Below are 54,596 nucleotides of genomic sequence, written 5' to 3'. Positions count from 1 at the left end.
ACCGCCGCCCTCGCGGACGCCCTCGCCAACGACCTCCAGCCCGCCGCGCTGTCCCTGCGCCCCTCGCTCGCGGACACCCTGGCGGCGGGCACGGCGGCGGGCGCGCTGGCCGCGCTCGTCTCGGGCTCCGGCCCGACGACGGCATTCCTGGTGAAGGACGCGGAGTCGGCCCGTTCGGTCGCCGCCGCCCTCGACGCCTCGGGCACCTGCCGGTCCGCGCGGCCGGCCGTCGCGCCGGCACCGGGCGCCACGGTGGTCACGGGCTGACCCGCCCCGGGCCGGACCGGGTCCGGCCAGAGGGGCCGGAGGGCCCAACCCGCCCCGCCCGGTGGGTACTCACCGCGATCTGAGTATCCGCGCGCTGCCGCGCCCCGCCGCGGCCCGGCAGCGTGGGGCGCATGACGACGACCACCTCCGTGCGCGCCCTCGCCGAGAGCACGCCCGACACCCGCGACCGCTACGTCGACCTGCTGCGCGTCGCCTCCCTCGCGACCGTCGTCGGCGGGCACTGGCTGATGGCCGCCGTCACCACCGGCGACGGCGGGGGCGCGTCGGTGGGCAACCTCCTCGCCGTGGTACCGGAGCTCCAGGTCCTGACCTGGCTCCTCCAGGTGATGCCGGTCTTCTTCTTCGTCGGCGGCTTCTCGCACGCCCTCTCCTACCGCTCCCTGAGCCGCCGCCACCCCGAGCGCTCCGTGTACGCCGCCTTCCTGCGCGGCCGGCTCCAGCGGCTGCTGGGGCCCACCACGGTCTTCGTCCTGGTCTGGGGCGCCCTGGCGCTGGCCGTGCAACTGCTGGGCGGCGGAGGCGGGTTGACCGGGGTCGCGCTGCGGCTGGTGACCCAGCCGCTGTGGTTCATCGGGATCTACCTGGTCATGGTCGCGTTCACCCCGCCGCTGCTGCGGCTGCACGAGCGGTGGGGCTGGGGCGCGTTCGGCGCGCTCGCCGGGGCGGCGGCCCTGGTGGACCTGCTGCGGTTCGGCGCGGGGGTTCCGTACCTGGAGTTCCTGAACTTCGCCTTCGTCTGGCTCGCCGTCCACCAGCTCGGCTTCCTGCGCGCCGACGGCATGCTCACCCGGCCGGTGGTGCTCGCCGCCGCCGGGCTGGCCGGGGCCGTCGCCCTCGTCGCCCTCGGGCCGTACCCGCTGTCGATGGTCGGGATGCCCGGCGAGAAGGTCTCCAACATGGCCCCGCCGACGCTGGCCCTGCTCTGCCACGGGCTGTGGCTGGTCGGCGCGGTGGAGCTGCTGCGTGGCCCGGGCGGCCGCCTGGTGCGCCGGGCCCGGGTCTGGCGGGCCGTCGTCGCGGCGAACGGCGTCGCGATGACCGCGTTCCTGTGGCACCTGACCGCGATGCTCGCCGTGTACGGGGCGCTGCTCGCCGCCGGGGTGACACTGCCGGAGCCGGCGGGCGGGGCGTGGTGGGCGCAGACGCCGCCGCGGATCGCGGCCGTGGCGGTGCTGACGGGCCTGCTCGTCGCGGTCTTCCGCCGCTTCGAGCGCCCGTCCGCGGCGTCGGCCGTGTCCGCCGGACCGCCGCCGCCCGGGACCGGTCCGGTCGCCGCCACCGGGATCGCGCTCAGCCTGTTCGGCGTCCTCGGCCTGTCGATGGTCGGTTTCGGCGGCCTGCTGGAGGGCCACAGCGCGACCCTGATCGCGGTCCCGGTCACCGCCCCGGTCGCCGTCGCCATGACCCTCGGCGGCTGGCTCCTGGTCGCCCGCGCGGGCCGCGGGGCGCGCACCGGCGCCGCGACGACCGGCCGGAAGCCCACCCCGGCGCCCTGACCCGCCCCCGCCGGGCGGCGAAACCGCCCTGACCCGCCCCGGCCGGGACGGCGACCGCCCCGGCCGGGCGCACCCCGCGCGGGGACTAGGCTGGGAGGTCGATCGTTACCCCTGGCAGGAGAGAAATGGCCGTCAACCTGGTCAATGTCGAGGCAGTCACCAAGGTGTACGGCACCCGTGCCCTGCTGGACGGCGTGTCCCTCGGCGTGTCCGAAGGCGACCGCATCGGCGTCGTCGGACGGAACGGCGACGGCAAGACCACCCTCGTCCGGATGCTCGCCAAGCTGGAGGACCCGGACACCGGCCGGGTCACCCAGAGCGGCGGGCTGCGGCTCGGCGTGCTCACCCAGCACGACTCCCTCGACCCCGCCGCCACCGTCCGGCACGAGGTCATCGGCGACATGGCCGACCACGAGTGGGCCGGGGACGCCAAGATCCGGGACGTGCTCACCGGGCTGTTCGGCGGGCTGGAGCTGGCCGGCTTCCCGCAGGGGCTGGACACGGTCATCGGCCCGCTCTCCGGCGGCGAGCGCCGCCGTATCGCGCTGGCCAAGCTGCTCATCGAGGAGCAGGACCTGATCGTCCTCGACGAGCCCACCAACCACCTCGACGTCGAGGGCATCGCCTGGCTCGCGGGCCACCTCCGGGCCCGCCGCTCCGCCCTCGTCTGCGTCACCCACGACCGCTGGTTCCTGGACCAGGTCTGCACCCGGATGTGGGACGTGCAGCGCGGCGACGTCTACGAGTACGAGGGCGGCTACAGCGACTACGTCTTCGCCCGCGCCGAGCGGGAGCGGATCGCCGCCACCGAGGAGGCCAAGCGTCAGAACCTGATGCGCAAGGAGCTGGCCTGGCTGCGCCGCGGCGCGCCCGCGCGCACCTCCAAGCCCCGCTACCGCATCGAGGCGGCGAACGAGCTGATCGCCGACGTGCCCCCGCCCCGGGACACCTCCGAGCTGATGAAGTTCGCCTCGGCCCGGCTCGGGAAGACGGTGTTCGACCTGGAGGACGTCACCGTCCAGGCCGGGCCCAAGGTGCTGCTGAAGCACCTCACCTGGCAGCTCGGCCCCGGCGACCGCATCGGCCTGGTGGGCGTCAACGGCGCCGGCAAGACCTCCCTGCTGCGCACCCTCGCGGACGCCGCCGGCACCCAGGGCGAGGCGCAGCCCGTCGCCGGGCGGGTCGTCGTCGGCCGGACCGTGCGGCTCGCGTACCTCTCCCAGGACGTCACCGAACTGCCCGCGACCCTGCGGGTGCTGGAGGCCGTGCAGCAGATCCGCGACCGGGTGGACCTCGGCAAGGGCCGGGAGATGACCGCCGGGCAGCTCTGCGAGCAGTTCGGCTTCGGCAAGGAGAAGCAGTGGACCCCGGTCGGGGACCTGTCCGGCGGTGAGCGCCGCCGCCTCCAGCTGCTGCGGCTGCTGATGGACGAGCCGAACGTCCTCTTCCTCGACGAGCCCACCAACGACCTCGACATCGAGACCCTGACGCAGCTGGAGGACCTCCTCGACGGCTGGCCCGGCTCGATGGTCGTCATCTCGCACGACCGGTTCTTCCTGGAGCGCACCACCGACCGGACCTTCGCCCTCCTCGGCGACGGCACCCTGCGCATGCTGCCGCGCGGCATCGACGAGTACCTGGAGCGCCGTGCGCGGATGACGGAGACGGCCGCGCCGGCTCCGGCGCCGGCCGCACCCGCGGGCGGAAAGCCGGCCGGCAAGGAGAAGTCCGCGGCCGACTCCCGGGCGGCGAAGAAGGAACTCCAGCGCATCGAGCGCCAGCTCGACAAGGTCTCCGACAAGGAGACCACCCTCCACGCGCACATCGCCGAAAACGCCACGGACTTCGAGAAGGTCGCGAAACTGGACGCGCAGTTGCGTGAACTCGCGGACGAACGCGAGGAGTTGGAAATGCGCTGGCTGGAACTGGCCGAGGACGCCTAGGGTGCGGCGCTCCTCTCCGTGGCGAACTCCTCCGTGGACCGGGACCGCGTAGCCTCGGCGCCATGCCCCGCAAACAGAGAAGGGCACGGCGGCTGGTCGTCGGCGCCCACACGTACCTGTGGACACTCCGCCACAGCCACACCGTGGTCGGCGGCAGCCGCACCTGCCGCGAGACCCTGACCCTGTACCCCCGGTCCGCCGCCCCGGGCGGCGCACTGCGCATCGTCTTCACCAAGGGCCCCGGCCGGTTCGTCCCGGGCGGGGCCCCGCTGGGCTCCGGAGACGTGGGCCACGTCCGGGGCGCCTCCCTGAACCTGCACGAGCCCGGGGCCGTTCGGGCCCTGCTCGACGCGGCGTCGGCCCGCGGGTGGCGGCCCCGGGCGCGCCTGACGGAGGAGATCGACGGCTGGTCCCTCCTGGAGGCGGCAGCTGCCGCGCGGGCCGGGACCGGGGTGGTCGCGGCGCCGAGCGCGGTGCCGGTGGCCAGGACCACCCCGCGCGCCGTGGCCGGAAGGCATCGGTAAAGAAGCCGTGGAAAGCGCATAACAACAGCATCACGGCGGGTCCTCCCTTGGGAACAGGGGAGAACCGAACCCGCTCGTTCTGCGTCGCGGGTGATACAAAGAAACGCGCCCGGCCTCGGTCGGGCGCGAACGTGAACGGCGCGAACAAGAAGCGACGGAACACAAGCGACGGAGAAGTCCGATCAACTCCTTCCGGACGGGGGCGTACGCCCGCGCCCGCGAGCCGGTGCAGACGGGGGTGGGGGACCTTCCGGGCAGCGCCCGGGGCGTGAGCCGTACGGGGGCGCCGGAAGCAGCAGACCGGAGGAGAAGTACGCCATGACACAGCCGCCGCAGCCGGGCTTCGGGGCCCCCCAGGACCCGCAGGGCGGCTCACAGCCGCCCGCGCAGCCGCCGCAGCCGCCCGCCCAGCCGCCCCAGATGCCGCCGGCCCCGCCCGGACCGCCTCCGGGCACCCCGCCGCAGCCCGGCTACGGCTACCCGCAGGGTGCGGCCCCCGCGCCGCAGGGCTACGGCTACCCGCAGCAGGGCCAGCCCGGCCCCTACGCCCAGCAGCCGGGACCGTACGGCGCGCAGCAGCCCGGTCCGTACGGCCAGCAGCCGGGCCCCTACGGGCAGCAGCCCGGCCCCTACGGCTACCCGACGCAGCCCCAGTACCCGGGCGCGCCGACCCCGCCGTCCGGCGGCGGTGGCGGCTTCTTCAAGGGGAAGACCGGCGTCATCGTGGCCGCTTCGGCCGCGGGCCTGCTCCTGATCGGCGGCGGCACGTACGTCGCCCTCAGCGGTGACGGCGACGACAAGCCCACCGTCAGCAAGTCCAGCGAGGCCCCGAAGCCGACCGGTTCGGCCACCGTCGACCAGGGCGACGGCAAGGGGGACGGCGACTCCGGGGGCGGCGGCGCCGAGGACCTCAACGCGGGCCGCAAGGACGGCGAGTCCAAGGTCCTGTTCCTCACCAGGAACGACGTCGACCTGCCCCGCAACGGCTCCGATGTGCACGGCCTGTGGACCGTCGGGGACACCGTCGTCAAGGCCATGTACCGCGAGATCGCGGGCTACTCGGTGACCGACGGCAGCAAGAAGTGGAGCGTGCCGGTCGACACCAAGGTGTGCTCCGCGCCGGTCAACGCCTCCCCCGACGGCAAGATCGTCTTCGGTGTCGAGGACGGCCTGAGCGACAAGGCCAAGTGCAACGACCTCCAGATGGTCGACCTCAGGGCAGGCAAGGCCGGGTGGAAGAAGTCCATCCCCAAGCCCGACGGCGGACCGTTCTCCTCCCTCGCCGACTACACCCTCGCCATCAGCGGCAACACCCTCGCGGTCGGCGGCGGCAGCAACTCCTGGGGCTTCTCCCTCACCGACGGCAAGCAGCTCTTCGGCACCCCGTCCGGCGACTGCAAGCCCGGCGCCTTCGCCGGCGGCGAGAAGCTCATCGCCGCCGCGAGCTGCAAGACCAGCGACTACAAGAAGCCCAAGCAGCAGCTCCAGGAGATCGACCCGGCCTCGGGCAAGCCCAAGTGGACGTACAGCACCCCGGTGGGCTGGGAGATCGACAAGGTCTACTCGCAGAGCCCGCTGGTCGTCTCGATCACCCAGAACGAGCCGAAGAAGTGGTCCATCATCTCCCTGACGGACAAGGGCAAGCCCCGTGCCACCATCGACGGCGGCAAGGACAAGTACGCGCCCCGCTGCGGTGGTTCCTTCGTGGTCTGGGGCCAGAACCTCCAGGGCTGCACCGGTGTCGCCGCCGACGCCAGGAACTTCTACATGGCGACCGAGACCGGCTACGGCTCCGCCAACGAGGTCGTCGCCTTCAGCCTCGACTCCGGCAAGGCCAAGTGGCGCTCCAAGGCCCCGGCCGAGCGCCAGATGACGCCGCTGCGCATGGAGGGCGGCGAGGTGCTGGTCTACATGGGCGCCCGGTACGACGCCGGCGGCACCGTCGCCACCATCCCGTCCTCCGGCGGGGCCCCGAAGACGCTGCTCCAGAACCCCGCCTCGACCTCGCAGATCGAGAGCTCCTTCTACTCGCCGAAGATGGCCTACGCCGACGGCCGGTTCTTCATCGCCAGCGGGCGGGTGAGCGCGAGCAACGACAAGGAGGAGCTGGAGACCAAGACCATGATGGCCTTCGGCGAGTGACCCTCACCGGGACCGGACCGGGGCAGCGCCCCGAGCCGGTCCCGGTTCCCGGTCCGGGCCCCCGGCCCGCAGGCTTTCCTCCCGTCCCCGCCCCGCTCCTTCTCCCCGTACGAGGTACCCACCCCGATGAACCAGTCGCCGCCGCCCCCGCCGAACCAGCCGCCCGGCCCGCCCCCCAACCAGCCGCCGGAGCCCCCGCGGCAGCCCCCGGCCGGCTCGCCGGACCCGCTCGCCAAGCAGCCCGACGCCCAGCCCCCGGCCGCGCCCGCGCAGCCGCCCGCCGCACCGGCCCCGGGCGGCTTCGGCTCGCCCACCCCGCCGCCGGAGCAGCCCGCGAACCAGCCGCCCCAGGGCGCCGGTTCCTACGGCTACCCGGGCCCGGCCACCCCGCCGCAGGGCGCAGGCGCGTACGGCTACCCGCAGACGCCGCCGCAGACGCCCCCGCCCGGCGCCCCGGCCGGACAGCCCCCGGCCCAGCAGCCGTACGGCTATCCGCAGCACGGCGCGCCGACCCAGCCCTACGGTTACCCCCAGCAGGGCGGCGCCCCGGGCCAGCCGCCGTACACCTACCCGACGCAGCCCCTGCAGCCGCAGGGCGGCGGTGGCGGCCGGGGCGGGCTGAGCGCCCAGATGAAGATCATCATCGCGGCGGCCGCGGCGATCGTGCTCATCGTCGTGGGCGGTGTCGTCTACGCCAACGCCGGCGGTGACGGCGACGGCAAGAAGGAAGAGGCCAAGAACAGCTCGGGCGGCGCCTCCGGCGGCGGCGAGGGCCCCGACGCCAAGCCCGCGCCCGACGGCCCCGGCAAGGAGAAGCCGGGCGCCAACACCTCGGCCAAGGTCGCCTACCAGCTCCCCGAGCCGGCCCGCAAGGACCTGATGGGGGTGCCCGGTTCCTGGGTCACGGACAAGGCGTTCGTGAAGCCGGGCGCCAATTCGGTCGTCGCCTACGACGCCGGCAAGGGCAGCGTCCTGTGGACGACCAAGCTGCCCGGCCAGATGTGCGCGGCCTCCCGCCACCAGACCGCGGACAACCTCACCGCCATCGTCTTCGAGGCCGAGAAGCGCACCGAGAAGAAGAACTTCGTGCAGTGCACCGAGGTCGGGGTCATCAACCTCGACACCGGTGAGCTCAAGTGGAGCAAGTCCATCACCGGCGCCACCCGCGGTGACGACAAGGTCCCGTTCGACGAGGTCACCATCAGCGGCACCACCGTGGCCGTGGGCGGCATCTACGGCGGCGGCGCCTTCGACCTGAACACGGGCGCCATCCGCTGGAAGCCCACCGTCGACGCCGAGCAGTGCCGCGACCTGGGCTACGGCGGCGGCAAGGCCCTCGTCGCCGTCCGCAGCTGCGGCGACTACGGCAGCCGCAAGGCGGTCGTCCAGCCGGTGAACCCGGAGAACGGCACCCCGCTGTCCACGTACGCGATGCCCGAGGGCGTGGAGGACGCCCGGGTCGTCTCCAGCGACCCGCTGGTCGTCGCGGCCGACGTCGGCGACACCGGCACCTTCGGCATCTCGGACTTCTTCTCCATCGACGCCAAGTCCGGCAAGCTGCTCGCCAAGATCGCCGCCTCCGGTGACGACTACCTGGCCCGCTGCTCCTCCAGCGACGGCGTGGAGGGCTGCCAGTTCGTCCTCGTCGGCAACGGCAAGCTCTACCTGCCCACCGCCGAGCACGAGAACGCGGGCGACGCCCCCGGCCGGACCAACGAGATCGTCTCCTTCGACCTCAAGACCGGCAAGGCCACCGCCGACCGCGCCGACGCGGGCGACGGCTACCACTCCCTGCCCCTGCGCATGGACGGCGGCAACCTGATCGTCTACAAGTGGCCGCCGTACAACAAGGGCGGCCAGGTGGTCTCGATCGACGGCGCCACCTTCAAGGAGACGCTGCTGCTGGACAACCCCGCGGACCGCTCGGTCCGCGACGCGGAGACCAGCTTCACCGAGAACGGTTCCGAGTACCGCTACCACGCGGGCCGGCTCTTCATCTCGCAGCAGCTGCTGGGCAAGCCCCGCGAGAGCGACTCCTCCTTCGGCAAGAAGTACCTGGCGATCGCGTTCACGGTCGCGGACTGACCGCCCCGCCACCGGCGTCCCCCACGGGCCCGGACCCCACCGCACCGGTGGGGTCCGGGCCCGTGGCCATCTGCGGGTTCCGGGCCCGCGCACCCGCCGGAGCGTGTAGCTTGCCGGGTCAGGAGGCCGGGGGGCCTGCTCCGACGGGGAGGGTTGGTCGATGGGCGTGCGGCTCATCGTGGTCGACGACCACAGACTGCTCGCCGAGGCGCTCGCCTCGGCGCTGAAACTGCGCGGGCACCGGGTGCTGGCCGCCGCCGCGCCCGCCGCGGGGGCCGCCGAACTGGTGGTCGCCCGGGCGCCGGAGGTGTGCCTGCTGGGCACCCAGGCGCCCGCCGCCCCGGGGGCCTTCGACCCGGTGGTGCGGATCAAGCGGGAGCGTCCGCAGGTGGCGGTGGTGGTCCTCGGGCCGGTGCCGAACCCGCGCGGGATCGCGGCCGCGTTCGCGGCCGGCGCCTCGGGCTACGTCCGGCACGACGAGCGCATCGAGGGTGTGGAACGGGCGCTGGTGAAGGCCCGGGCGGGGGAGGCGGTGGTCGCGCCGGCCCTGCTCCAGGGCGCGTTCGCCGAGCTGCTGAACCCGGCGGCGCAGCCGGACGACGAGGGGCAGCGGCTGCTGGCGATGCTCACCCCGCGCGAGGTCGAGGTGCTGGTCCGGGTCGCCGAGGGGGAGGACACCCGGCTGATCGCGGCCGGTATGGGCATCGCGTCCAGCACGGCGCGCACCCATGTGCAGCGGGTGCTGATGAAGCTGGGGGTCGGCTCCCGGCTGGAGGCCGCCGCCCTGGCGGCCCGGACCGGGCTGCTGGACCGGGTGGGGTACGGGTCCTCCGCGCCGCCCGGACCCGGCCCGTCCCGTTGAACGGGGACGGACCGGGCCGGGCCGGAGCAGCGGTGGTCAGTCCTCGGGGGCCGGCGGCGGGGGCGGCGCGGTGGGCCGCAGCCACAGCCAGGCGAGGAAGAACAGCCCGAGGGCGAGCATCCCGAGGCCCGTCCACAGGTTGATGTTGACGCCCTCGGCCTTCTCCAGATCGGCGTCGGACGCGAATATCCCGGCCGCGGTGACGATCACGCCGTAGAGGGTGAACAGGCCGCCGATGATGCGGCGGATGTCGAAGAGACGGGCCGCGGTCGCGGACTTGCGCTCCAACTCGGAGACTTCGCGGTGCAGTTCGGACATGGTTGTCGGCCTCCGATCGGATCAGAAGGAGTAGGGGACGTAGCACAGGGCGGCGAGCGCGATCGCGCCCCAGCCCAGCAGGGCCGGGCTGCGGTACCAGGCGTCGTCGCCCTCGTCCGGCGCCTCGTCCATGCCCGGGGAGCGGGTGCCGTAGACGAGCCGGCGAGTTCGGCCTCCGGCTTGGGGGCGGTGAACAGGGTGACGGCGACCATCACGACCGCGCCGGCCACGAAGCCCACGATCGCGGAGACGAAGTTGGCGCCCTGCTCGGACGGGATGTCGATGACGCCCTGCTGGTAGATGACGAAGTAGTTGACCATCGCGGCCGTGGTGCCCGCCAGCAGCCCCCACACGCCGGACTTCATGGAGGCCCGCTTCCAGAACGTGCCGATGATGAAGACGACGAACATCGGCACGTTGAAGAAGGAGAACAGGGTCTGGAGGTAGCCCATGATGTTGCCGAAACTGGAGGCGAGGAAGGCGGTGCCGATGGAGCACACCACCCCGATCGCCGTGATCAGCCGGCCGAAGCGCAGATAGTAGGTGTCCTCCCGGTCCTTCTTCACATAGCGCGCCCATATGTCGTACGTGAAGACGGTGTTGAACGACGACACATTGGCGGCCATACCGGCCATGAACGCGGCGAGCAGTCCGGTGACGGCGATGCCGAGGACGCCGTTGGGCAGCAACTCCTGCATCAGCAGCGGGATCGCGTCGTTGTAGGTGAGGTCGGAGCCCGCGGTGCCGATCTTCGGCACGATCACGGCGGCCACGAGGCCCGGGATCATCACCAGGAAGACGATGAACATCTTCGGGAAGGCGGCGACCAGCGAGGCCGAGGACGATGGTCAGCCAGTTGGCGCCGAGCGGGTTTGCATCGCCGATGCCGGTGCCGCCCCAGGCACTGAGGAAGTTCTCGCCGCGGCTCTCGGTGAGCGCGCCGGTCAGCCCGTCCCAGCCGCCGACCCGCTTCAGACCGAGGAAGGTCAGCGGCAGCAGCGCGGCGATGATCACGAAGAACTGGAGCACCTCGTTGTAGATCGCCGAGCACCGATCCAGTACCAGTGCACGACGGCCACGCCGTACTGCGCGCCGGTGGCCGCCATGCCCAGGATCTCCGTCGCGCCGAGGTTGGCGGCGACGAAGACCGTGATCTGCTGCGTGCGCTGCCTGCGCTGCCTGCGCTGGGTGCGTGGGTGGGGCGCGCATCGCCCTTGACGGTCATGTTCGGGTGTGATTATTTATGTTTAGTTGTGTTAGAAGGAAGGGTGGAGGGGCGCCGAGTGAGGAAGACGTCGACCCGGCTCGCCGACGGGCGGGAGCTGCTCTACTACGACCTGCGGGACGACACCGTCCGCGACGCGGCCGACACCCGCCCCCTCGGCCCGGTCTCCACCACCGCCGAGATCCGCCGCGACCCGCTGCTCGGCGACAGCGTCGCCGTCGCCTCCCACCGCCAGGGCCGCACCTACCACCCGCCCGCCGACGAGTGCCCCCTCTGCCCCTCCCGCGACGGCCGGCTCACCGAGATCCCCGCCGGGGACTACGACGTCGCCGTCTTCGAGAACCGCTTCCCCTCCCTGGCCGGCGACTCGGGCCGCTGCGAGGTCGTCTGCTTCACCTCCGACCACAAGGCGTCCTTCGCCGACCTCACCGAGGAGCAGGCCCGGCTCGTCCTGGACGCCTGGACCGACCGCACCGCCGCCCTCGCCCAGGACCCCGCCGTCGAGCAGGTCTTCTGCTTCGAGAACCGGGGCGACGAGATCGGCGTCACCCTCCAGCACCCGCACGGCCAGATCTACGGCTATCCCTTCACCACCCCGCGCACCGCGCTGATGCTCCGCTCCGCCGCCGCCCACCGCGCCGGGACCGGCCGCAACCTCTTCGACGACGTGGTGGAGCGCGAACGCGCCGACGGCGTCCGGGTCGTCGCCGAGGGCGAGCACTGGACCGCCTTCGTCCCCTACGCCGCCCACTGGCCCTACGAGGTGCACCTCTACCCGAAGCGGCGGGTGCCCGACCTGCGGGCGCTGGACGAGGCCGCGCGCACAGAGTTCCCACAGCTCTACCTGGAACTCTTGAGGCGCTTCGACCGGATCTTCGGCCCCGGGGAACCGCCCACGCCCTATGTCGCCGCCTGGCACCAGGCGCCGTTCACCGGCGAGGGGCGGGACGACTTCGCCCTCCATCTCGAGCTTTTCACCGTCCGCCGCACTTCCGGCAAGCTGAAGTTCCTCGCGGGTTCCGAGTCCGGTATGAGCGTGTTCATCAACGACGTGCCGCCGGAGAAGGCGGCCGAGCGACTGCGAGAGGTTGCGAGCCAAGTGAGCAAGAAGTACCTGGTCACCGGCGGAGCGGGATACGTCGGCAGTGTGGTGGCCCAGCATCTGCTGGAGGCCGGCCACGAGGTCGTCGTCCTCGACGACCTGTCCACCGGCTTCCGCGAGGGCGTCCCCGCCGGCGCCCGCTTCGTCGAGGGCCGCATCCAGGACGCCGCCCGCCATCTGGACGGCTCCTACGACGGCGTCCTCCACTTCGCCGCGTTCTCCCAGGTCGGCGAGTCCGTCGCCCGGCCCGAGGCGTACTGGGGGAACAACGTCGGCGGCACCATGGCCCTGCTCGGCGCCATGCGCGAGGCCGGGGTGCGCACCCTCGTCTTCTCCTCCACCGCGGCCACCTACGGCGAGCCGGTCTCCACCCCGATCACCGAGACCGACCCCACCGCCCCCACCAGCCCCTACGGCGCCACCAAGCTCGCCGTCGACCACATGATCGGCGCCGAGGCCGCCGCCCACGGGCTGGCCGCCGTCTCCCTGCGCTACTTCAACGTCGCCGGCGCCTACGGCGACCTCGGCGAGCGCCACGACCCCGAGTCGCACCTGATCCCGCTCGTCCTCCAGGTCGCCCTGGGCCGCCGCGAGCACATCTCCGTCTACGGCGACGACTACCCGACCCCCGACGGCACCTGCGTCCGCGACTACATCCATGTCGCCGACCTCGCCGACGCCCATCTGCTCGCCCTGGACGCGGCCACCGCCGGCGAGCACCTGATCTGCAACCTCGGCAACGGCAACGGCTTCTCGGTCCGCGAGGTCGTCGAGACCGTCCGCAAGGTCACCGGCCACCCGGTGCCCGAGGTCCTCGCCGGGCGCCGCCCCGGCGACCCCGCGGTGCTCGTCGCCGCGAGCGCCGTCGCCCAGGACCGCCTGGGCTGGCGACCGAGCCGCGCCGACCTGGCCGGCATCGTTTCCGACGCCTGGGCATTCGCCCGCAGGAGGGAAGACGCGTCATGACGGACGGTGTGTGGGCAGCACCCGGCAGGGTGAACCTGATCGGTGAACACACCGACTACAACGACGGCTTCGTGATGCCCTTCGCGCTGCCGCACACCACCGTGGCGACGGCCGCGCGCCGCGACGACGGCGTGCTGCGGCTCCACTCCGCCGACGCCCCCGGCGACCCGGTCGAACTCCGGGTCGCCGACCTCGCACCCGGCCGCCGCACCGGCGCCTGGACCGACTACCCGGCGGGCGTGGTCTGGGCCCTGGCCGAGGCGGGCCACCGGGTCGGCGGACTGGAGGTGCGCTACACCTCCACCGTCCCCACCGGCGCGGGCCTCTCCTCCTCCGCCGCCCTGGAGGTCGTCACCGCCCTCGCCCTCAACGACCTCTACGGACTCGGCCTGGAACGGGGCCCGCTGGCCCGCCTCTGCCGGCGCGCCGAGAACGCCTACGTGGGCGCACCCACCGGGATCATGGACCAGACCGCCTCCGCCAGCTGCACCGAGGGCCACGCCCTGCACCTGGACACCCGCGACCTGTCCCGGCGGCAGATCCCCTTCGACCTCGCCGCGCACGGCCTGGAACTCCTCGTCGTGGACACCCGGGTCAGGCACGCGCACAGCGAGGGCGCGTACGGCCGCCGCCGGGCCGGCTGCGAGGCGGGCGCGGCCGCCCTCGGGGTCGGCGCCCTGCGCGACGTCTCCCACGAGGGCCTCGCGGACGCCCTGGCGCGGATCGACGACGCGGAGGTGCGCGCCCTGGTGCGCCATGTCGTCACCGAGAACCACCGGGTGGAGCGGGTCGTCGCGCACGCGGAGGCCGGGGACTTCCGGGCCATCGGGCCCGTGCTGACCGAGGGGCACGCCTCGCTGCGCGACGACTTCCGGGTCTCCTGCCCGGAACTGGACCTGGTCGTGGACTCGGCACTGGCGGCCGGGGCGCTGGGCGCCCGGATGACCGGCGGCGGGTTCGGGGGCTCGGCGATCGTGCTCACCGAGTCGGCGGCCTCCCCGGCGGTGGCCGGGAAGGTCCTCGGCGCGTTCGAGGAGCGGTCGCTCACCGCGCCCCGGGTCTTCACGGCGGTCCCGTCGGCGGGCGCGCACCGGGTGTCCTGAGGCGGGGCGGGTCCGCTTCCGCCGCCTGGCCCGCGACGGACCCGGCCCGTGCGTCGCTGCCGTGCCTGTGCGTCACACCCGCACCACCGAGGGCGATCAGTTCTGCAAAAGCCCTTCCACCGGGCCCCGTCGTCCGTACTCTGAGGGCAACGCCGGTGGGGGCCGGTGTTGTTCAGGGGGCGAGACCGCCGGGTACGGCGTCCAGGGGCGGGGTATCCATCGGAGCACGGCGGCGGCCGGCTCCGCTGCTGCACCGACGTCCCGGGCGCCGCGCCCGCGCAGATCCGTCTCCCCGGCACTGGGGGTGCATGTGGTTCGAATCCGGGTCCTGGTCGTGGACGACCACCGAATCTTCGCCGAGTCGCTGGCCGCGGCGCTCGCCGCCGAGCCCGACGTGGAGGTCGCGGCCGCCGGCAGCGGCCCGGCCGCGCTGCGCTGCCTGGAACGGGCGGTCGCGGAGGGCCGCCGCTTCGACGTGATGCTCGTCGACGCGGACCTCGGCATGCCCGCCGTGCCCGCGCCCCGCGCGGTCGCCGTCGCGCGCGGCGGCGAGGAGGGCGTGGTGGACGGGATCTCGCTGGTCGCGGGGGTGCGGGCGCACCGCGTCCCGGTCCGTTCGGTGGTCCTCGCCGAGAAGGACGACGCGGCCCGCGCGGCCCTCGCCCTCCAGGCCGGCGCCTCGGGCTGGATCGCCAAGGACTGCTCGCTGCAGCGGCTCCTCGCGGTGATCCGGGGGGTGCTGCGGGACGAGACCCATCTGGCGCCCGCCCTGCTCACCGGCGTCCTGCGCGAACTCACCGCGGCCCGCAAGCACCGCACCGAGAGCGAGCAGCTGGTCGAGTCGCTGACCCCGCGCGAGCAGGAGGTCCTGCGGTGCATGGTCGCGGGCCTGGGGCGCAAGGCGGTCGCCGAGCGCCTCTTCCTGTCACCGCACACCGTCCGGACGCATATGCAGAACGTGCTCGGCAAGCTCGGGGTGCACTCCACCCTGGCCGCCGTTGCCCTGGCCCGCCGGGCGGGCGTCGGTCCGGCCGATCTCACGGCCGAGCTGTCAGGGGAGGTTGTCGAACGGGGCGGTCAACTGGCGTAGCAGCGCGGCCAGCTCGGCGCGCTGCGCCCGGGACAGCTCGGAGAGGATCGCCCGCTCCTGGTCCAGCAGCCCGGCCAGTGCCTGGTCGGCGCGGTCGCGCCCCTCGGGGGTCAGCCGCACCAGCACCCCGCGGCGGTCACTGGGGTCCGGCAGCCGCTCGACCAGGTTCTTCTTGGCCAGCCGGTCGATCCGGTTGGTCATCGTGCCCGAGGTGACCAGGGTCTGGGTGAGCAGCTGCCCGGGGGAGAGCTGATACGGCGCGCCGGCCCGCCGCAGCGAGGTCAGCACGTCGAACTCCCACGGCTCCAGCTGGTGCTCGGCGAACGCGAGCCGCCGGGCGCGGTCGAGATGCCGGGCGAGCCGGGAGATGCGGCTGAGCACCTCCAGCGGTTCCACATCGAGGTCGGGGCGCTCACGGCGCCATGCTGCGACCAGTCGATCGACCTCGTCCTCCATGTCGATCAGTGTAGTGGTTCCCTCGACGTGAAGTCTCTTGATGTCGAGATATATTTTCTGGGACTATTGGGCAGGGTCGCGCCGGAGCTCCGTTCCGCTTCGGCTCACCGTTCCTGCAAGGGGGATCGACCATGTATTCCGCGCCCGTCTGGGACCCACAGCAGTACCTGCGCCACTCCGGACACCGAACCCGTCCCTTCCTCGACATGCTGGCCCGCATACCCGTGCTGCCCAACGGCAGCCGTCCGCCCCGTATCGCCGACCTCGGCTGCGGCCCCGGCAACGTCACCGCCCTGCTCGCCGACCGCTGGCCCGACGCCCGTATCACCGGCTTCGACCTCTCCCGGGACATGCTCGCCCAGGCCGAGAAGGACCACGCCGGCGCCACCGCGGGCGGCGGCTGGCTCGACTTCCGCCCCGCCGACGCCGCCCACTGGACCCCCGACGAGCCCTACGACCTGATCGTCTCCAACGCCGCCCTGCAATGGGTCCCCAACCACCCCGAGTCCTTCGCCGCCTGGATCGACGGCCTCACCCCCGGCGGCACCCTCGCCTTCCAGGTCCCCGGCAACTTCACCTCGCCCAGCCACGCCCTCCTCGGCGAACTCTGCGACACCCCCCGCTGGCGCGACCGCCTCGGCACCCACGGCCGCCGCTACATCCACATCCTGGAACCCGCCGACTACCTCGTCCGCCTCGCCGACCTCGGCTGCGACGCCGACGCCTGGGAGACCGTCTACTACCAACTCCTCGGCGGCGAGGACCCCGTCCTCGACTGGGTCAAAGGCACCGCCCTGCGCCCCGTCCTCACCGAACTCGCCGACGACCCCGAGGCCACCGAGGCGTTCCTCGGCGAGTACCGGGACCTGCTGCGCGCCGCCTACCCGCCCGGCCCGCACGGCACCGTGTTCCCGTTCCGCCGCATCTTCGCCGTGGCGCGCAAGGTCTCCTGACCCGCCGGCCGCACCCCGGTCCCGGCCCCCTGACCGGGCCGGGACCGGTGGACCGCCGGCGCCCCGGGACACGACGACGGCGCCCCGCCGCGGGAGATCCCGCGGCGGGGCGCCGTCACACGCACCGCTCAGCCACCGGCTACCGGCTCTCAGTTCTTGCGGTGGCCTATCAGCCGCGGCCTCTGCTCCAGACCGTCCAGCCCGTGCCAGGCCAGATTCACCAGATGCGCCGCCACCTCGGCCTTCTTCGGCCGCCGCGCGTCCAGCCACCACTGGCCCGTCAGCGCCACCATCCCCACCAGCGCCTGCGCGTACAGCGGCGCCAGCTTCGGATCGAAGCCCCGGTTCTTGAACTCCATCCCCAGGATGTCCTCGACCTGCGTGGCGATGTCACTGATCAGCGACGCGAACGTACCCGTCGACTGCGCCACCGGGGAGTCCCGCACCAGGATGCGGAACCCGTCCGTGTACGTCTCGATGTAGTCCAGCAGCGCGAACGCCGCCTGCTCCAGCAGCTCCCGCGGATGCCCCGCCGTCAGCGCGCTCGTCACCATGTCCAGCAACTGGCGCATCTCCCGGTCCACGACGACCGCGTACAGCCCCTCCTTGCCGCCGAAGTGCTCGTACACCACCGGCTTCGACACCCCGGCCTTCGCCGCGATCTCCTCCACCGACGTGCCCTCGAACCCCCGTTCCGCGAACAGGGTCCGCCCGATGTCGAGCAACTGCTCCCGGCGCTCGGCGCCCGTCATCCGCACCCGGCGGGCCCGCCTGCCGGTGGACCTGGTCTTGTCCGCACTGCTGCCGTCACTCGCCACGACGTCCATCATGCCGCTTCGGCGGCACGGCTCTTGTCCGGGGCGTCCGCACGCCGGGCGTCCAGCCGGTCCTGCTGCGGCCACCGCACGTCGTACGCCCAGCCCGCCTTCTCGAACCAGCGGATCAGCCGCGCACTGGAGTCGATCTGCCCGCGCAGCACCCCGTGCCGCGCACTCGTCGGATCCGCGTGGTGCAGGTTGTGCCACGACTCACCGCACGACAGCACCGCCAGCCACCACACGTTCCCCGACCGGTCCCGCGACTTGAACGGACGCTTCCCGACCGCGTGGCAGATCGAGTTGATCGACCACGTCACATGGTGCAGCAGCGCGACCCGCACCAGCGAACCCCAGAAGAACGCCGTGAACGCGCCCCACCAGGACATCGTCACCAGCCCGCCCACCAGCGGCGGGATCGCCAGCGACACGATCGTCCACAGCACGAACTGCCGCGAGATCCGGCGCAGCGCCGGGTCCTTGATCAGATCGGGCGCGTACTTCTGCTGCGGCGTCTGCTCCTCGTCGAACATCCAGCCGATGTGCGCCCACCACAGGCCCTTCATCAGCGCCGGGACCGTCTCCCCGAACCGCCACGGCGAATGCGGATCGCCCTCCGCGTCCGAGAACTTGTGGTGCTTGCGGTGATCCGCCACCCAGCGCACCAGCGGGCCCTCCACCGCCAGCGACCCCATGACCGCCAGCGCGATCCGCAGCGGCCGCTTCGCCTTGAACGAACCGTGTGTGAAGTACCGGTGGAAACCGATCGTGATGCCGTGGCAGCCGATGTAGTACATCGCCACCATCAGCCCCAGATCCAGCCAGCTCACTCCCCAGCCCCACGCCAGCGGCACCGCCGCGAGCAGGGCCAGGAACGGCACGGTGATGAACAGCAGCAGCGCGATCTGCTCGATCGACCGCTTGCTGTCCCCGCCGAGCGTGGCGGACGAAGCGGCGGCGGGCGGCGCCGAAGCGGCATCGTCCAGCAGGTCGGGACCAGTGGTCATAAAGATTCCCTGGGGGTGGGGAGACGGGGGACGGGGCGGCCGCGACAGCGGCCCGCACAGGCACGCGGACGATCCCGCGCCTACGGGACCGTAACCTACGGCGACGTAAGTATGGCAGTGCTCAGCATCACGGCAAGAGACCTGTGGACAACGCCGGGAAAATGGACACCTATCCTTGGGGACGTCGGACAGCGCGGTCCGCAAGCCTCCAGAACCCCTCCAGACGTGCTCAAACACTGCAAGGAGCCGCACCTGTGAGCAGTGCCGACAAGACCCCTACCGCCTCCGCCGAGCTGCGCGCCGACATCCGCCGACTGGGCGATCTTCTCGGCGAGACCCTGGTCCGCCAGGAGGGGCACGAACTTCTCGACCTCGTCGAGCGCGTCCGCGCCCTCACGCGCGAGGACGGCGACGCCGCGGCCGAGCTGCTGGGCGCCACCGACCTGGAGACCGCGGCCAAGCTCGTCCGCGCCTTCTCCACCTACTTCCATCTGGCCAACGTGACCGAGCAGGTCCACCGCGGACGCGAACTGCGCGAACGCCGCACCGCCGAGGGCGGACTGCTCTCCCGCACCGCCGACCGGCTCAAGGACGCCGACCCCGAGCACCTGCGCCAGACCGTCGCCAACCTCAATGTGCGCCCCGTCTTCACCGCGCACCCCACCGAGGCCGCCCGGCGCTCCGTCCTCAACAAGCTCCGCCGCATCGCCGAACTCCTGGAGAACCCCGGCATCGCCGCCGACCGGCGCCGCCACGACCTCCGCCTCGCCGAGCACATCGACCTCATCTGGCAGACCGACGAACTCCGCGTCGTACGGCCCGAACCCGCCGACGAGGCCCGCAACGCCATCTACTACCTCGACGAACTCCACGCCGGAGCCGTCGGCGACGTCCTGGAGGACCTCGCCGCCGAACTCGAACGCGTCGGCGTCGAACTCCCGCCCGGCACCCGCCCGCTGACCTTCGGCACCTGGATCGGCGGCGACCGCGACGGCAACCCCAACGTCACCCCGTCCGTGACCTGGGACGTGCTCATCCTCCAGCACGAGCACGGCATCACCGACGCCATCGAGGTCATCGACTACCTGCGCGGACTGCTCTCCAACTCCATCCGCTACGCCGGCGCCACCGAGGAACTCCTCGCCTCCCTCCAGACCGACCTGGAGCGCCTGCCGGAGATCAGCCCCCGCTACAAGCGCCTCAACGCCGAGGAGCCCTACCGGCTCAAGGCCACCTGCATCCGCCAGAAGCTCCTCAACACCCGCGAACGCCTCGCCAAGGGCACCCCCCACGAGGACGGCCGCGACTACCTCGGCACCGCCGAGCTGATCGAGGACCTCACCGTCATCCAGACCTCCCTGCGCGAACACCGCGGCGGACTCTTCGCCGACGGCCGCATGGACCGCGTCATCCGCACCCTGTCCGCGTTCGGCCTCCAGCTCGCCACCATGGACGTCCGCGAACACGCCGACGCCCACCACCACGCCCTCGGCCAGCTCTTCGACCGGCTCGGCGAGGAGTCCTGGCGCTACGCCGACATGCCCCGCGATTACCGGCAGAAGCTCCTCGCCAAGGAACTCCGCTCCCGCCGCCCCCTCGCCCCCACCCCCGCACCGCTGGACGCGGCCGGCGAGAAGACCCTCGGCGTCTTCCACACCGTCAAGGAAGCCTTCGAACGCTTCGGACCCGAGGTCATCGAGTCCTACATCATCTCCATGTGCCAGGGCGCCGACGACGTGTTCGCCGCCGCCGTCCTCGCCCGCGAGGCCGGACTCATCGACCTCCACGCCGGCTGGGCCAAGATCGGCATCGTCCCCCTGCTGGAGACCACCGACGAGCTCAAGGCCGCCGACGTCATCCTCGAAGGCATGCTCGCCGACCCCTCCTACCGGCGCCTCGTCTCCCTGCGCGGCGACGTCCAGGAGGTCATGCTCGGCTACTCCGACTCCTCCAAGTTCGGCGGCATCACCACCAGCCAGTGGGAGATCCACCGCGCCCAGCGCCGGCTCCGCGACGTCGCCCACCGGCACGGCGTGCGCCTGCGCCTCTTCCACGGCCGCGGCGGCACCGTCGGCCGCGGCGGCGGCCCCTCCCACGACGCGATCCTCGCCCAGCCCTGGGGCACCCTGGAGGGCGAGATCAAGGTCACCGAGCAGGGCGAGGTCATCTCCGACAAGTACCTCATCCCCTCCCTCGCCCGCGAGAACCTCGAACTGACCGTCGCCGCCACCCTCCAGGCCTCCGCCCTGCACACGGCGCCCCGCCAGTCCGACGAGGCCCTCGCCCGCTGGGACGCGGCCATGGACACCGTCTCCGACGCCGCCCACGACGCCTACCGGCGCCTCGTCGAGGACCCGGACCTGCCCGCCTACTTCTTCGCCGCCACCCCCGTCGACCAGCTCGCCGAACTCCACCTCGGCTCCCGGCCCTCCCGTCGGCCCGACTCCGGCGCCGGCCTCGACGGACTCCGCGCCATCCCGTGGGTCTTCGGCTGGACCCAGTCCCGGCAGATCGTCCCCGGCTGGTTCGGCGTCGGCGCCGGCCTCGGCGCCCTGCGCGAAGCCGGCCTCGACACCGTCCTCGCCGAGATGTACGAGCACTGGCACTTCTTCCGGAACTTCGTCTCCAACGTCGAGATGACCCTCGCCAAGACCGACCTGCGCATCGCCCGGCACTACGTCGACACCCTCGTACCCGACCACCTCAAGCACGTCTTCGACACCATCGAGGCCGAACACGCCCGCACCGTCGCCGAGATCCTCAACATCACCGGCAACGACGAACTCCTCGGCTCCAACCCCGTCCTCGCCCAGACCTTCGGCATCCGGGACGCCTACCTCGACCCCATCTCCTACCTCCAGGTCGCCCTGCTCAAGCGCCAGCGCGACGCCGCCGAACGCGGGGAGGAGCAGGACCCGCTCCTCGCGCGGGCCCTGCTCCTCACCGTCAACGGCGTCGCCGCCGGCCTCCGCAACACCGGCTGACCGACCGCCCGCCGCACACACGACGGCGCCCCCGCCCGGAACTCCTCCGGACGGGGGCGCCGCCGTACGCGGGCGCCCGCTCACAGGGCCAGGAACGACCCCACCAGCAGCGCACCGCCCAGACCCGCCGAGATCCACGCCGGACGCGCCAGCCGCAGCCCGCCCCCGATCACCAGCGCCGCCAGCAGCAGCGCACCCCCCAGCGGCTGCCACGCGTACAGACCGCCCGCCGGACCCGTCCGCAGCGCCTCGGTGCTCCCCGGCCGCAGCACCACGGCCAGCACCTCGCCCTTCCTCACCGCGACCGACTCCTCGATCGTCACCGCGTCCCGGTCCGGGGCGGGGGCCACCGGCGCGTACGGGCCCGTGCACACCCCGTCCGCACAGCGGTCCACCGTCAGCGTGCCGTGCTCCCGCCCCTTGGACAGCAGGATGTGCTGCGCATCGCCCCACGACGTCCAGAAGCCCGCCACCAGCAGGATCAGCGCCACGAGGGCCATCACCGCGTTACGGGCGTGAATGATCAACCGGGCGGAGGAGTTCCGCTTCATGGCCCGGGATCCTTGGCCATGGGCCCACCATCGGTCAACTCACCCCGGGGCCGAACCGGGAGCCGGACCCGGCGACCGACCGGCCCCGCCCCGTCGACCGGCCCGCGCCGCTCAGGAGTTGTACGTCCCCTGCGCCCGCTCCAGACCGTCCAGCACCAGACACTCCACCGCGTCCGCCGCCCGGTCCACGAACCAGTCCAGCTCCTTGTGTTCCGTCGAGGAGAAGTCCTTCAGCACGAAGTCCGCGACCTGCATCCGCCCCGGCGGCCGCCCGATCCCGAACCGCACCCGGTGGTAGTCCGGACCCATCGCCTTCGTCATCGACTTCAGACCGTTGTGCCCGTTGTCCCCGCCGCCCAGCTTCAGCCGCAGCACCCCGTAGTCGATGTCCAACTCGTCGTGCACCGCCACCACCTGGGCCGTCGGCACCTTGTAGAAGTCCCGCAGCGCCGTCACCGGACCACCCGACAGATTCATGTACGACATCGGCTTCACCAGCACCACCCGCCGGCCCGCCGGCCCCGGCGCACCGATCCGCCCCTCCAGCACCTGGGCCTGCGCCTTCTGCGCCCGCTTGAACGAACCACCCACCCGGTCCGCCAGCAGATCCGCCACCATGAACCCCACGTTGTGGCGATTCGCCGCATACCCCGGACCGGGATTGCCGAGCCCCACGATCAGCCAGGGGGCGTTCACATCCGACATCAGCGCCGCGTCTCCTCGTCACCGGCCCGACAGAAAAAGAGACGGGGTGGCGGGCCGCAGCCCGCCACCCCGGTCACACAGAGCTTACGACTCAGGCCTCGGCGGCCTCGTCGCCCTCGCCCTCGGCGCCCTCGGCAGCCGGCTCCTCGGCCTGCGCGGCCAGGACCTGGAGGACGACCGCGTCCTCCTCGACGGCCAGCGTGGTGCCCTTGGGCAGCGTGATGTCCTTCGCCAGGACGGAGGCGCCGGCCTCCAGGCCCTCGACGGACACCGAGACGGACTCGGGGATGTGGGTGGCCTCGGCCTCGACCGGCAGCGCGTTCAGAACGTGCTCCAGCAGGTAGTTGCCCGGGGCCAGCTCGCCCTCGGCCTGCACCGGAACCTCGACCGTGACCTTCTCGCCGCGCTTGACCAGCAGCAGGTCGACGTGCTCCAGGAAGCCCTTCAGCGGGTCGCGCTGCACGGCCTTCGGGATCGCCAGCTCGTTCTTGCCCTCGATGTCCAGGGAGATCAGAACGTTCGGCGTACGCAGCGCCAGCAGCAGCTCGTGGCCCGGCAGGGTCACGTGGATCGGGTCGGAACCGTGGCCGTACAGCACACCGGGAACCTTGTTGTCACGGCGGATACGGCGGGCGGCGCCCTTGCCGAACTCCGAGCGGACCTCGGCGGCGAGCTTCACCTCGGACATGTGCACTCCTCGTATATGCAGAAACAGAATGGTGGCGGTCACCCGGCCACGACTGGCCTGCTACGAAGAGCGCGTCGATAACGGACCGCCGCACCAGAAGTGCGGCCTCCCTCGCCGAGCAACTCACGCAGTCTACGCGGCGGCCCCCGGCGACCCAAATGGATCACCGGGGGCCGCCGTGCGAAACCCGGTTTCTACTTGTCCTCCTCGAAGAGGCTCGTCACCGAACCGTCCTCGAACACCTCACGCACCGCACGGGCGATCGTCGGCGCCATCGACAGCACCTTGATCTTGTCCAGCTCCAGCTCACCCGGCGTCGGCAGCGTGTTCGTCAGCACGAACTCGCTCACCTTCGAGTTCTTCAGCCGGTCCGCCGCCGGACCCGACAGGATGCCGTGCGTCGCCGTCACGATCACATCCTCCGCACCGTTCGCGAACAACGCGTCCGCCGCGGCGCAGATCGTGCCCGCCGTGTCGATCATGTCGTCGACCAGGACACACACCCGGCCCTTGACCTCACCCACGACCTCGTGGACCGTCACCTGGTTCGCGACGTCCTTGTCCCGGCGCTTGTGCACGATCGCCAGCGGCGCGTCCAGCCGGTCGCACCACCGGTCCGCCACCCGCACCCGGCCCGCGTCCGGGGACACGATCGTCAGCTTCGACCGGTCCACCTTCGCGCCCACGTAGTCCGCCAGCACCGGCAGCGCCGACAGATGGTCCACCGGACCGTCGAAGAAGCCCTGGATCTGGTCCGTGTGCAGATCCACCGTGAGAATCCGGTCCGCGCCCGCCGTCTTCAGCAGATCCGCGATCAGCCGCGCCGAGATCGGCTCACGCCCACGGTGCTTCTTGTCCTGCCGCGCATAGCCGTACGACGGGATGATCACGGTGATGCTCCGGGCCGAGGCCCGCTTCAGAGCATCGATCATGATCAACTGCTCCATGATCCACTTGTTGATCGGAGCCGTGTGGCTCTGCATCAGGAAGCAGTCCGCACCACGGGCCGACTCCTGGAAGCGGACATAGATCTCACCGTTGGCGAAATCGAAAGCCTTCGTCGGGACGAGGCCCACACCCAACTGGTGCGCAACCTCCTCGGCCAGCTCGGGGTGGGCGCGGCCGGAGAAGAGCATCATCTTCTTCTCGCCGGTCGTCTTGATCCCGGTCACAGCACTGTCTCCTCAGACGTGTTCTCTGGCCGCGGCAACCCAGGGAGCCCAGGAAGGTCCTGACACGAGCCAGCCGAATTTGTGTGCACGTATCACGGTACGCCGAGTTCGACGCACCCGTTTCCGGTCAGTTCTCCCCGGCGACACCCTCCGTCGCCGCCGCCGCGGCCTGCGCGGCAGCACTTCCCGGGCGCTTACGAGCCACCCAGCCCTCGATATTCCGCTGCTGGCCACGGGCGACGGCCAGCGAACCCGCCGGCACATCCTTCGTGATCACCGACCCCGCGGCCGTGTAGGCGCCGTCCCCCACCGTGACAGGAGCCACAAACATATTGTCCGACCCCGTCTTGCAGTGTGAGCCGATCGTCGTGTGGTGCTTCGCCTCACCGTCGTAGTTCACGAACACGCTCGCCGCCCCGATGTTCGTGAACTCACCGATCGTCGCATCCCCGACATACGACAGATGCGGCACCTTCGTGCCCTCACCGATCGTCGCGTTCTTCGTCTCGACATACGTGCCGATCTTGCTCTTCACACCCAGCCGCGTACCCGGCCGCAGATACGCGAACGGGCCCACCGACGCGCCCTCGCCGACCTCCGCCGACTCCGCCACCGTGTTGTCCACCCGGGCACCCGCACCCACCGCCGTGTCCCGCAGCCGCGTGTTCGGACCGACCTCCGCGCCCTCACCCACATGCGTCGCACCCAGCAACTGCGTCCCCGGATGCACCACCGCGTCCGGCTCGAACGTCACCGTCACATCCACCAGCACCGACGACGGATCCACCACCGTCACACCCGCCAGCATCGCCCGCTCCAGCAACCGCGCGTTCAGCAGACCCCGCGCCTCGGACAACTGCACCCGGTTGTTGATCCCCAGGATCTCCCGGTGATCCGCCGCCACCGACGCACCCACCCGGTGACCCGCACTCCGCAGAATCCCGAGCACATCCGTCAGATACTCCTCACCCTGACTGTTGTCCGTCCGCACCTTCTTCAGCGCGTCCGCCAACAGGGCGCCGTCGAACGCGAACACCCCGGAATTGATCTCCCGGACCGCCCGCTGCTCCTCCGAGGCGTCCTTGTGCTCCACGATCTCCGTGACCGCGCCCGAGGCCGCGTCCCGCACGATCCGCCCGTAACCCGTGGCGTCCGGCACCTCGGCCGTAAGGACCGTCACCGCGTTCCCGTCCGCCTCGTGCGTGGCCGCCAGCGCCGCCAGCGTCCCGCCGGTCAGCAGCGGAGTGTCCCCGCACACCACGATCACCGTGCCGCGCGGCTCCCCGCCCAACTCCTCCAGACCCATGCGCACGGCATGGCCGGTGCCGTTCTGCTCCGCCTGGAACGCGGTACGCGTACCCGACCAGTGCTCCCCGAGGTGCGCCTCGACCTGCTCGCGCGCGTGCCCCACGACCACGACCAACTGCTCGGGCGCCAGCTCCCGCGCCGCCGCGACGACATGCCCGACCAGCGAACGGCCGGCGATTTCGTGCAGAACCTTGGGGGTCTTCGACTCCATACGGGTGCCCTCACCCGCTGCGAGAACGACGACGGCGGCCGGGCGGTTGGCGCTCACGGTGGTGCCCTTCGGCTTCGGGTGGGGGTGACATCCGAAGGATACCGGGGGGTTTCGAACGTGAAACGAGTGCGGGTCCCGACCGTGGAGGTCAGGACCCGAACCGAGGATGGGGCTCCCGGGGAAGGAATCGAACCCTCATTCAATGGACCAAAACCATTTGTCCTACCATTAGACGACCCGGGATGGTATGCACCCTATGTCCGATTCTGTGTCTCGGGCGCCAGGGCAGCCCCTACTATGCCGTACCAAGTGCCTTCCATGCGACGGTAGAGGGCCGCGCTTCCCTTTACGTAAATCGTCAGCGCTCCGCGGTACGCCGCGCCGGTGTTCTTGCGTCGCGTCAGCGGGTTGTGGCGCTTGATCACCGGCTTGTTGAAGTGCGACGCGTCCGTGCCGGTGAGCCGGGCCCAGTACGCGTGGGCCTCCGCGACGTCGGCGCTCTCATGGATGTTCAGCGTCAGGCGGAGCTGTTGACGGGTGACGCCGAGCAGTTCCAGCCACCGGATGTAGAGCTTGATCACCTCCGGGTCGCTGTTGATGAACTTCAGGTGCTCTCTGCGGTCCCACGGTTTGTCCTTGCCGCCTTCCGCCCAGTAGAGCGCGGTGCCCACCAGCATCAGCTCCCGGTCGGAGAGCGCACCCACGCTCCGCTCGGCCTCGGCCTTCATTGCCTTCCGCTCCTCGTCCCGCGCCGCTCTCACCCGGGCGAGGCCCGCGTTCATCAGGGCCCGCTGCTCCTCCTCGGTATGGCGGGGCTCCGGTTTCGGGAGGTCGCGGACCCAGAGGGATATGGAGCTCTTGGAGCAGCCGAGTTCGAGTTGGATCTGGTCGTAGGTCATGCCGGCGAGGCGGAGGGTGCGGGCCCGGGCGCGGAGGTCGTCCTTGGCGTTGGGGCGTTTGGTCCATTCCGGTGGGGGTTCGCCTTTGACGAGGCGGTGGAGGAGGTCGTTGTTGTGGATGTGGAGGCGGTCGCGGATCTGGCGGAGGCTGAGGCCCTCGCGGCGGAGGGCGACGGCCTGGTCGCGGAGGTCGGTGAAGTCGGCTCGGAGGCCCGTGTCGCGTTTCATGGGGAGATCTTCACCCGGAATGATCCGGTCCGGGTCGAATTCCTGATCGATTCACCAGTTCGAGTGTTTCGGGTGCATTCGCGGGCAGCGTGTGCGACCCGCGCGCTTCCGTACGCCACGGAATCGGCGTTGCCCCGCCCGTAGTCTGGGAAGCATGACCGCAACGGGGGCAGAGCAGGGCGCCGCGGGTTCGACCGCCCGGGCGTGGCTGTGGTGGGAGCGGCGGCGCAGTGCCGTGCTGGATGTGGGGTTGGCGGCGGCGTCGGCCGCGGAGTGTGCCGCGCAGGGGGTGGGGTTCGCGGATCAGGCCGCTCTGCCGGTGCCGTTGGGGGTGCTGTTCGGTCTGGTCGTGGGGTCGGTGCTGGTGCTGCGGCGGCGGTGGCCGATCGCGGTGGTGCTGGTGTCGGTGGCGACGACGCCGGCCGAGATGGGCTATCTGATGGCCGTGGTGGGGCTGTACACGCTGGCGGCCTCGGAGGTGCCGCGGCGGATCGTGGGGACGCTGGCGGGGATGTCCCTGACGGCGACGTTCATCGTGACGTTCGTGCGGGTGCGGCAGGACGTGCAGGCCGGGACGGTGGACTACGGGGCGTGGTACGTGCCGGTGACGTCCGTGTTCCTGTCGCTCGGGCTGACGGCGCCGCCGGTGCTGTTCGGTCTGTACATAGGGGCGCGGCGGCGGTTGATGGAGAGTCTGCGGGAGCGGGCGGACAGCCTGGAGCAGGAGTTGTCGCTGCTGGCGGACCGGGCGGAGGAGCGGGCGCAGTGGGCGCGTCAGGAGGAGCGGACGCGGATCGCGCGGGAGATGCACGATGTGGTGGCGCACCGGGTGTCGTTGATGGTGGTGCATGCGGCGGCGTTGCAGGCGGTGGCGTTGAAGGATCCGCAGAAGGCGGTGAAGAACGCGGCGCTGGTGGGGGACATGGGCCGGCAGGCGCTGACGGAGTTGCGGGAGATGCTGGGGGTGCTGCGCGCGGGTGAGGAGGCGGCGGCGTCCGTGGAGGTGAAGCCGGTGCCGTTGGCGGCGGTGGGTGCGGCGGCGGCCGCGGCGGCCGCGGCGGCGGCGCAGGACGGTCCGTCGTTGGCGGACATCGAGGGTCTGGTGGGGCAGTCGCGGCAGGCGGGGATGGTGGTGGATTTCGCGGTGCAGGGGGATGCGCGGGGTTATGCGCCGGAGGTGGAGCAGACGGCGTACCGGGTGGTGCAGGAGGCGTTGACGAACGTGCACAAGCATGCGGCGGGGGCGACGGTGCGGGTGCGGTTGGCGCATCGGGAGGCGGAGGTCGCGATGCAGGTGGAGAACGGTGCGCCGGGGGCGGCGGGTGCGGCCGGCGGGCCGGGGCTGCCGAGTGGGGGGAACGGTCTGGTGGGGATGCGGGAGCGGGTGACGGCGCTGGGCGGGGTGTTCGTGTCGGGGCCGACGGAGGTGGGGGGGTTCCGGGTGTCGGCGGTGTTGCCGGACCGGGAGGGCGCGCGGGTGGCCTGAGTCTTCCGGGTCGGGGGTCACCCGGCCCCCGACCCCGGCCCCCGGCGCTCTGCCCCGGCCCCCGGCCCGTCCGCGCCCGTCCGGTGTCGGTGTCAGTCGGCGGTGAGGCGGGTGGGCTGGATGCCGTTGACGAGGGTGGTGAGGGCCTGGTCGATGTCGGGGCCGAGGTACCAGTCGCCGGTGTGGTCGATGCTGTAGACGCGGCCTTCGGTGTCCATGGCGAGGACGGCCTGGTGGTCGCCTTCGCGGCCGAGGGGGGAGATCTCGGTGTCGAGGGCGCGGCCGAGGTCGCCGAAGGTGCGGGCGAGGTGGAGGCCGGCGAGGGGGTCGAAGTGGACGGGCGCGGGGGCGTGCTGGCGTCCGGGTCCGGGTGCGGTGAGGGTGAGGCCGCCGAATTCGGCCCAGGCTTCGACGACGGCGGGGAAGACGCTGTGCCGGTGGCCGGCGGGGGAGGAGTGGGCGCGGAGGCTGTCGGCCCAGTGTTCGGCCTGCTTTATGTCCCAGCGTCCGGGTTGCCAGCCGGCTTCGCGCAGGGCGGCGTCGACGGCGACGGGGAAGCGCGTGGTGCTCAGATGGTCGGGCATCGGTGTGGGTGTCAGCCGTTCTTATGGGGGTCAGCCGTTGTGGGCCTGCCGTTGGGGGCGGCTGTTGTGGTCAGCCGTGCTGGGTCGCGGTGGGGTCGACGGGGCGTACGCCGAAGTGGTCGAGCAGGGCTGTGCAGGAGCGGCAGGGGGGTGCGTAGCTGCCGTGGAGGGGGTCGCCGTCCTCGCGGATGCGCCGTGCGGTGAGCTTGGCGTGTTTGAGGGAGCGGCGGGCCTCGCTGTGGCTGAGGGGTTTGCGCTGGGCGCGTTTGGAGCGCTGGGTCTCGGCGGCGGTGAGGTGCCGGGAGATGAGGATGGCTTCGGGGCAGCGGCCGGTGAAGCGTTCGCGCTGGCCGCTGGTGAGGGTGTCCAGGAAGTCCTGGACGAGGGGGTGGAGGGGTGGTGGCTGGTCTCCTTTGCCGGCGGTGCCGGTGAGGGTCTCGCCCCGTACGGAGAGGGCGGCGGCGACGGCGGGCAGGATGCCGTCGCGGCGGTGGCGCAGTCCGGGCGGGCGTGCCGCGTCGTCGCTGCTCCAGCTGAGGCGTGGGTCACCGGTGGTGCCGTGTGCCTGGCTTGGTTGCGCTGTGTGCATGGTGCTGTGGGTCCCCTCCGTGCACTCCCCCGAGTATGCGAGGGAACAGCCTGCCAAATGGGACGGGCGGTGTGGAAGCTGGGTCGCTGAAACGTGTCGCCGGATGGGCTGTGGGTCACCCGAAAGTGACTGTTCGTTACGGGGGCGGCGGGCCGGTGGGCTCTCTTGCCGTACCGCATAGGCTGTGTCGAACCAGCCAGACGCCACAGGGGGCAAATCGCCATGACGACAGGTCGGCAGGACCTGGGGGCAGCCATGAGCCCCGGGTCCGGCGCGCGTACCGCGCCACCGAACGCGGCCTACGCCGGGCAGGTCGTGCACTTCCCGGATCCGGTCCGGGCCCAGCGCCATCCTCGGGGGGTGCGGGTCGACGAGTCGGGTTTTCCGGACTTCTCGCCGTACGCCCGGGCGGCCGCGGAGATCGCGGAGCCGCCGGAGGGTTTCGGTGTGGACGAGCTGCGGCTCACCGACTATGTGTCGGCGAACGCGGCGCTGCACGCGGACGGGCACCCGTTGTGGGAGTCGTTGCCGCCGGTGGCGACGCCGCACGGGTGGACGTGGCATCACGTGCCGGATTCGCGCCGTCTGGAGCTCGTGCCGGTGGAGGTGAAGGCGCTGCTGCGTCATCACGGCGGTCTGGCGACGGCCGGGGTGGATCAGGGCAAGCGGGGCACGCGTCCGTTGCAGGAGACGCGGCCGACGCACTTCGGGCTGCCGAGGAACGCGGTGAGCCTGTCGGAGTCGCAGGTGCAGGGGGTCGAGGAGGACCTGGGGTACCGGTTGCCGGGCCCGTACCGCGCGTTTCTGAAGGCGGCGGCCGGGTGTGCGCCGGTGGGTGTGGCGCTCGACGCGGAGCTGGGGCTGCTGGTGGACCAGCCGTTCCTGACCGTCCGGGACGAGGCCGCGGTCAATGACCTGGTGTACGCGAACAAGTGCCTGCGGGACCATCTGACGAAGGACTACCTGGGTGTGGCCTTCGTCCAGGGCGGGATCCTGGCGCTGAAGGTGCGGGGCCCGGACGTCGGCTCGGTGTGGTTCTGCGCGTACGACGACGCGCGGGATCAGGACGGCTGGAGTGTCCAGGAGCGGGTGGAGCGGCTGCTGCTGCCGTGCGGCGAGGACTTCGACGCGTTCCTGCAGCGGTTGGCGGGCAGTCCGCCGGAGCTGGAGACCGTGGCGAATCTGATGGTGGACGGCGGTTTCGCGCGAGCGGTGCCGGTGCCCGAGCCGGGCGAGGGGTGAGCGACCGATGGTGACGTTCGCGCAGGCGCAGGAGCGCGCCGAGGAGTGGGTGAACGGCGATGTGCCCGCGTATCAGCACCGTGAGGTGCGGGTGCGGGAGTTCGAGCTGGGGTTCGTGGTGTGGGCGGAGGACCGCGAGGGCGGTGTCCGTGGCGACGGCGGGCGGCAGCGGCTGGTGATCGCGCGGGACAGCGGTGAGGTGACGCTGTGGCCCGGGCTGCCGGTGGGTGAGGTGATCCGCCGGTACGAGGAGGAGTACGGGGCGGCCGTGGTGCCGGCCCCGGCCGCCGACGGGCAGGCTCCGGAGCGGATCGATCTGAATCAGACCTCGTTCCTGCTGAGTCCGCCGGAGTGGTTGCAGGAGGCGGCGGACCGGCTGGGCATTCCGGACCGGCGCGCGGGTTCGGGTTCGACCTCGGGTTCGGGTTCGACTTCGGGTTCGGGTTCGGGTGCCGCTGCTTCCGCCGCTGCGGGCCCGGTCGCCGGTCCCGGCGCGGACGCCCCGGAGGCGGACGCGCCGGTGCCCGGTCCGGCGGAGCCCGCCGACGCTCCCGTCCCGGCCCGCTCCGGTGACGGTGACGGTGACGACGAGGCCCCGGCGGCGTCCGCCTGGCCGCCCGCGGGCGGCTCCCAGGGCGGTGGCGCGCCGGCCGCATCGCCGTCGTGGCCCGCCGCGGGCGGGGCGGATCACGAGCCGACGGCCAACGACGGGGTGCCCGCCTCGGCGTCCTCGGGCGGTGGCACCGGGTGGACGGACACCAGCAGGGACGGCGGGGACGACGTGTCCGTGCCGCTGCCGGCCACCGTGTTCGCGCCGCCGGTCTCGCCGGACCGGGCGGACACGCCTCCGCCGGTGGCGCCGGACGCGCCGACGGCGCTGATGGCGGGTGGCAGCCGGTTGCCGCCGACGGCCGTCTCCCCGGCGCTCTCCCCGCAGGCCGGCCCGGCCGGTCCGGGGCCGACGACCCCGCCCGGCACCCCGGCGGCGCCGCCCGCCGGTTCGACGCCGCCCCCCGGCGCCGCCGACATCGCCGACGCGGCCACCAGCAAGGCCGTCCTGCCGCCGCGCGGTGCGCGCGGCGGCGGTGGCGCGACCCCGCCGCCTCCGCCCGGGGCCCCGGGTACGCCCGGTGCGCGGCCGGGGGCGACGCCTCCGCCGTCGGGTCCGGGTGCGCCGGGTGCGCCGGCGGGCGGCTATCTGCCGACGCAGCTCACCCCGCAGTCCGGTCCGGGGGCGCCGCAGCCTCCGGGTCCCCCCGGTCCGCCGCCTGCCCCTGGCTCCACCCCGCCGCCCGTGCCGCAGGGTTCGACCCCGCCTCCGGGCGGTGTGCACCATGCCGCGACGATGCTGGCCGGGCCCGCGCAGACGGGTCCGGGTGCGCCGCAGCCTCCGGGTCCCCCCGGTCCGCCGCCTGCCCCTGGCTCCACCCCGCCGCCCGTGCCGCAGGGTTCGACCCCGCCTCCGGGCGGTGTGCACCATGCCGCGACGATGCTGGCCGGGCCCGCGCAGACGGGTCCGGGTGCGCCGCAGCCTCCGGGTCCGCCCGGTCCGCCGCCCGCGCCGGGTTCGACGCCGCCGCCGGGTGGGACCCCGCCTCCGGGCGCTGTGCACCACGCGGCGACGATGCTCGCCGGTCCGGCCCAGACGGGTCCGGGTGCGCCGCAGCCTCCGGGTCCGCCCGGTCCGCCGCCCGCGCCGGGTTCGACGCCGCCGCCCGGCGGGACCCCGTCCCCCGGCGGAGGTGTGCACCATGCCGCGACGATGCTCGCCGGCCCCTCGCCCGTGGGCCCCGGTGCGCCGCAGCCCCCCGGCCCGCCCGGGCCGCCGCCGGGTGCGCCCGGCGGGTACGGCTATCCGCAGCAGCCCTCCGGTGTGCCGACGGTCGGCCCCGGCTACCAGGCGGTGCTGCGCTACCGGGCGGCCGACGGTTCCGAGGCGCAGCTGATCCGGCGTTCGGCGCCGGGCACCCCGCACCCGGAGTGGCAGATCCTGCACGAGCTGCGGGCGATGAACGTGCCGCCGCAGCAGGTGCTGGAGCTGCACACCGAGCTGGAGTCCTGCGAGCTGCCGGGCGCGTACTGTGCGCGGATGATCCGTGAGACCTGGCCGCAGGCCCGGATCACGTCCATCGCCCCGTACGGCCGCGACCATGCCTCGCGTCAGCAGGGCATGCGGCAACTGCTGGCCCACCAGGGCGAGTTGCACCAGGTCGCGGACGGTCCGGCGCGTCCGGCGCCGGTGCGGGCGCCGCTGCCGCAGGTGCCGCCCGCGCCGCCGGTTCCGCCGGAGGGGGTGGCGCACGAGCTGGCCGCCGCGTTCGGTCCGCAGGGGCTGTGCCGCTTCGACCAGCGGGCCGTCTCGCGTCAGGGGGTGCCGGAGATCGTGGCGGCGACCCTGGTGTGGGCCGGGCTGCCGGGTGACTTCAACCCGTTCTTCTGGGCGCAGCCGGCCCAGCCGGTGGTGCCGACGCTGGCGGAGCTGGCGGCGCAGCGGCAGGTGCAGCCGGCCCCGGACGCGGGCTCGTACCTGGTGCTGGGCAGTGACTTCGGGCGGGCGATCTGCGTCCAGTACGGCACGGCGCACATCGTGGCCGTGCCGGTGGAGGCGGGTCCCGGCGGGCAGTCGGTGGCGCCGCAGTTCGTGAACACGGGTCTGCCGGAGTTCGTGCGCTGTATGGCGCTGCTCGGCCGGATGTGGCGGCTGCGGTTCGGGCTCACCCCGGAGCAGGCGGGCCGCTGGACGGTCGACTTCCAGGCGCAGTTGGCGGCGCTGGACCCGGCGGCGCTGTCCTCGCCGGAGAGCTGGTGGTCGGTGCTGCTGGAGCAGATGTGGGACGGCCTGCTGTGAGCTGACCCTCCGCGGGACAACAGACAACGGGCGGGCGTCCCGGCGGAGTTCACCGCCGGGGCGCGCCCGCCCGTCGTCGTTGCTCGTGCCCCGTGGCCGAAGGGCCGCTGGCACGTGTCAGGAGACCGGTTCCGGGTCGCGTCCGGGAGCCGGCACACCGGCCAGGATGGTCGGCTCGACCGCCTCGTAGCGCAGCCGCTCGGCGTCCCGGCCCCCGTCGCCCCCGCGGCGTTCGCCGAGGACGGTGCCGAACCAGCCGGCCAGGAAGCCGAGGGGCGCGGAGACCAGGCCGGTCGTGGTGTACGGGAACCAGGCGAAGTCGGCGTCGGGGAAGACCGCCCCGGGCGAGCCGGAGACCAGGGTGGTGCCGGTCATCAGCAGCAGGGCGGAGCCGGTGCCGGTGAGCAGGGTCCACAGGAGTCCGGAGCGCGAGTAGCGGCGCCAGAAGAGGCTGTAGACGAGGGCCGGGGCGACGGCGGAGGCGCCGATGCAGAAGGAGAGCATCAGCAGGGCCTGGAGGTTGAGGTGCCGGGCCCCGGCCGCGACCGCGAGGGCGACGAGTCCGACGCCGGCCGCCGCGCCGCGGGCGACGGCCATCTCGGCGGTGTGGGAGAGGCGTGCCCGGCGCAGCCCGTGCGCGACCAGGTCGTGCGCGAGGGTGTTGGCGCAGGCGAGGGTGATCCCGGCGACGGAGGCGAGCAGGGTGAGGAAGACGGCGGTGGCGACGGCCGTGAACAGCAGGGTCCCGGCCGCGCTGGGGTCGGTGCCCAGGACCGCCTGGGTGACCATCAGATAGGCGGTCTTGCCCTGGGGATCGCCCGCGACGAGGATCTCGCGGCCCACGAGTGCCGCCGCGCCGAAGCCGATGATCGCGATGAGCAGGCAGGTCACCACGACGGTGGAGACGGCCCAGGACATCGAGCGCCGTACGGCGGTGGCGTTCCGCGCGGTGAACATGCGCATGGTGATGTGCGGCAGGACGGCCGCGCCGAGGACGACGGTGAGCTGTGCGCTGATCATGTCGAGGCCGTCGCCGCCGAACTGGAGCCCCGCGGAGAGGTACGCCTCCCCGGCGCCGCTGCCGCGGGCGGCGGCGTCGAGCAGGGTGGGCAGGCTGAAGTCGAAGCGTTCGAGGACCAGGACGGCGACGGCGGTGGAGGCGCCGAGGAGGACGATCGTCTTGACGATCTGGATGAACGCGGTGCCCTTCATCCCGCCGATGGCCGCGTAGGCGATCATCAGCAGGCCGAGGAAGACGATGGCGCCCGTCTTGAAGCCGTCGGCGTGGAAGCCGAGGACGACGGCGAGCAGGTCGCCCGCGCCCGCGAGCTGGAAGATCACCAGCGGCAGCAGGGCGGTGAGGGTGACGGCGGCCGCGGTGATCCGGACGGCGGGGCCGGGGGAGCGCCGGGTGAGGACGTCGCCCATGGTGAACCGGCCCGCGTTCCGCAGGGGTTCGGCCAGCAGGAACATCATCAGGACCAGGGAGAGCACGGTGCTCAGGGTGAGCGAGAGGCCGTCGTAGCCGAGGAGGGCGACGATGCCGGCGGTGCCGAGGACGGTGCCGGCGGAGATGTAGTCGCCCGCGATGGCGAGGCCGCTCTGCACGGGGGAGAGGGAGCGGTAGCCGGTGTAGAACTCGCCGAGGTCGTCCCGGTCGGGTCCGGTCATCACGCAGAGCAGGAGCGTGACGGTGATGACGGCGATGAACGCCATCAGGGACAGGGTCTGGGCGTCGGAGCTGAATCCGGTGAGGCCGTTCATGCCCGGGCACCTCCGGTCGTGCGGCGGCGGGCGGGGCGGTCGGCCGCGGTGGGTGCGGTCCCGGCCGCCTCGGCCCGTTCGCGGACCTCCCGGGCGCGGGGGTCGACGCGGACGCGGGCGATGCGTTCGTAGACGGCGATGGCGGCGAGGGCGACGGGCAGCTGGATGAGCCCGAGCAGGACCCCGACGGTGAGGCCGCCGCTGACGGCGGTGGTCATCAGGCCGGGGGCGTAGGCGGAGAGCAGCAGGTAGAGGACGAAGTAGCCGAGCGCGGTGAGGGTGGAGACGCGGCGGAGCAGCTTGTAGGCGGAGCCGAGCCGCCGGATGCCCTCGCGGTCGCCGCGGCCGTGGCCGTCGCCGGGGGCGGCCCGGTGTCCGGGGCCGGGCGGCGGGCCCTGGCGGCCGGGTTCCGGGAAGGCGTCGCGGTGGTCCGTGGCGAAGTCGCGGTGGTCCGCGGTGAAGGGGTCGTACGCGGGCGCGCCGCCGGCCGGGGCGGTGTACGGGTCGTACGCGGGGGAGCCCCAGTCCATGGGGTCGCCCCAGGCGGGACTGGAGGGTCCGGTGGGGCCGGTGGGTCGGGTGGTGCCCGGGCCGTGGCCGGGCTGCCGGTGCCGTCCGTCGGTGCGGTTTCTCGGCGGTGGGGGTTCGGACAGGGGGTGGTGGTACGACATCGACGTGCTCCTTGCCGCCCAGCAGGGGACGGGTGCGGGTGGCGCTGAGTGGTCCGCGTACGTTACTCAGCGGTAGAGGATGTCGTAAGGGGTTACCGACCGTACGGTATGTCGTTTCGGTGACGATCCTGTGCGCCCGACCCCGCCCCCGACTCGCCCCGGCCGGTCCCGGCCCGGCGGGGGCGAGGAGGAGACGGCTCTCCACCCAGGGGTGGAGAGCCCTTAGGGGCGGCCCCCTATTTCTGCCCAGGGACCGTTCGTCCCGGCGGACGACGAGAAGCGAGGGGTCCTCTCCTTACGGTGGCTTTATGCCAGGGCGAAGGGCCGGGGCGCGGCGCCGGTCACGTGGAGGTGGGGAAAACCCCCGCACCGGGACTGCGCCGCGCACCAGCGATTTCCTCCGCCCCCGCAGGAAGACTTCGACATACGACGCAACGCGCGAAACGCCCGCGGCGGCACCTGTCCGTCCGCGTCGTCCACCGCATCCCAGAGCTAGGAGACCCACCGTGACCACGGCTGTGACCACCCCCTCGGACGGGGACATTTCAGGGCGGACGGCCGTCGCCGCGCGGGGACGGCAGGTCGTCAAGGCGTACGGGGCGGGGGAGACGCGGGTCGTCGCGCTCGACCACGTCGACGTCGACATCCGGCGCGGGCAGTTCACCGCGATCATGGGCCCGTCGGGTTCCGGCAAGTCGACGCTGATGCACTGCCTCGCCGGCCTCGACACCGTGACCTCCGGCCAGATCTTCGTCGACGACACCGAGATCACCGGCCTGAAGGACAAGAAGCTCACCCAGCTCCGCCGGGACCGGATCGGCTTCATCTTCCAGGCGTTCAACCTGCTGCCGACGCTGAACGCGCTGGAGAACATCACCCTCCCCATGGACATCGCCGGCCGGAAGCCCGACGTCGCCTGGCTGAACCGTGTCGTGGAGACGGTGGGCCTCGCGGACCGGCTGAAGCACCGGCCGGCGCAGCTCTCCGGCGGGCAGCAGCAGCGGGTCGCGGTCGCCCGCGCGCTGGCCGCCCGGCCCGAGATCATCTTCGGGGACGAGCCCACCGGCAACCTGGACTCCCGCGCCGGGGCCGAGGTCCTGGGCTTCCTGCGCCGCTCGGTCGACGAGCTGGGCCAGACCATCGTCATGGTCACCCACGACCCGGTCGCCGCCGCCTACGCGGACCGGGTCCTCTACCTCGCGGACGGCCGGATCGTGGACGAGATGGAGCGGCCCACCGCCGAGGCCGTCCTCGACCGCATGCGGCGCTTCTCCGGACCGGGCGCCGGCGGCCCGCAGCAGCCCGCCACCGGTCCCGGTGCCGCCGGGGGCTCCGCCACGGGTGCCGAGGGGCGCACGTCATGAGCGTCCTGAAGACCTCCCTGCGCAACTTCCTCGCCCACAAGGGCCGGATGGCGCTCTCCGCGGTGGCCGTGCTGCTGTCCGTCGCGTTCGTGTCGGGGACCCTGGTGTTCACCGACACGATGAACACCACCTTCGACAAGCTCTTCGCCGTCTCCTCGGCCGATGTCACCGTCGGCCCCGAGGAGTCCGGCGACGAGAACGACAACGGCATGCCGGCGACCGGCCGTCCTCAGACGCTGCCCGCCTCCCTCGTGGAGACGGTCCGCGCCGTGCCGGGCGTCGAGTCCGCCCAGGGCGCGGTCACCAGCCTGAGCGTGACCGTCGTGAACTCCGAGAACAAGAACATGGGGTCCACCACCGGCGCGCCCACCATCGCGGCCAACTGGACGGACCACGAGCTCAAGTCGATGAAGATCGCCTCCGGTCACGCCCCGCGCGGCCCCACCGAGGTGATGGTCGACGCGGACACGGCCGACAAGCACGGTCTGAAGCTGGGCGACGAGCTGCGCACCATCGCCGTCACCGGCGACTTCACCGCGAAGATCTCCGGCGTCGCCGCCTTCACGGTCACCAACCCCGGTGCCGCGGTCGTCTACTTCGACACCGCCACCGCCCAGCGTGAACTCCTCGGCGAGGAGGGGCTGTTCACCCAGGTCTACGTCACCGCCGCGCCCGGCGTCGCCGACGAGCGGCTGAAGAGCGACGTGGCCGCCGCGCTGGACGGCCCCTACACGCTCCAGACGGCGAAGGAGGCGGCCGACTCGGGCCGCGAGGAGATCGGTTCCTTCCTCGACGTGATGAAGTACGCGATGCTCGGCTTCGCCGGGATCGCGCTGCTCGTCGGCGTCTTCCTCATCGTCAACACCTTCTCCATGCTGGTCGCCCAGCGCACCCGTGAGATCGGCCTGATGCGGGCCATCGGCTCCAGCCGCAAGCAGGTCAACCGCTCGGTGCTGATCGAGGCGGTGCTCCTCGGGGTCGTCGGCTCGATCGCCGGTGTCGCCGCCGGGGTGGGGCTGGCCGTGGGGCTGATGGAGCTGATGTCCGCGGTCGGCATGAACCTGTCCACGGACGACCTCACGGTGAAGTGGACGACTCCGGTGGTCGGGCTGGTGCTCGGCGTCGTCGTCACCGTCGTCGCCGCCTATCTGCCCGCGCGGCGGGCCGGCAAGGTCTCCCCGATGGCCGCCCTGCGGGACGCGGGGACCCCGGCGGACGGGCGCGCGGGGAAGATCCGCGGCGCGATCGGCGGGGTGCTGACCCTGGTGGGCGCGGCGGCCCTGTACACGGCGACGCAGGCGGAGAAGGCGTCCGAGGGCTCGGCCTTCCTCGGCCTCGGCGTGCTGTTCACACTGATCGGCTTCGTGGTCGTCGGACCGGTGCTCGCGGGTGTCGTGGTCCGGGTCATCGGCGCCGTGGTCCTGCGGGTCTTCGGGCCGGTCGGGCGGATGGCGGAGCGCAACGCGCTGCGCAACCCGCGCCGTACGGGCGCCACCGGCGCGGCGCTGATGATCGGACTGGCGCTGGTCGCCTGTCTGTCGGTGGTCGGCTCCTCGATGGTCGCCTCCGCGACGGAGGAGCTGGACAAGTCGGTCGGCGCGGACTTCATCGTCCAGTCCGCCGCGAACGACGGCGCGCCGATCGTGCCGAAGGCGCAGCAGGCGCTGGAGGGCACGCCGGGCATCGCGCACGTCACCGAGTACCGCGTCCTCCCGGTGAAGCTCACCGCCCCGGGCGGCACGGCGGAGAAGGAGCACCTGGTCGCCGCGGACCCGACCTACGCGCAGGACCTGCGGCGCGAGACCACGGCGGGCGCGCTGCCCGCCGCGTACGGGAAGAACGCGATGTCGGTCGGCTCCGACTACGCGGAGAAGCACGGGGTGAAGGTCGGCGACACCATGAAGGTGGAGTTCGGGGGCGGGAAGACCGCGGAGCTGAGGGTCGCCGCGATCACCTCGGACGACACCAATGTCGACAAGGGCTCGATGTACACCAACATCACCACGGCCCAGGAGTACGTCCCGGCGGACCGGATGCCCGCGAACATGATCATGTTCGCCAAGGCGGAGGAGGGCCAGGAGAAGGAGGCGTACGCCTCGCTCAAGGAGTCGCTGGCCGCGTACCCGCAGTACACGGTGCAGAACCAGACCGACTTCAAGCAGGATCTGAAGGACCAGATCGGCCAGCTGCTGAACATCGTCTACGGCCTGCTGGCGCTCGCGATCGTGGTCGCCGTCCTCGGTGTCGTGAACACCCTGGCGCTGTCGGTGGTGGAGCGGACGCGGGAGATCGGCCTGATGCGCGCGATCGGCCTCTCGCGCCGCCAGCTGCGCCGCATGATCCGCCTGGAGTCCGTGGTCATCGCCCTCTTCGGCGCGCTGCTCGGCCTCGGACTGGGCATGGGCTGGGGCACGGCGGCGCAGAAGCTGCTGGCGCTGGAGGGCCTGGGGGTCCTGGAGATCCCGTGGCCGACGATCACCGCGGTGTTCATCGGCTCGGCGTTCGTGGGCCTCTTCGCCGCGCTGGTACCGGCGTTCCGCGCGGGCCGCATGAACGTCCTGAACGCGATCGCCACGGAGTAGCCCCCGGGGCCCGCACCCCGGGCCCCGCCCCGACCCGGGCACGGGGGTCCCGGGCCGGGCCGAACCCCGGCCGGGGGTCCGCACGGACCCCCGCGCCGGGGCGCGCGTGCGCGTGGGGCCCGCCCTTCGGGCCGGACCGGCCGGGCCCGGGCCCACTCCGCCCCGTCGCCCCCGGCCCCGCCTCGGCCGGGGTGCGCCCGTGCGCGAAGCTGCGCTCACCCGGGCCGGGGGCGCGTGCCCCCGCCGGGGCGTGCGTCGCGCCCGGCCCCGCCGGGCGCGAGCCCGGGCGGCGGCCCCGACCCCACCCCCGCGCATCCGCGCGGACACCCGCGGACCCGCGCGGGTGTCGGAGGGACGTCGTAGGGTGGGGACCCCCGGCCCGTGAGACGTGTCGGGTCCTTCGCGTTGCACACCCCCCTCGCTCACCTCGCTTTCTGGACGGGAAACCCATGAGCCTGCACGGTCTCCTCGACGCCGTCGTCCGTGATCCGGCACTCGCCGGTGCGGTCAAGGCGGCCGCGGACGGTCACCGCACGGATGTCGATCTGGTGGGGCCGCCCGCCGCGCGGCCCTTCGCCGTGGCCGCGCTCGCCCGGGAGACCGGTCGCACGGTGCTCGCCGTCACCGCCACCGGCCGGGAGGCCGAGGACCTGGCCGCCGCGCTGCGCTCGCTCCTCCCCGGGGACGGGGTCGTCGAGTACCCGTCCTGGGAGACCCTGCCACACGAGCGGCTCTCGCCCCGCTCCGACACCGTCGGCCGCCGCCTCGCCGTGCTGCGCCGCCTCGCCCACCCGTCCGCCGACGACCCGGCCGCCGGGCCGGTGAGCGTCGTCGTCGCCCCCATCCGCTCCGTGCTCCAGCCGCAGGTCAAGGGCCTGGGCGACCTGGAGCCCGTCGCCCTGCGCACCGGACAGCAGGCGGACCTGGCGCAGATCGTGGACGGCCTCGCGGCCGCCGCGTACTCCCGGGTCGAACTGGTCGAGAAGCGCGGCGAGTTCGCCGTGCGCGGCGGCATCCTCGATGTGTTCCCGCCCACCGAGGAGCACCCCCTGCGGGTGGAGTTCTGGGGCGACGACGTCGAGGAGATCCGTTACTTCAAGGTGGCCGACCAGCGGTCCCTGGAGGTCGCCGAGCACGGGCTGTGGGCGCCGCCCTGCCGGGAGCTGCTGCTCACCGACGAGGTGCGCCGCCGGGCCGCCGCGCTCGCCGAGGCCCACCCCGAGCTGGGCGAACTCCTCGGGAAGATCGCCGAGGGGATCGCCGTCGAGGGCATGGAGTCCCTCGCGCCCGTCCTCGTCGACGAGATGGAGCTGCTGCTCGACGTGCTCCCCGAGGGCGCCATGGCCCTGGTCTGCGACCCGGAGCGGGTGCGCACCCGGGCCGCCGACCTGGTGGCGACCAGTCAGGAGTTCCTCCAGGCGTCCTGGGCGGCGACGGCCGGCGGGGGCGAGGCCCCGATCGACGTCGGCGCGGCCTCCCTGCGGGGCATCGCGGACGTCCGCGACCGGGCCCGCGAACTCGGCGTGATGTGGTGGTCGGTGTCCCCGTTCGCGGTGGACGAGGAGCTGGCCGAGGACACCGTCACCCTCGGCATGCACGCCCCCGAGACCTACCGCGGCGACACCGCCCGGGCGCTGGCCGACACCAAGGGCTGGCTCGCGGACGGCTGGCGCACGGTCTACGTCACCGAGGCGCACGGCCCCGCCTCCCGCACCGTCGAGGTGCTCGGCGGGGAGGGCATCGCCGCCCGGCTGACCGCCGACCTGACCGCGATCGAGCCCTCCGTTGTGCATGTCGCCTGCGGCTCCATCGACCACGGCTTCGTGGACCCGGCGCTGAAGCTGGCCGTGCTCACCGAGACCGACCTGTCCGGGCAGAAGGCGGCCGGCAAGGACGGGCAGCGGATGCCCACCCGCCGCCGCAAGACGATCGACCCGCTGACCCTGGAGGCCGGCGACTACATCGTCCACGAGCAGCACGGCGTCGGCCGCTACATCGAGATGGTGCAGCGCACCGTGCAGGGCGCCACCCGCGAGTACCTGCTCGTCGAGTACGCGCCCGCCAAGCGCGGCCAGCCCGGCGACCGGCTCTACATCCCCACCGACCAGCTGGAGCAGGTCACCAAGTACGTGGGCGGCGAGGCCCCCACCCTGCACCGGCTCGGCGGCGCGGACTGGACGAAGACCAAGGCGCGCGCCAAGAAGGCGGTCAAGGAGATCGCCGCCGACCTGATCAAGCTGTACTCGGCGCGGATGGCCGCCCCCGGCCACGCCTTCGGCCCGGACACCCCCTGGCAGCGGGAGCTGGAGGACGCCTTCCCGTACGCGGAGACCCCCGACCAGCTCTCCACCATCGCCGAGGTCAAGGAGGACATGGAGAAGACGGTCCCGATGGACCGCCTGATCTGCGGCGACGTGGGCTACGGCAAGACCGAGATCGCGGTGCGGGCCGCGTTCAAGGCCGTCCAGGACGGCAAGCAGGTCGCCGTCCTCGTCCCCACGACCCTGCTGGTGCAGCAGCACTACGGCACCTTCACCGAGCGGTACTCCCAGTTCCCCGTGGTCACCCGGGCGCTCTCCCGCTTCCAGTCGGACGCGGAGGCCAAGGCGACCCTGGAGGGGCTGCGGGACGGCTCGGTCGACATCGTCATCGGCACCCACCGCCTGTTCTCCTCGGAGACCAAGTTCAAGGACCTGGGCCTGGTCGTGGTCGACGAGGAGCAGCGCTTCGGTGTGGAGCACAAGGAGCAGCTGAAGAAGCTCCGGGCGAACGTGGATGTGCTGACCATGTCCGCCACGCCCATCCCGCGCACCCTGGAGATGGCGGTCACCGGCATCCGCGAGATGTCCACCATCACCACCCCGCCGGAGGAGCGGCACCCGGTGCTGACCTTCGTCGGCCCGTACGAGGAGAAGCAGATCGGCGCCGCGATCCGGCGTGAACTGCTGCGCGAGGGCCAGGTCTTCTACATCCACAACCGGGTCGAGTCCATCGACCGGGCGGCGGCCCGGCTGCGGGACATCGTGCCGGAGGCGCGGATCGCGACCGCGCACGGCCAGATGTCCGAACAGGCCCTGGAGCAGGTCGTGGTGGACTTCTGGGAGAAGAAGTTCGATGTGCTGGTCTCCACCACGATCGTGGAGTCCGGTATCGACATCTCCAACGCCAACACCCTGATCGTGGAGCGCGGTGACAACTTCGGCCTCTCCCAGCTCCACCAGCTGCGCGGCCGGGTCGGCCGGGGCCGGGAGCGGGGGTACGCGTACTTCCTGTACCCGCCGGAGAAGCCGCTCACCGAGACCGCGCACGAACGTCTCGCCACCATCGCGCAGCACACCGAGATGGGCGCGGGCATGTATGTCGCCATGAAGGACCTGGAGATCCGGGGCGCGGGCAATCTGCTGGGCGGCGAGCAGTCCGGGCACATCGCGGGCGTCGGCTTCGACCTCTATGTGCGGATGGTCGGGGAGGCGGTGGCGGACTACCGGGCCTCGCTGGAGGGCGGGGTGGAGGAGGAGCCGCCGCTGGAGGTCAAGATCGAGCTGCCCGTGGACGCGCATGTCCCGCACGACTACGCGCCGGGCGAGCGGCTGCGCCTCCAGGCGTACCGGGCCATCGCCTCGGCGAACTCGGAGGAGGACATCCGGGCCGTCCGCGAGGAGCTGACGGACCGCTACGGAAAGCTGCCGGAGCCGGTGGAGAACCTGCTCCTGGTGGCCGGGCTGCGGATGCTGGCGCGGGCCTGCGGGGTGGGCGAGATCGTGCTCCAGGGGTCCAACATCCGCTTCGCGCCGGTGGAGTTGCGGGAATCGCAGGAGCTGCGGCTGAAGCGGCTGCACCCGCGTACGGTGATCAAGCCGGCGGTGCACCAGATCCTGGTGCCGCGGCCGACCACCGGGAAGATCGGCGGCAAGCCGGTCGTCGGCCGGGAACTGCTGGCGTGGACGGGCGAGTTCCTGACCACCATCCTCGGCTCCTGACCGCCGTCCTCGGCTTCCTGGCCCGATGACCGGCTGACCTGCTGCCCCGCCGGCCGGTGACCGCCGTGCGCGGGCCGCGTACGGTATGGGCGTGACGGGACGCGGAAGAGTCAGGGGCGGGGCGGCGGCGCTCCTCGCGGCGGTGGTGCTGCTCACCGGCTGCGAGGAGCTGGGCCGGGGCGACGGCGCGGCGGGGCCGGCGGACGACGGCGGGGGAGCGGCGTCGGCGTCCGGCACCAGCCCCTTCGCCAACCCGGAGGGCACCGAGCCGGGCCTCGGCGCCCTCGCCGGGGAGAAGGACCGGGCCCGGGCCCGGGAGCTGATCGGCCGCGTCGCCACCAAGGGACGCGGCCCGAAGACCGGTTACGACCGGGACGAGTTCGGCTACGCGTGGATGGACACGGCGGACGGGGTGGCCTTCGCCCGCAACGGCTGCGACACCCGCAACGACCTGCTGGCCCGCGACGGCGCCGACCTCGCCCACCGCTCCGGATCGGACTGTGTGGTCGTGGCGATGACCCTGTACGACCCGTACACCGGCAAGGACATCGCCTGGAAGAAGGCGAAGGCGGCCGAGGTGCAGATAGACCATGTGGTGCCGCTGTCGTACGGCTGGCAGATGGGCGCGGCCCGCTGGGACGACGCCAAGCGCCGCCGGCTCGCGAACGACCCGCTCAATCTGCTCCCGGTCGACGGCCGGACCAACTCCGCGAAGAGCGACTCCGGTCCGGCCTCCTGGCTGCCGCCGAACAAGGCGATCCGCTGCTCCTACGCGGTGCGCTTCGCGCAGGTGGCCCTGAAGTACGAACTGCCGGTCACCGGGCCGGACAAGGAGACGATGCTGCGGCAGTGCGGCGGCTGAGCCGCCGGAACCCCGCCCGCGCACAGCGGTGCGGGCCGCCCTCGTGGACGGCCCGCACCTTCCCCCCTCGGGCAGTTCAGAGCTTCAGCTCCCACTGCGAGGCGTCGTAGTCGATACCCGGGGTGACCTCGACGGTCATCGTCTTGGCACCGGACGGGACGTCGAAGGCGTAGGTCACGGTCGCCTTCTTGCCGGGCAGGATCGTGCCGCTGAAGCCCTGGCCGACCTTCTCGTCGAAGATCTGCTCGGCGGTGGTGCCGTCCGCGCCCGCGCGGGCCTCGGCGATCACCAGGGAGGCGTCGAACTTCTCCTTGCCCGCGTTGTCGATCTCGACGGTGACCTGGTAGCTCTTGTTGCCCTTGGTGTGGCCGATCGCGAACTCGCTCGGCGTGTAGGTGCGCGGGGCGGAGACCGTCACCGTGAGGTCGTCGTCGTAGACCACGCCGTCCCCGGCCTCAAGGGCCTCGTCCACCGCGCCCTTGTCGTCGCCCGCCGTGTCCGCGGGGGCGTCGGCGCCCTTGTCCGCGTCCCCGGCCGCCTTGTCCTTCGGGGCCGGCTTCTTGGGGGCGGACTCCTCGATCGACTTGTTGACCTCGTCCACCGCGTCCTTCACCGCCGTCACGGTCACCACACCCATCACCGCGCTCACGATCAGCGCCAGACCGCCCAGCACGGTGCCGGCGATCGTGACGCCCTTGTTGGTGGCCTGGCCGCGCTTGGTGCGGCCGAGGCCGACGAGGCCGAGGATCAGGGCGAGCAGGCCCAGGATCCCGCCGAGCCAGAACAGGAACGGGACGATGCCCAGGATCAGGCCGATGATGCCGAGGACGAGGGCGGCGGTGCCGAGGCCGTTGCGCGGCGGCTGCTGCGGTGTGAACGGCGCGGGGCCCGCGCCGGGGCCGAAGCCCGGTTCGCCGGGCCCGTACTGCTGCGTGCTCTGAGACATGGCTGTATCCCCCCGGGGACATGTAGGGATCACGTAAACGAGATCCGCTTTCGATGGGTCAATAAGAGCAGAGCCTGTGAACCGAGTCAACACAAGAATCTTTGGCGGGGTGATGTCATGCTGTGAAGGGTGGCGTCCCGCCGGGCCGCTAGGATCGCCATCACAGCAGCGTGACGACCGCGACCACGTGACTACCTGTCGGCCCGTCGAGGGGGAACTCGGATGCCGGAGAACGCAGCAGAGGTGACCGCCGCCGGGATCGCCCGCCTGGCGGGGGTCGGCCGTGCCGCCGTGAGCAACTGGCGCCGCAGACACGCCGACTTCCCCAGACCCGTGGGCGGCACCGAGACCAGCCCCTCCTTCGCCCTGGCCGAGGTCGAACGCTGGCTGCGCGAGCAGGGCAAGCTCGCCGAGGTGCCCTTGCGCGAGCGGGTGTGGCAGCAGCTCACCGCCCACCCCGCCGGCGCCGTCACCGCGCTGACGCAGGCCGGCTGCGCCCTCCTCGCCGTCCACGACCGCCCGGCCCGCTGGGCCGCGGCCGCCGCCGTCCCCGACGAGCGGCTGGCCGCCGCGCTGCCGCCCGTCCTCGCCGAGACCCTGGCCGCCCGGTTCGGCGAACCGGGGCCCGTACCGGCCCCCGGCGCGGACGAACTTGCCCCCTCCACCGCCCTGTTGCGGGGCGTCACCGAACTCGCGGCCCAGACCGGCGCCCGGGGGGCCTTCGAGTTCCTCCTCGGCCGCCATCTCGACGCCAACCCCCGGCAGTACACCCTCACCCCGCCCGAACCCGCCGAGCTGATGGCCGCCCTGGCCGGCGCGGGCGGCACCGTGCTCGACCCCGCCGCCGGCACCGGCGCCCTGCTGCGCGCCGCCGAGCGCCCCGACGCCGTCTACGCCCAGGACGCCGACCCCGACCTCACCGCCCTCGCCGCCCTCCGCCTCGCCCTGCACGGTGACGCCCCCGTGCACGCCGCCGCCGGGGACGCCCTGCGCGCCGACGCCCACCCGAACCTCACGGCGGACGCGGTCCTGTGCCACCCGCCGTTCAACGAACGCCACTGGGGCCACGAGGAACTGGCCTACGACCCCCGCTGGGAGTACGGCCTCCCCGCCCGCACCGAGTCCGAACTCGCCTGGGTCCAGCACGCCCTGGCCCGGCTCCGCCCCGGCGGCACCGCCGTCCTGCTGATGCCTCCCGCCGCCGCCTCCCGGCGCTCCGGCCGCCGCGTCCGCGCCGGGCTGCTGCGCCGCGGCGCCCTGCGCGCCGTCGTCGCCCTCCCCGCGGGCGCCGCCCCGCCCTACGGCATCCCCCTCCACCTCTGGGTGCTGCGCCGCCCCGCCCCGGGGGACCGGCCCGCGCCCGAACTCCTCGTCGTCGACACCGCGGCAGGCGCCGACGGCACCCCCGGCGCGACCCCCGGCGGCCGGGACCGCATCGACTGGACGGCCCTGCGCACCACCGTTCTCGACGCGTGGCGCGCCGTCGAGGGGCACGGCACCGTCGAGGAGACCCCCGGAGTCAGCCGGTCCGTGCCCGTCATCGAACTCCTCGACGACGACGTGGACCTGGCCCCCGCCCGCCATCTGCCGCCCCCGGCGGCGGCCGGCGGCACCGCCGAACTCGTCCGGGTGCGCGACCGCCTGACCCGCACCCTGGGCCGGGCCGCCGAACTGACCCCGCCGCCCGCGCGCCCCGCCCCGCCCGAGGGCCCGCTGCCCTGGCCGTCCACCACCGTCGGCGAACTCGCCCGCGCCGGGGCCCTCGTGCTGCGGGCCGGCGGCCCGGGGACGGCCCCGCCCGGCGACGCCGTCCCCGTCCTCACCGAGCAGGACGTCCTGGCCGGCCGCGAACCCTCCGGCACCCTGCCCGAGGGGGACGGGGAGGAGGAGGCCGTCCTGGTGGCGGCCGGTGACGTGATCGTGCCCGTGCTCGGCGCCGGAACCGTCGTCCGGGTCGCGGACGAGACCCTCGCGGGCGCCGCCCTCGGCCGCAACCTCCAGCTCCTGCGCCCCGACCCGGCCGCCCTGGACCCCTGGTTCCTCGCCGGGTTCCTGCGCGGCAGCACCAACCAGCGCCAGGCGAGCAGCTACGCCTCCACCGCCACCCGGCTCGACGTCCGCCGCCTCCAGCTGCCCCGGCTGCCCCTCGCCGACCAGCGGCGCTACGGCGAACGCTTCCGCGCGCTGGGCGAGTTCGAGGACGCGCTGCGCCTCGCGGGACGCCTCGGCGAGCAACTCGTCCAGGGCCTCTGCGACGGGCTGACGGACGGCCGCGTCCTCCCCGGGTGACCCGGTCCCGGGGGCCCGCGTGAGCGGACCGCCGCCCTCCGGGAGCCGCCCCCGAGGGCCGGTCCGGCGTCCGTTCCGTACAACCCGCAGCCGCCCGACGGTGTCGGTGTATACGCTTCACCCCGCCGACCGGTGTTCCCCGGCCCGGCGCACCGGTTCACCGCCACCCCAGGCACCACAGGCACCCCAGGAGCAGGACATGCACGGCCCCGGCTTCGCGCCGCCGCAGCCCCGGCGCCCCTCGACCGCGCTGCTCGTCGTCGTGCGCGTCGTCCTCGTGGCGCTGGCGCTGGTCAGCTTCGGGTTCCTGGCGTGGGGGGCGCTGCTGCGGCTGGCCGCCGTGCGCCGCCGCCCCCTGGACTGGGTGCTGTTCACGCTCTCCCTGGTCCTCGCGGTGGTCGCGGTGGCGATGATCGGCGCGTTCGGGGCCCCGGCCGACGCGAACCCCAACGCCGTGGACTTCGTCTTCATCTTCCTGATGCTCGGTCTCGCGGTCGGCGGCTCGGTGCACTACCTGATCGCCGAGATCCGCCACTACCAGGCGCCGCCCGCGGTGGCCGGCTGGGCGGGGCCCGCGCCGACCGGTTCGCCGTACGGGCCGACGATCCCGACCCCGGGCCCGTTCACCGCCCGCACCCCCGGCTACGGCTACCCGGCGCCCCCGCGGCAGACACCGCCCCCGCAGCGGCACACGCCCCCGCCGCAGCACACCCCGCCCCCGGGCACCACCCCGCACCCCGGCTCCGGCATACCCGGCCCCGCCCACATCCCGGCCGGCCCCGGCACCCCGCAGCCCGGCACCCCCGGGACCGGCCCCGGCCCCGAGCGCCCCAAGGCCCGGATCGACCAGGTGCGCGCCGAACTCGACGAGCTGAGCGACCTCCTGCGCGGCGGCGACCAGCCGGGCGGCGGCGGCCGGGACGGCGGGCCGGGTGACCGGAACGGCGACCGGGACGGCGGCCGGTGAGCGGGCGCGTCGTCGCCGGCCGCTACGAACTCTCCGCACTGATCGGCCAGGGCGGCATGGGCCAGGTCTGGGCCGCCTACGACCAGCGCCTCGACCGGCGGGTGGCCGTCAAGCTGCTGCGCCCCGACCACATGGCCGCCGCCACCGCCGCCGACGAGATGCGCCGCCGCTTCGTACGCGAGTGCCGGGTCACCGCCCAGGTCAGCCACCCCGGCCTGGTCACCGTGCACGACGCGGGCAGCGACGACGACGACCTGTACCTGGTGATGCAGTACGTCGACGGCGCCGACCTGGCCGACCACCTCGCCGAACACGACCCCTACCCGTGGGAGTGGGCCGTCTCGGTCGCCGCCCAGCTGTGCGCGGTCCTCGGCGCCGTCCACGCGGTGCCGATCGTCCACCGGGACCTCAAGCCCCGCAATGTGATGGTGAAGCCCGACGGCACGGTCACCGTCCTCGACCTCGGCGTCGCCTCCGTCATCGACACCGACACCACCCGCCTCACCCACACCGGCTCCCCCATCGGCAGCCCCGCCTATATGGCCCCCGAGCAGGCGATGGGCGGCGCGGTCGGCCCCTACACCGACCTCTACGCCCTCGGCGTGGTCCTCCACGAACTCCTCAGCGGGAACGTGCCGTTCGCCGGCTCCACCGTCCTCGGCGTCCTCCACCGCCACCTCTACGAGCCCCCGGTGCCCGTGCGCCAGGCCCGCCCCGAGGTGCCCGAGGCGCTGGAGGCCCTGGTGCTGCGGCTGCTCGCCAAGGACCCGCAGCACCGCCCGTCCGGCGCGCAGGAGGTGTACGAGGCGCTGGCCCCGCTGCTGCCCGCGCGCGGCGCGCCCGCCGGGCCGCTCGACCCCACCCGCCCCTTCCTGCGCCCCCACGCCCCCTGGCCGGACCGGGCGGGCGCCCCGCCGCCCCCGGCCGTGCCCCCGGTGCCGGCCACCGCGCCCCGGCCCGATGTCGCCGCCGCCGTCGACGAGGTCAAGCGCCTGCTCGGGGAGGGCGGCATCACCCAGGCCGTGGACATCCTCGGACGCATCCTCCCGGCCGCCGCCGAGGAGCACGGCGAGCGCTCGCCCGTGGTCCGCATCCTGCGCAAGCAGTACGCGGCGACCCTGATGGACGACGGCCAGTACCGCCGCGCCCTGCCCGAGCTGCGCCGCCTCGCCGACGACCGCACCGCCGAGGCGGGCCCGGCCGACCCCCAGACCCTCCAGTACCGGCACGACGCCGCCCAGTGCCTGGAGCAGCTCGGCGAACCGGCCGCCGCCCTCGCCGAGTTCCGGGCCGTGCTGCCGCACTACGAGCGGACCGACCGGGACCGGGCCTTCCAGGTCCGCCACCGCATCGGGCACCTGCTCCTCGCGGTCGGCGACCACACCGGCGCCTGGCACCAGTTCCAGTCCCTGCTCTACGACGCGGAACGGGCGTACGGGCCCTACCACCAGCTCCCGGTGGAGCTGCGGCGCGCGCTGGAGCGGCAGCAGCGGTTCCGCCCCTGACACGGCCCCCGGCGCGGACCGCCGGACCCGGTGCGCGCCGGGCCCGGCGCGCGGATGTGCCACCCTTGCCCGTGGTGAAGGCGAACGACGCCGGCCTTCCCCCGCGCGAACGGCGCGCACGACGGGTACGACAGGGCAGTGCCAGGGCAGTGCAGGGAACGGGCGCGCGGAACGGGCAGGGCGATGACCACACGCGGCCAGATCATCCGCTTCGTCGCGGTCGGCGCGGTGAACACCGGGGTGTACTACGGCCTCTACCGGGCGCTGCTGACGGCCCTGCCGTACGTGGCCGCGCACATCGCCGCCTTCACCCTCTCCATGGTGGTGTCCTTCTTCCTGACCTCGTACGTCACCTACCGCACCCGGCCCACCTGGCGGAAGTTCCTGCTGTTCCCGCTGAGCAACGCGGCGAACTTCGTGATCACGACCGCGGGCGTCTACCTCCTGGTGGACGTGCTCGGCCTGGCCAGCACCTACGCGCCGCTGCTCGCGGCGGCGGCCGCGATCCCGGTGACCTTCCTGGTCTCCCGCCTGATCATGCTCGGCCCGGCCGCCCGCCGGACCGTGCCGCCGCCCGCCCCGGCGCCCCGCGCCCCGGAACGGGAGCGCACCCCGGTCGGCTGACGGCCACCCCGCCGTCCCCGCCCGCCCTCAGCGCAGCCGGCGGGCCACCTTCCGCACCACCGGGTTGCTCCGCAGCGCCGCTCCGCGTACCGGCTCCGGCGCGCCCGGCAGGCTCAGCGCGGCCAGCCTGCGCCGCTTGAACCAGCGGGTCAGCCGCTCCCGGGGCAGCGAGGCCAGCAGCGCGGCCGCCTCCTCCCGCAGCCCCGGGTGGGCCTGCGACTGCATGCAGTACCCGACCGCGCGCACCAGTGCCCCCACGTCCGCCGTGAGGTCCACCGGCCGCCCCGCCCGCTCCCGGTCGCCCACCTCGGGCACCAGCGCGTCGACCAGCGTCAGCGGCACCCGGTTGCTGTTCTGGTACGGCGCGATCCGCTCCAGCAGCAGTTCGGTGCCCACCCGGGCCGCCGGGATGCCGTAGAACGCCGCCGCCGTGATCATCGCCGTCGAGAAGCAGCCCACCACCAGCTCGGGCCGGGCCCGCTCGTACAGGGTCTCCGCCAGCACCGGGGCGCGCAGGACGTGCAGGGAGACGTCGAGCTCCGCCGCCAGCTCCTCCAGCGCGCGGGTGGAGTCCGCCGGGGCGCTGGGGTGCGGCTTGAAGGTGACCGTGCGGTGGCCGAGGGCGGCGGCGCCGCGCAGCATCCGCAGATGCAGCTCCTCCTCCTCGTCCCGGGTGATCAGCTCCAGCGCGGACAGGTACTGGCCCAGCAGCAGCGCCGTGGAGCGCTGCCCGCCCGTCTCGGCCGCCGCGCCGATCCCGGCGAGCACCGCCCGGAACTCCGCGTCGGGGACGGCGACCGGCGCCACGCCGTACTCCGCGAGCAGCAGGGGCCGCAGTCCGGGCACCAGGTCGAGGTGGATCAGCCGCCGGACCCGGCTGCTCAGCGGCAGCGGGAGGTGGTTGCGGGTCGGGCCGTAGCTCATCAGCCCGTCCGCGTACACGTCGACCGGGCTGTCCGCGAAGATCGTGGCGATCGCGCGGGAGGGGTTGGCCTGGATGGACTCGCAGGCGATCTCGACCCGCTCGTCCCCGAGGTCCCAGGCGAGCCGCAGGCTCCGCTCCCACAGGACCGCGTCCTGGGCGCGCGGCGACCAGCCGGCCGGGTGGTGGGGCCGGATCGTCTCGTTCCAGGAGCGGACCTCGTCGAACTCCCCGCGCAGGGCGTCGAATCCGGACATCCGGTCCAGCGGGACGCCCACCTCCGGGGCGGCCGAGGTGTCGCTCACCAGCAGAATTCGGCGGTTGCCCGCGCGCGTCCCGAAGAGCCCGGCGCGCAGCGCGGCGGTGACGGTGGCCGCGGCGTACTGGGTGGCGGCGCAGAAGATCTGGACGGTCATGCCGCGGCCTTCCGGACGAGGGCGCGCCGTTCGTCGTCGAGCCCGGTCAGGGCCCGCTCCAGTTCGGCGGCGGGGATCCGCCGGAGGGCGCCGGCGGTGCGGGTCATCAGTTCCCGGGCGACCGGGCGGCTGAAGCGGCGCCGGTCGCGGAGCTGGTGGGCGATCACGGCGCAGTAGCTGCGGACCGCCTTCGGCAGCAGCGCCTCGTGTTCCGGGTCGTCCGCGAGTTCGTCCAGGACCTGGTCGAAGGCCCGGACGAAGTCCAGCTGGCGCACGTCCCCGATCTGGGTGAGGGAGGTCGCCACCCCGCGCCGGTAGAAGATCCGGTGCTGGGAGACCACGGCGTACGACTCGGCCCTGCGGTGCAACTGCCAGATCCAGGGCCGGTCCTCCGCCGTGCGCAGCCCGTCGGTGAAGCGCAGCAGGCCCTGGTCGAGAAGGCGGGCGTCGTAGATCCCGGCCCAGGCGTACGGGTAGTCGACCATGCTCGACTCGTCGACGGGGAGGATCGAGGAGCGCGGGTCGAGGGGCACGTCCCGGCGGCCCTCGGGGGCGCGCTGGAGGGTGCGCCGGGTGCCGGTCGCCTGGACGTGGTCGGTGCGCACGAAGTCGACGCCGAGCCGGCCGATCGCCTCGACCAGCGCGGGGAGATGGCCCGGGCCCAGCCAGTCGTCCCCGTCGAGGAAGGTCAGATACCGCCCTCTCGCCCGGTCGATGCCGGTGTTGCGGGCCGAGGCGAGGCCCCGGTTCTCGTCGTGGCGGACGACGGTGCTGTGCGGGAGCCGGGCGGTGAGCGCGGTCAGGGCCTCGAAGGTGTCGTCGGTGGAGCGGTCCTCGACGAAGACGAACTCGAAGTCCTCGCGCGCGTTGTTCACCAGGCCCGCCACGGTCTCGGCGACGTACGCCGAGACGTTGTAGCAGGGGACGATGACGGAGAGCGTGGTCACCGGGCGAGGGTAGGGCGGCCCGGGGGAGGGGCCGCTGACGCGCGCGTGAGCGGCGGGTGAACGCCGGATGAGCGTCGGGGTGCCGATGCCCGTGCCCCGCCGCACGGGGTGTGCGGGGCACCGCATCCGTACCCCTCGGCGAATCGTTTGGCGAACCAGTGGCCTGCGCCACTCCGACTGCCTACCATCGATCACCGCAAGGCTTTGTGCACCGATGCACAAACTCTCCCCGGGAGGCTCCTTTGCACCGCCGCCGTCGCACCGCGCTCACCCTCACCGCGGCCCTCGCCGCCGCCGTCCCCCTCCTCGCCGCCTGCGGGAACGAGGCCCACCCCGGCGCCGCCGCCGTCGTCGGCGGGGAGCGGATCGAGGTGTCCACCGTGCAGGCGCAGGTGCGGGACGTACGCGACGCGCAGCAGTCCTCCGCGCAGGCGGCCCAGCTCATCAAGGACACCGGGCAGCTCGGCCGGGCCAAGCTGTACGACCTGATCGTGGACCGGGTGGTCACGAAGGCCGCCGACGACGCCGGGGTGACGGTGACCCGCAAGGAGGTCCAGGAGGCCCGGGCCGCCCTCGCCGAGCAGTCCGGCGGCGAGGAGCAGCTCGCCGCGATGTACCTCCAGCAGCGCGGGGTCGCCCCCGACCAGCTGGACGACGTGATCCGCCGGGACGTCCTGGTGGGCAAGCTCGCCGAGTCCCTGGGCGCGACCAACACCCCCGAGGGCCAGCAGGAGATGAACGAGGCGTTCACCGCCGCCGCGAAGTCCCTCGACATCGACGTCAACCCGCGCTTCGGCGCCTGGAACGACGCCAAGCTGGAGCTGGGCGCCTACCAGGCTCCCTGGATCACCCAGGTCACCGAGGAGCCGGAGCCCGCGACCGGGGCC

The 54,596-nt window shown here is 73.1% G+C and carries 40 protein-coding genes, 1 tRNA gene and 3 pseudogenes (1 of these 44 only partly in view); 25 read left to right on the top strand and 19 right to left on the bottom strand.

Going from position 1 to position 54,596, the window contains the following annotated elements; genetic code table 11:
* The 7 genes and pseudogenes from ABZ457_RS15350 to ABZ457_RS15320 form a co-directional block, all read left to right on the top strand.
* Positions 1–267 (top strand): annotated as a pseudogene (locus tag ABZ457_RS15350) (4-(cytidine 5'-diphospho)-2-C-methyl-D-erythritol kinase); the annotation flags it as partial.
* Positions 268–398: 131 nt separating this feature from the next.
* Positions 399–1,784: an acyltransferase gene (locus ABZ457_RS15345; protein ID WP_359157975.1), complete on the top strand. Its 1,386-nt coding sequence runs from the start codon at positions 399–401 to the stop codon at positions 1,782–1,784.
* A 125-nt stretch (positions 1,785–1,909) separates the two neighbouring features.
* Positions 1,910–3,727, top strand: coding sequence for an ABC-F family ATP-binding cassette domain-containing protein (locus ABZ457_RS15340; RefSeq protein WP_359157974.1), 1,818 nt, complete (start codon positions 1,910–1,912; stop codon positions 3,725–3,727).
* 62 nt (positions 3,728–3,789) lie between these two features.
* Positions 3,790–4,251, top strand: coding sequence for a hypothetical protein (locus ABZ457_RS15335; protein WP_359157973.1), 462 nt, complete (start codon positions 3,790–3,792; stop codon positions 4,249–4,251).
* Positions 4,252–4,569: 318 nt separating this feature from the next.
* The gene (locus tag ABZ457_RS15330) at positions 4,570–6,393 is read left to right on the top strand and encodes a hypothetical protein (protein ID WP_359157972.1); all 1,824 of its coding nucleotides are present in this window, start codon (positions 4,570–4,572) and stop codon (positions 6,391–6,393) included.
* Between the two features lie 126 nt (positions 6,394–6,519).
* Entirely contained in the window at positions 6,520–8,478 is a 1,959-nt protein-coding gene (locus ABZ457_RS15325; protein ID WP_359157971.1) for a PQQ-binding-like beta-propeller repeat protein, read from the top strand.
* 160 nt (positions 8,479–8,638) lie between these two features.
* Positions 8,639–9,340, top strand: a complete 702-nt coding sequence (locus ABZ457_RS15320; protein ID WP_359157969.1) for a LuxR C-terminal-related transcriptional regulator — start codon at positions 8,639–8,641, stop codon at positions 9,338–9,340.
* A gap of 36 nt (positions 9,341–9,376) precedes the next feature.
* On the opposite strand, the gene ABZ457_RS15315 is transcribed toward ABZ457_RS15320, so the two are convergent.
* Together ABZ457_RS15315 and ABZ457_RS15310 are read right to left on the bottom strand one after the other, a co-directional pair.
* A complete protein-coding gene (locus ABZ457_RS15315) occupies positions 9,377–9,658 on the bottom strand; it encodes a hypothetical protein (protein WP_359157967.1) in 282 nt (93 codons plus the stop codon).
* Positions 9,659–9,679: 21 nt separating this feature from the next.
* Positions 9,680–10,803: pseudogene (locus ABZ457_RS15310) on the bottom strand (Na+/galactose cotransporter); the annotation flags it as partial.
* Between the two features lie 138 nt (positions 10,804–10,941).
* Here ABZ457_RS15310 and galT point away from each other — a divergent pair.
* The 4 genes and pseudogenes from galT to ABZ457_RS15290 all read left to right on the top strand — a co-directional run.
* Positions 10,942–11,982, top strand: a pseudogene (galT, locus tag ABZ457_RS15305) (galactose-1-phosphate uridylyltransferase); the annotation flags it as partial.
* Positions 11,983–12,951 carry a UDP-glucose 4-epimerase GalE gene (gene galE / locus ABZ457_RS15300; RefSeq protein ID WP_359157986.1) on the top strand — a complete coding sequence of 323 codons (969 nt, stop codon included), beginning with the start codon at positions 11,983–11,985 and terminating at the stop codon, positions 12,949–12,951. It abuts the pseudogene before it with no gap.
* Positions 12,948–14,054: a galactokinase gene (gene galK, locus ABZ457_RS15295; protein ID WP_359157965.1), complete on the top strand. Its 1,107-nt coding sequence runs from the start codon at positions 12,948–12,950 to the stop codon at positions 14,052–14,054. The genes galE and galK overlap by 4 nt, the downstream gene beginning before the upstream one ends.
* Positions 14,055–14,364: 310 nt before the next feature.
* Positions 14,365–15,144, top strand: a complete 780-nt coding sequence (locus tag ABZ457_RS15290; RefSeq protein ID WP_359157962.1) for a response regulator transcription factor — start codon at positions 14,365–14,367, stop codon at positions 15,142–15,144.
* Here ABZ457_RS15290 and ABZ457_RS15285 read toward each other — a convergent pair.
* Positions 15,106–15,600 (bottom strand): MarR family transcriptional regulator, encoded by a 495-nt coding sequence (locus ABZ457_RS15285; RefSeq protein WP_359157960.1) that lies wholly within the window; start codon positions 15,598–15,600, stop codon positions 15,106–15,108. The two genes, ABZ457_RS15290 and ABZ457_RS15285, sit on opposite strands and share 39 nt — an antisense overlap.
* Positions 15,601–15,731: 131 nt before the next feature.
* Here ABZ457_RS15285 and ABZ457_RS15280 point away from each other — a divergent pair, with 131 nt between their 5' ends.
* Positions 15,732–16,553, top strand: a complete 822-nt coding sequence (locus ABZ457_RS15280) for a trans-aconitate 2-methyltransferase (protein ID WP_359157958.1) — start codon at positions 15,732–15,734, stop codon at positions 16,551–16,553.
* 149 nt (positions 16,554–16,702) lie between these two features.
* Here the strand turns inward: ABZ457_RS15280 and ABZ457_RS15275 are convergent, their stop codons facing one another.
* Positions 16,703–17,380: a TetR/AcrR family transcriptional regulator gene (locus ABZ457_RS15275; protein ID WP_359157985.1), complete on the bottom strand. Its 678-nt coding sequence runs from the start codon at positions 17,378–17,380 to the stop codon at positions 16,703–16,705.
* A complete protein-coding gene (locus tag ABZ457_RS15270) occupies positions 17,380–18,375 on the bottom strand; it encodes a fatty acid desaturase (RefSeq protein ID WP_359157955.1) in 996 nt (331 codons plus the stop codon). The genes ABZ457_RS15275 and ABZ457_RS15270 overlap by 1 nt, the downstream gene beginning before the upstream one ends.
* Positions 18,376–18,629: 254 nt before the next feature.
* On the opposite strand from ABZ457_RS15270, the gene ppc reads away from it, so the two are divergent.
* Entirely contained in the window at positions 18,630–21,359 is a 2,730-nt protein-coding gene (ppc, locus tag ABZ457_RS15265) for a phosphoenolpyruvate carboxylase (RefSeq protein ID WP_359157953.1), read from the top strand.
* A gap of 80 nt (positions 21,360–21,439) precedes the next feature.
* Here ppc and ABZ457_RS15260 read toward each other — a convergent pair whose 3' ends face one another.
* From ABZ457_RS15260 to ABZ457_RS15230, 7 genes are all read right to left on the bottom strand, one after another.
* Positions 21,440–21,910, bottom strand: coding sequence for a hypothetical protein (locus ABZ457_RS15260; RefSeq protein ID WP_359157951.1), 471 nt, complete (start codon positions 21,908–21,910; stop codon positions 21,440–21,442).
* Positions 21,911–22,021: 111 nt separating this feature from the next.
* The gene (gene pth / locus ABZ457_RS15255; protein ID WP_359157949.1) at positions 22,022–22,615 is read right to left on the bottom strand and encodes an aminoacyl-tRNA hydrolase; all 594 of its coding nucleotides are present in this window, start codon (positions 22,613–22,615) and stop codon (positions 22,022–22,024) included.
* A gap of 91 nt (positions 22,616–22,706) precedes the next feature.
* Complete coding sequence (locus ABZ457_RS15250) at positions 22,707–23,303, bottom strand: 50S ribosomal protein L25/general stress protein Ctc (protein WP_359157947.1); 597 nt, start codon at positions 23,301–23,303, stop codon at positions 22,707–22,709.
* 194 nt (positions 23,304–23,497) lie between these two features.
* Positions 23,498–24,475 (bottom strand): ribose-phosphate diphosphokinase, encoded by a 978-nt coding sequence (locus ABZ457_RS15245; protein ID WP_359157945.1) that lies wholly within the window; start codon positions 24,473–24,475, stop codon positions 23,498–23,500.
* Between the two features lie 127 nt (positions 24,476–24,602).
* Complete coding sequence (gene glmU, locus ABZ457_RS15240; RefSeq protein WP_359157943.1) at positions 24,603–26,051, bottom strand: bifunctional UDP-N-acetylglucosamine diphosphorylase/glucosamine-1-phosphate N-acetyltransferase GlmU; 1,449 nt, start codon at positions 26,049–26,051, stop codon at positions 24,603–24,605.
* A 115-nt stretch (positions 26,052–26,166) separates the two neighbouring features.
* Positions 26,167–26,237 (bottom strand) — tRNA-Gln (locus tag ABZ457_RS15235).
* Between the two features lie 11 nt (positions 26,238–26,248).
* Positions 26,249–27,121 (bottom strand): hypothetical protein, encoded by an 873-nt coding sequence (locus ABZ457_RS15230; RefSeq protein ID WP_359157941.1) that lies wholly within the window; start codon positions 27,119–27,121, stop codon positions 26,249–26,251.
* Between the two features lie 154 nt (positions 27,122–27,275).
* On the opposite strand from ABZ457_RS15230, the gene ABZ457_RS15225 reads away from it, so the two are divergent.
* Positions 27,276–28,607, top strand: coding sequence for a histidine kinase (locus tag ABZ457_RS15225; protein WP_359157939.1), 1,332 nt, complete (start codon positions 27,276–27,278; stop codon positions 28,605–28,607).
* Between the two features lie 92 nt (positions 28,608–28,699).
* Here the strand turns inward: ABZ457_RS15225 and ABZ457_RS15220 are convergent, their stop codons facing one another.
* Together ABZ457_RS15220 and ABZ457_RS15215 are read right to left on the bottom strand one after the other, a co-directional pair.
* Positions 28,700–29,191, bottom strand: coding sequence for an SUKH-3 domain-containing protein (locus tag ABZ457_RS15220; RefSeq protein ID WP_359157937.1), 492 nt, complete (start codon positions 29,189–29,191; stop codon positions 28,700–28,702).
* A gap of 70 nt (positions 29,192–29,261) precedes the next feature.
* Positions 29,262–29,780, bottom strand: a complete 519-nt coding sequence (locus ABZ457_RS15215; RefSeq protein WP_359157935.1) for a YwqJ-related putative deaminase — start codon at positions 29,778–29,780, stop codon at positions 29,262–29,264.
* 255 nt (positions 29,781–30,035) lie between these two features.
* Between ABZ457_RS15215 and ABZ457_RS15210 the strand changes: the two genes are divergently transcribed.
* Positions 30,036–31,022 (top strand): SMI1/KNR4 family protein, encoded by a 987-nt coding sequence (locus ABZ457_RS15210; RefSeq protein WP_359157933.1) that lies wholly within the window; start codon positions 30,036–30,038, stop codon positions 31,020–31,022.
* 7 nt (positions 31,023–31,029) lie between these two features.
* The gene (locus tag ABZ457_RS15205; protein ID WP_359157930.1) at positions 31,030–33,870 is read left to right on the top strand and encodes an SUKH-4 family immunity protein; all 2,841 of its coding nucleotides are present in this window, start codon (positions 31,030–31,032) and stop codon (positions 33,868–33,870) included.
* Between the two features lie 117 nt (positions 33,871–33,987).
* On the opposite strand, the gene ABZ457_RS15200 is transcribed toward ABZ457_RS15205, so the two are convergent.
* Positions 33,988–35,634 carry a cation acetate symporter gene (locus ABZ457_RS15200; RefSeq protein ID WP_359157928.1) on the bottom strand — a complete coding sequence of 549 codons (1,647 nt, stop codon included), beginning with the start codon at positions 35,632–35,634 and terminating at the stop codon, positions 33,988–33,990.
* A complete protein-coding gene (locus tag ABZ457_RS15195; protein WP_359157926.1) occupies positions 35,631–36,305 on the bottom strand; it encodes a DUF485 domain-containing protein in 675 nt (224 codons plus the stop codon). Before ABZ457_RS15195 ends, ABZ457_RS15200 begins: the two co-directional genes overlap by 4 nt.
* 506 nt (positions 36,306–36,811) lie before the next feature.
* Between ABZ457_RS15195 and ABZ457_RS15190 the strand changes: the two genes are divergently transcribed.
* From ABZ457_RS15190 to ABZ457_RS15175, 4 genes are all read left to right on the top strand, one after another.
* A complete protein-coding gene (locus tag ABZ457_RS15190; protein ID WP_359157924.1) occupies positions 36,812–37,669 on the top strand; it encodes an ABC transporter ATP-binding protein in 858 nt (285 codons plus the stop codon).
* Entirely contained in the window at positions 37,666–40,251 is a 2,586-nt protein-coding gene (locus ABZ457_RS15185; RefSeq protein WP_359157922.1) for an FtsX-like permease family protein, read from the top strand. The genes ABZ457_RS15190 and ABZ457_RS15185 overlap by 4 nt, the downstream gene beginning before the upstream one ends.
* 449 nt (positions 40,252–40,700) lie before the next feature.
* Positions 40,701–44,231, top strand: a complete 3,531-nt coding sequence (gene mfd / locus ABZ457_RS15180; protein ID WP_359157919.1) for a transcription-repair coupling factor — start codon at positions 40,701–40,703, stop codon at positions 44,229–44,231.
* 91 nt (positions 44,232–44,322) lie between these two features.
* Complete coding sequence (locus tag ABZ457_RS15175) at positions 44,323–45,093, top strand: HNH endonuclease family protein (RefSeq protein WP_359157916.1); 771 nt, start codon at positions 44,323–44,325, stop codon at positions 45,091–45,093.
* A gap of 76 nt (positions 45,094–45,169) precedes the next feature.
* On the opposite strand, the gene ABZ457_RS15170 is transcribed toward ABZ457_RS15175, so the two are convergent.
* Positions 45,170–46,039 carry a DUF4352 domain-containing protein gene (locus tag ABZ457_RS15170; RefSeq protein ID WP_359157914.1) on the bottom strand — a complete coding sequence of 290 codons (870 nt, stop codon included), beginning with the start codon at positions 46,037–46,039 and terminating at the stop codon, positions 45,170–45,172.
* Positions 46,040–46,261: 222 nt separating this feature from the next.
* Here ABZ457_RS15170 and ABZ457_RS15165 point away from each other — a divergent pair, with 222 nt between their 5' ends.
* The 4 genes from ABZ457_RS15165 to ABZ457_RS15150 all read left to right on the top strand — a co-directional run bounded on the left by ABZ457_RS15165 (position 46,262) and on the right by ABZ457_RS15150 (position 51,424).
* Entirely contained in the window at positions 46,262–48,328 is a 2,067-nt protein-coding gene (locus tag ABZ457_RS15165) for an N-6 DNA methylase (protein WP_359157912.1), read from the top strand.
* 199 nt (positions 48,329–48,527) lie between these two features.
* Positions 48,528–49,295, top strand: a complete 768-nt coding sequence (locus tag ABZ457_RS15160) for a hypothetical protein (RefSeq protein WP_359157910.1) — start codon at positions 48,528–48,530, stop codon at positions 49,293–49,295.
* Entirely contained in the window at positions 49,292–50,800 is a 1,509-nt protein-coding gene (locus ABZ457_RS15155; RefSeq protein ID WP_359157908.1) for a serine/threonine-protein kinase, read from the top strand. The genes ABZ457_RS15160 and ABZ457_RS15155 overlap by 4 nt, the downstream gene beginning before the upstream one ends.
* Positions 50,801–50,983: 183 nt before the next feature.
* Positions 50,984–51,424 (top strand): GtrA family protein, encoded by a 441-nt coding sequence (locus ABZ457_RS15150; RefSeq protein WP_359157906.1) that lies wholly within the window; start codon positions 50,984–50,986, stop codon positions 51,422–51,424.
* 27 nt (positions 51,425–51,451) lie between these two features.
* Here the strand turns inward: ABZ457_RS15150 and ABZ457_RS15145 are convergent, their stop codons facing one another.
* Together ABZ457_RS15145 and ABZ457_RS15140 are read right to left on the bottom strand one after the other, a co-directional pair.
* Positions 51,452–52,762, bottom strand: a complete 1,311-nt coding sequence (locus tag ABZ457_RS15145; protein ID WP_359157903.1) for a polysialyltransferase family glycosyltransferase — start codon at positions 52,760–52,762, stop codon at positions 51,452–51,454.
* Positions 52,759–53,709: a glycosyltransferase family 2 protein gene (locus tag ABZ457_RS15140; RefSeq protein ID WP_359157901.1), complete on the bottom strand. Its 951-nt coding sequence runs from the start codon at positions 53,707–53,709 to the stop codon at positions 52,759–52,761. Before ABZ457_RS15140 ends, ABZ457_RS15145 begins: the two co-directional genes overlap by 4 nt.
* A 242-nt stretch (positions 53,710–53,951) precedes the next feature.
* Here ABZ457_RS15140 and ABZ457_RS15135 point away from each other — a divergent pair, with 242 nt between their 5' ends.
* On the top strand, positions 53,952–54,596 hold the 5' portion of the coding sequence (locus ABZ457_RS15135; RefSeq protein ID WP_359157899.1) for a SurA N-terminal domain-containing protein. The gene runs 3 nt beyond the window's last position; 645 of the gene's 648 nt are visible here — the first part of the coding sequence; its start codon is at positions 53,952–53,954; the stop codon falls past the right edge of the window.

The organism is Streptomyces sp. NPDC005805 (genome assembly GCF_040630445.1).
Taxonomy (GTDB): Bacteria; Actinomycetota; Actinomycetes; order Streptomycetales; family Streptomycetaceae; genus Streptomyces.
The sequence above is the reverse complement of the archived record's forward strand: the minus strand, read 5'-3'. Positions and strand labels throughout refer to the sequence as shown.

Coding starts and splice junctions, on each gene's coding strand:
- ABZ457_RS15220 (WP_359157937.1), bottom strand. CDS start 29,191: ATGCCCGACCATCTGAGCACCACGCGCTTCCCCGTCGCCGTCGACGCC.
- ABZ457_RS15195 (WP_359157926.1), bottom strand. CDS start 36,305: ATGTCGTACCACCACCCCCTGTCCGAACCCCCACCGCCGAGAAACCGC.
- ABZ457_RS15285 (WP_359157960.1), bottom strand. CDS start 15,600: ATGGAGGACGAGGTCGATCGACTGGTCGCAGCATGGCGCCGTGAGCGC.
- ABZ457_RS15215 (WP_359157935.1), bottom strand. CDS start 29,780: ATGCACACAGCGCAACCAAGCCAGGCACACGGCACCACCGGTGACCCA.
- ABZ457_RS15250 (WP_359157947.1), bottom strand. CDS start 23,303: ATGTCCGAGGTGAAGCTCGCCGCCGAGGTCCGCTCGGAGTTCGGCAAG.
- ABZ457_RS15275 (WP_359157985.1), bottom strand. CDS start 17,380: ATGGACGTCGTGGCGAGTGACGGCAGCAGTGCGGACAAGACCAGGTCC.
- ABZ457_RS15325 (WP_359157971.1), top strand. CDS start 6,520: ATGAACCAGTCGCCGCCGCCCCCGCCGAACCAGCCGCCCGGCCCGCCC.
- ABZ457_RS15150 (WP_359157906.1), top strand. CDS start 50,984: ATGACCACACGCGGCCAGATCATCCGCTTCGTCGCGGTCGGCGCGGTG.
- ABZ457_RS15345 (WP_359157975.1), top strand. CDS start 399: ATGACGACGACCACCTCCGTGCGCGCCCTCGCCGAGAGCACGCCCGAC.
- ABZ457_RS15160 (WP_359157910.1), top strand. CDS start 48,528: ATGCACGGCCCCGGCTTCGCGCCGCCGCAGCCCCGGCGCCCCTCGACC.
- ABZ457_RS15170 (WP_359157914.1), bottom strand. CDS start 46,039: ATGTCTCAGAGCACGCAGCAGTACGGGCCCGGCGAACCGGGCTTCGGC.
- ABZ457_RS15260 (WP_359157951.1), bottom strand. CDS start 21,910: ATGAAGCGGAACTCCTCCGCCCGGTTGATCATTCACGCCCGTAACGCG.
- ABZ457_RS15225 (WP_359157939.1), top strand. CDS start 27,276: ATGACCGCAACGGGGGCAGAGCAGGGCGCCGCGGGTTCGACCGCCCGG.
- pth (WP_359157949.1), bottom strand. CDS start 22,615: ATGTCGGATGTGAACGCCCCCTGGCTGATCGTGGGGCTCGGCAATCCC.
- ABZ457_RS15280 (WP_359157958.1), top strand. CDS start 15,732: ATGTATTCCGCGCCCGTCTGGGACCCACAGCAGTACCTGCGCCACTCC.
- ABZ457_RS15205 (WP_359157930.1), top strand. CDS start 31,030: ATGGTGACGTTCGCGCAGGCGCAGGAGCGCGCCGAGGAGTGGGTGAAC.
- ABZ457_RS15315 (WP_359157967.1), bottom strand. CDS start 9,658: ATGTCCGAACTGCACCGCGAAGTCTCCGAGTTGGAGCGCAAGTCCGCG.
- ABZ457_RS15335 (WP_359157973.1), top strand. CDS start 3,790: ATGCCCCGCAAACAGAGAAGGGCACGGCGGCTGGTCGTCGGCGCCCAC.
- ABZ457_RS15340 (WP_359157974.1), top strand. CDS start 1,910: ATGGCCGTCAACCTGGTCAATGTCGAGGCAGTCACCAAGGTGTACGGC.
- ABZ457_RS15330 (WP_359157972.1), top strand. CDS start 4,570: ATGACACAGCCGCCGCAGCCGGGCTTCGGGGCCCCCCAGGACCCGCAG.
- ABZ457_RS15185 (WP_359157922.1), top strand. CDS start 37,666: ATGAGCGTCCTGAAGACCTCCCTGCGCAACTTCCTCGCCCACAAGGGC.
- mfd (WP_359157919.1), top strand. CDS start 40,701: ATGAGCCTGCACGGTCTCCTCGACGCCGTCGTCCGTGATCCGGCACTC.
- ABZ457_RS15270 (WP_359157955.1), bottom strand. CDS start 18,375: ATGACCACTGGTCCCGACCTGCTGGACGATGCCGCTTCGGCGCCGCCC.
- ABZ457_RS15320 (WP_359157969.1), top strand. CDS start 8,639: ATGGGCGTGCGGCTCATCGTGGTCGACGACCACAGACTGCTCGCCGAG.
- galK (WP_359157965.1), top strand. CDS start 12,948: ATGACGGACGGTGTGTGGGCAGCACCCGGCAGGGTGAACCTGATCGGT.
- ABZ457_RS15210 (WP_359157933.1), top strand. CDS start 30,036: ATGAGCCCCGGGTCCGGCGCGCGTACCGCGCCACCGAACGCGGCCTAC.
- ABZ457_RS15200 (WP_359157928.1), bottom strand. CDS start 35,634: ATGAACGGCCTCACCGGATTCAGCTCCGACGCCCAGACCCTGTCCCTG.
- ABZ457_RS15145 (WP_359157903.1), bottom strand. CDS start 52,762: ATGACCGTCCAGATCTTCTGCGCCGCCACCCAGTACGCCGCGGCCACC.
- ABZ457_RS15165 (WP_359157912.1), top strand. CDS start 46,262: ATGCCGGAGAACGCAGCAGAGGTGACCGCCGCCGGGATCGCCCGCCTG.
- ABZ457_RS15230 (WP_359157941.1), bottom strand. CDS start 27,121: ATGAAACGCGACACGGGCCTCCGAGCCGACTTCACCGACCTCCGCGAC.